This window comes from Streptomyces sp. NPDC046985 (assembly GCF_040644415.1).
Classification (GTDB): domain Bacteria; phylum Actinomycetota; class Actinomycetes; order Streptomycetales; family Streptomycetaceae; genus Streptomyces.
On record NZ_JBEYWK010000006.1, the window covers coordinates 66,791 to 124,461 of the forward strand.

The 57,671-nt window shown below is 72.9% G+C and carries 46 protein-coding genes, 1 tRNA gene and 1 pseudogene (2 of these 48 running past the window's edge); 17 read left to right on the plus strand and 31 right to left on the minus strand.

Going from position 1 to position 57,671, the window contains the following annotated elements; genetic code table 11:
- A protein-coding gene (gene galT, locus ABZ861_RS09550) for a galactose-1-phosphate uridylyltransferase (RefSeq protein ID WP_361626387.1) crosses the window boundary here: on the minus strand, positions 1-800 show its 5' portion. The gene continues 304 nt to the left of window position 1, outside the view; the window shows 800 of its 1,104 coding nt (coding positions 1-800); its start codon is at positions 798-800; its stop codon lies beyond the left edge, outside the window.
- 190 nt (positions 801-990) lie between these two features.
- Here galT and ABZ861_RS09555 point away from each other — a divergent pair, with 190 nt between their 5' ends.
- Together ABZ861_RS09555 and ABZ861_RS09560 are read left to right on the plus strand one after the other, a co-directional pair.
- Positions 991-2,694, plus strand: a complete 1,704-nt coding sequence (locus ABZ861_RS09555) for a sodium:solute symporter family protein (RefSeq protein WP_361626390.1) — start codon at positions 991-993, stop codon at positions 2,692-2,694.
- Between the two features lie 198 nt (positions 2,695-2,892).
- On the plus strand, positions 2,893-3,150 hold the full coding sequence (locus tag ABZ861_RS09560) for a hypothetical protein (RefSeq protein ID WP_361627001.1): 258 nt from the start codon (positions 2,893-2,895) through the stop codon (positions 3,148-3,150).
- Positions 3,151-3,186: 36 nt separating this feature from the next.
- On the opposite strand, the gene ABZ861_RS09565 is transcribed toward ABZ861_RS09560, so the two are convergent.
- The 9 genes from ABZ861_RS09565 to rsmI all read right to left on the minus strand — a co-directional run bounded on the left by ABZ861_RS09565 (position 3,187) and on the right by rsmI (position 15,352).
- On the minus strand, positions 3,187-3,855 hold the full coding sequence (locus ABZ861_RS09565) for a response regulator transcription factor (protein ID WP_361627004.1): 669 nt from the start codon (positions 3,853-3,855) through the stop codon (positions 3,187-3,189).
- A gap of 260 nt (positions 3,856-4,115) precedes the next feature.
- Positions 4,116-6,083 (minus strand): PQQ-binding-like beta-propeller repeat protein, encoded by a 1,968-nt coding sequence (locus tag ABZ861_RS09570; protein ID WP_361626393.1) that lies wholly within the window; start codon positions 6,081-6,083, stop codon positions 4,116-4,118.
- 93 nt (positions 6,084-6,176) lie between these two features.
- A complete protein-coding gene (locus ABZ861_RS09575) occupies positions 6,177-8,342 on the minus strand; it encodes a PQQ-binding-like beta-propeller repeat protein (RefSeq protein ID WP_361626396.1) in 2,166 nt (721 codons plus the stop codon).
- Positions 8,343-8,598: 256 nt separating this feature from the next.
- Complete coding sequence (locus ABZ861_RS09580; RefSeq protein ID WP_361626398.1) at positions 8,599-10,428, minus strand: ABC-F family ATP-binding cassette domain-containing protein; 1,830 nt, start codon at positions 10,426-10,428, stop codon at positions 8,599-8,601.
- A 127-nt stretch (positions 10,429-10,555) separates the two neighbouring features.
- Positions 10,556-11,452, minus strand: coding sequence for a 4-(cytidine 5'-diphospho)-2-C-methyl-D-erythritol kinase (locus tag ABZ861_RS09585; RefSeq protein WP_361626401.1), 897 nt, complete (start codon positions 11,450-11,452; stop codon positions 10,556-10,558).
- On the minus strand, positions 11,453-12,361 hold the full coding sequence (gene rsmA, locus ABZ861_RS09590) for a 16S rRNA (adenine(1518)-N(6)/adenine(1519)-N(6))-dimethyltransferase RsmA (RefSeq protein ID WP_361626404.1): 909 nt from the start codon (positions 12,359-12,361) through the stop codon (positions 11,453-11,455).
- Positions 12,362-12,579: 218 nt separating this feature from the next.
- On the minus strand, positions 12,580-13,563 hold the full coding sequence (locus ABZ861_RS09595) for a TatD family hydrolase (protein WP_361626407.1): 984 nt from the start codon (positions 13,561-13,563) through the stop codon (positions 12,580-12,582).
- 37 nt (positions 13,564-13,600) lie between these two features.
- Positions 13,601-14,005: a hypothetical protein gene (locus ABZ861_RS09600; protein ID WP_361626410.1), complete on the minus strand. Its 405-nt coding sequence runs from the start codon at positions 14,003-14,005 to the stop codon at positions 13,601-13,603.
- A gap of 447 nt (positions 14,006-14,452) precedes the next feature.
- On the minus strand, positions 14,453-15,352 hold the full coding sequence (gene rsmI, locus ABZ861_RS09605) for a 16S rRNA (cytidine(1402)-2'-O)-methyltransferase (RefSeq protein ID WP_361626413.1): 900 nt from the start codon (positions 15,350-15,352) through the stop codon (positions 14,453-14,455).
- A gap of 157 nt (positions 15,353-15,509) precedes the next feature.
- Here rsmI and ABZ861_RS09610 point away from each other — a divergent pair, with 157 nt between their 5' ends.
- Positions 15,510-17,258 carry a phospholipid carrier-dependent glycosyltransferase gene (locus tag ABZ861_RS09610; RefSeq protein ID WP_361626416.1) on the plus strand — a complete coding sequence of 583 codons (1,749 nt, stop codon included), beginning with the start codon at positions 15,510-15,512 and terminating at the stop codon, positions 17,256-17,258.
- Between the two features lie 175 nt (positions 17,259-17,433).
- Here ABZ861_RS09610 and ABZ861_RS09615 read toward each other — a convergent pair whose 3' ends face one another.
- From ABZ861_RS09615 to ABZ861_RS09625, 3 genes are all read right to left on the minus strand, one after another.
- The gene (locus ABZ861_RS09615; RefSeq protein WP_361626418.1) at positions 17,434-17,934 is read right to left on the minus strand and encodes a hypothetical protein; all 501 of its coding nucleotides are present in this window, start codon (positions 17,932-17,934) and stop codon (positions 17,434-17,436) included.
- Positions 17,935-18,048: 114 nt separating this feature from the next.
- Positions 18,049-18,651: a hypothetical protein gene (locus ABZ861_RS09620; RefSeq protein ID WP_361626420.1), complete on the minus strand. Its 603-nt coding sequence runs from the start codon at positions 18,649-18,651 to the stop codon at positions 18,049-18,051.
- 409 nt (positions 18,652-19,060) lie between these two features.
- Positions 19,061-19,735, minus strand: coding sequence for a hypothetical protein (locus tag ABZ861_RS09625; protein ID WP_361626422.1), 675 nt, complete (start codon positions 19,733-19,735; stop codon positions 19,061-19,063).
- Between the two features lie 380 nt (positions 19,736-20,115).
- Between ABZ861_RS09625 and ABZ861_RS09630 the strand changes: the two genes are divergently transcribed.
- Both ABZ861_RS09630 and ABZ861_RS09635 read left to right on the plus strand, forming a co-directional pair.
- Positions 20,116-21,741, plus strand: coding sequence for a penicillin-binding transpeptidase domain-containing protein (locus ABZ861_RS09630; protein WP_361626425.1), 1,626 nt, complete (start codon positions 20,116-20,118; stop codon positions 21,739-21,741).
- A 285-nt stretch (positions 21,742-22,026) separates the two neighbouring features.
- Positions 22,027-23,706 (plus strand): penicillin-binding transpeptidase domain-containing protein, encoded by a 1,680-nt coding sequence (locus tag ABZ861_RS09635; protein WP_361626428.1) that lies wholly within the window; start codon positions 22,027-22,029, stop codon positions 23,704-23,706.
- A 112-nt stretch (positions 23,707-23,818) separates the two neighbouring features.
- Here ABZ861_RS09635 and ABZ861_RS09640 read toward each other — a convergent pair whose 3' ends face one another.
- Positions 23,819-24,184, minus strand: a complete 366-nt coding sequence (locus tag ABZ861_RS09640; RefSeq protein ID WP_361626431.1) for an SsgA family sporulation/cell division regulator — start codon at positions 24,182-24,184, stop codon at positions 23,819-23,821.
- 206 nt (positions 24,185-24,390) lie between these two features.
- Between ABZ861_RS09640 and ABZ861_RS09645 the strand changes: the two genes are divergently transcribed.
- The 4 genes from ABZ861_RS09645 (at position 24,391) to ABZ861_RS09660 (ending at position 28,411) form a co-directional block, all read left to right on the plus strand.
- Positions 24,391-25,461, plus strand: coding sequence for an energy-coupling factor ABC transporter permease (locus ABZ861_RS09645; protein ID WP_361626434.1), 1,071 nt, complete (start codon positions 24,391-24,393; stop codon positions 25,459-25,461).
- Between the two features lies 1 nt (position 25,462).
- Entirely contained in the window at positions 25,463-26,224 is a 762-nt protein-coding gene (gene cbiQ / locus ABZ861_RS09650; protein ID WP_361626437.1) for a cobalt ECF transporter T component CbiQ, read from the plus strand.
- Positions 26,212-27,018 (plus strand): ABC transporter ATP-binding protein, encoded by an 807-nt coding sequence (locus ABZ861_RS09655; protein ID WP_361626440.1) that lies wholly within the window; start codon positions 26,212-26,214, stop codon positions 27,016-27,018. Before cbiQ ends, ABZ861_RS09655 begins: the two co-directional genes overlap by 13 nt.
- 121 nt (positions 27,019-27,139) lie before the next feature.
- A complete protein-coding gene (locus tag ABZ861_RS09660; RefSeq protein ID WP_361627007.1) occupies positions 27,140-28,411 on the plus strand; it encodes a serine hydrolase domain-containing protein in 1,272 nt (423 codons plus the stop codon).
- A 325-nt stretch (positions 28,412-28,736) separates the two neighbouring features.
- On the opposite strand, the gene ABZ861_RS09665 is transcribed toward ABZ861_RS09660, so the two are convergent.
- Together ABZ861_RS09665 and ABZ861_RS09670 are read right to left on the minus strand one after the other, a co-directional pair.
- A complete protein-coding gene (locus tag ABZ861_RS09665; protein ID WP_361627010.1) occupies positions 28,737-29,012 on the minus strand; it encodes a DUF1876 domain-containing protein in 276 nt (91 codons plus the stop codon).
- A 42-nt stretch (positions 29,013-29,054) separates the two neighbouring features.
- A complete protein-coding gene (locus ABZ861_RS09670) occupies positions 29,055-29,900 on the minus strand; it encodes a DMT family transporter (protein WP_361626443.1) in 846 nt (281 codons plus the stop codon).
- Positions 29,901-30,328: 428 nt separating this feature from the next.
- On the opposite strand from ABZ861_RS09670, the gene ABZ861_RS09675 reads away from it, so the two are divergent.
- Complete coding sequence (locus ABZ861_RS09675) at positions 30,329-33,955, plus strand: S41 family peptidase (RefSeq protein ID WP_361626446.1); 3,627 nt, start codon at positions 30,329-30,331, stop codon at positions 33,953-33,955.
- 188 nt (positions 33,956-34,143) lie between these two features.
- Here the strand turns inward: ABZ861_RS09675 and ABZ861_RS09680 are convergent, their stop codons facing one another.
- The 4 genes from ABZ861_RS09680 to ABZ861_RS09695 form a co-directional block, all read right to left on the minus strand.
- Positions 34,144-34,425, minus strand: a complete 282-nt coding sequence (locus tag ABZ861_RS09680) for a hypothetical protein (protein ID WP_361626449.1) — start codon at positions 34,423-34,425, stop codon at positions 34,144-34,146.
- A 95-nt stretch (positions 34,426-34,520) separates the two neighbouring features.
- Entirely contained in the window at positions 34,521-35,423 is a 903-nt protein-coding gene (locus ABZ861_RS09685) for an SDR family oxidoreductase (RefSeq protein WP_361626452.1), read from the minus strand.
- The gene (locus tag ABZ861_RS09690; protein WP_361626455.1) at positions 35,420-36,442 is read right to left on the minus strand and encodes an alpha/beta hydrolase; all 1,023 of its coding nucleotides are present in this window, start codon (positions 36,440-36,442) and stop codon (positions 35,420-35,422) included. The genes ABZ861_RS09685 and ABZ861_RS09690 overlap by 4 nt, the downstream gene beginning before the upstream one ends.
- Complete coding sequence (locus ABZ861_RS09695) at positions 36,439-37,977, minus strand: NAD(P)/FAD-dependent oxidoreductase (RefSeq protein ID WP_361626458.1); 1,539 nt, start codon at positions 37,975-37,977, stop codon at positions 36,439-36,441. Before ABZ861_RS09695 ends, ABZ861_RS09690 begins: the two co-directional genes overlap by 4 nt.
- Before the next feature lie 223 nt (positions 37,978-38,200).
- Between ABZ861_RS09695 and ABZ861_RS09700 the strand changes: the two genes are divergently transcribed.
- Entirely contained in the window at positions 38,201-38,830 is a 630-nt protein-coding gene (locus ABZ861_RS09700; protein ID WP_361627013.1) for a MerR family transcriptional regulator, read from the plus strand.
- Positions 38,831-39,212: 382 nt separating this feature from the next.
- On the opposite strand, the gene ABZ861_RS09705 is transcribed toward ABZ861_RS09700, so the two are convergent.
- The gene (locus ABZ861_RS09705) at positions 39,213-40,016 is read right to left on the minus strand and encodes an exodeoxyribonuclease III (RefSeq protein WP_361626461.1); all 804 of its coding nucleotides are present in this window, start codon (positions 40,014-40,016) and stop codon (positions 39,213-39,215) included.
- Between the two features lie 87 nt (positions 40,017-40,103).
- On the opposite strand from ABZ861_RS09705, the gene ABZ861_RS09710 reads away from it, so the two are divergent.
- Entirely contained in the window at positions 40,104-40,589 is a 486-nt protein-coding gene (locus tag ABZ861_RS09710; protein WP_361626464.1) for a GNAT family N-acetyltransferase, read from the plus strand.
- Between the two features lie 104 nt (positions 40,590-40,693).
- Here the strand turns inward: ABZ861_RS09710 and ABZ861_RS09715 are convergent, their stop codons facing one another.
- The 9 genes from ABZ861_RS09715 to galU form a co-directional block, all read right to left on the minus strand.
- Positions 40,694-41,974, minus strand: a complete 1,281-nt coding sequence (locus tag ABZ861_RS09715) for a HipA domain-containing protein (RefSeq protein ID WP_361626467.1) — start codon at positions 41,972-41,974, stop codon at positions 40,694-40,696.
- A gap of 35 nt (positions 41,975-42,009) precedes the next feature.
- On the minus strand, positions 42,010-43,722 hold the full coding sequence (locus tag ABZ861_RS09720; protein WP_361626470.1) for a DUF262 domain-containing protein: 1,713 nt from the start codon (positions 43,720-43,722) through the stop codon (positions 42,010-42,012).
- Positions 43,723-44,013: 291 nt separating this feature from the next.
- Positions 44,014-44,087, minus strand: a tRNA-Ala gene (locus ABZ861_RS09725).
- Positions 44,088-44,255: 168 nt separating this feature from the next.
- The gene (glpR, locus tag ABZ861_RS09730) at positions 44,256-45,482 is read right to left on the minus strand and encodes a gephyrin-like molybdotransferase receptor GlpR (protein WP_361626473.1); all 1,227 of its coding nucleotides are present in this window, start codon (positions 45,480-45,482) and stop codon (positions 44,256-44,258) included.
- A gap of 171 nt (positions 45,483-45,653) precedes the next feature.
- Positions 45,654-46,295 carry a GNAT family protein gene (locus ABZ861_RS09735; protein WP_361626476.1) on the minus strand — a complete coding sequence of 214 codons (642 nt, stop codon included), beginning with the start codon at positions 46,293-46,295 and terminating at the stop codon, positions 45,654-45,656.
- A 20-nt stretch (positions 46,296-46,315) separates the two neighbouring features.
- Entirely contained in the window at positions 46,316-46,822 is a 507-nt protein-coding gene (locus ABZ861_RS09740; RefSeq protein WP_361626479.1) for a MogA/MoaB family molybdenum cofactor biosynthesis protein, read from the minus strand.
- Positions 46,819-47,346, minus strand: coding sequence for a cyclic pyranopterin monophosphate synthase MoaC (gene moaC, locus ABZ861_RS09745; protein ID WP_361626482.1), 528 nt, complete (start codon positions 47,344-47,346; stop codon positions 46,819-46,821). Before moaC ends, ABZ861_RS09740 begins: the two co-directional genes overlap by 4 nt.
- An 85-nt stretch (positions 47,347-47,431) precedes the next feature.
- Positions 47,432-48,754, minus strand: coding sequence for a gephyrin-like molybdotransferase Glp (gene glp, locus ABZ861_RS09750; RefSeq protein ID WP_361626485.1), 1,323 nt, complete (start codon positions 48,752-48,754; stop codon positions 47,432-47,434).
- Between the two features lie 5 nt (positions 48,755-48,759).
- The gene (gene galU / locus ABZ861_RS09755) at positions 48,760-49,683 is read right to left on the minus strand and encodes a UTP--glucose-1-phosphate uridylyltransferase GalU (protein ID WP_361626488.1); all 924 of its coding nucleotides are present in this window, start codon (positions 49,681-49,683) and stop codon (positions 48,760-48,762) included.
- A 112-nt stretch (positions 49,684-49,795) separates the two neighbouring features.
- On the opposite strand from galU, the gene ABZ861_RS09760 reads away from it, so the two are divergent.
- Positions 49,796-50,410: a 5-formyltetrahydrofolate cyclo-ligase gene (locus ABZ861_RS09760; RefSeq protein ID WP_361627016.1), complete on the plus strand. Its 615-nt coding sequence runs from the start codon at positions 49,796-49,798 to the stop codon at positions 50,408-50,410.
- Between the two features lie 129 nt (positions 50,411-50,539).
- On the opposite strand, the gene ABZ861_RS09765 is transcribed toward ABZ861_RS09760, so the two are convergent.
- Positions 50,540-53,455 carry a penicillin acylase family protein gene (locus ABZ861_RS09765; RefSeq protein ID WP_361626491.1) on the minus strand — a complete coding sequence of 972 codons (2,916 nt, stop codon included), beginning with the start codon at positions 53,453-53,455 and terminating at the stop codon, positions 50,540-50,542.
- A 237-nt stretch (positions 53,456-53,692) separates the two neighbouring features.
- Between ABZ861_RS09765 and ABZ861_RS09770 the strand changes: the two genes are divergently transcribed.
- The 4 genes and pseudogenes from ABZ861_RS09770 to ABZ861_RS09785 all read left to right on the plus strand — a co-directional run.
- Positions 53,693-55,198 (plus strand): potassium/proton antiporter, encoded by a 1,506-nt coding sequence (locus tag ABZ861_RS09770; RefSeq protein WP_361627019.1) that lies wholly within the window; start codon positions 53,693-53,695, stop codon positions 55,196-55,198.
- 491 nt (positions 55,199-55,689) lie between these two features.
- Positions 55,690-56,987: pseudogene (locus ABZ861_RS09775) on the plus strand (MFS transporter).
- 67 nt (positions 56,988-57,054) lie between these two features.
- A complete protein-coding gene (locus ABZ861_RS09780) occupies positions 57,055-57,399 on the plus strand; it encodes an FmdB family zinc ribbon protein (RefSeq protein ID WP_361626494.1) in 345 nt (114 codons plus the stop codon).
- Positions 57,400-57,670: 271 nt separating this feature from the next.
- Position 57,671, plus strand: a 1-nt sliver of a protein-coding gene (locus ABZ861_RS09785; RefSeq protein ID WP_361626497.1) for an S-methyl-5'-thioadenosine phosphorylase. 833 nt of this gene lie beyond the right edge of the window; just 1 of its 834 coding nucleotides falls inside the window; only part of the start codon is in view: it crosses the right edge, with 1 base visible at position 57,671; the stop codon falls past the right edge of the window.

Genomic DNA, 57,671 nt, shown 5'->3' on the forward strand with positions numbered 1-57,671 from the left:
CGCAGCAGCTCCAGGTAGACCCGCGGGAACTCGGCGCGCGCCGGCTCGTCGAGCGCGAGCAGGTCGGGGACGCGGCGGCGGGGGTAGAGGTGGACCTCGTAGGGCCAGTGCGCGGCGTACGGCACGAAGGCGACCCAGTGCTCGCTCTCCAGCACGACCCGTTCGCCGTCGAGTTCGCGGCGCAGCACGGCGTCGAAGAGGTTGTCCCCGCCGGTCGCCTGCTTGTGCGCGGCCAGCGAGCGGAGCATCAGCGCGGTGCGCGGGGCGGTGAAGGGATAGGCATAGACCTGGCCGTGCGGGTGGCCCAGGGTCACGCCGATCTCGGCGCCCCGGTTCTCGAAGCAGAAGACCTGCTCGACGGAGGGCAGGTGGGACAGCTCCGCGGTGCGGTCGGTCCACGCCTCCAGGACCAGCCGCGCCTGCTCCTCGGTCAGGTCGGCGAAGGACGCGTCGTGGTCGGAGGTGAAGCAGACGACCTCGCAGCGGCCGGAGTCGCCGGCCAGCGACGGGAAGCGGTTCTCGAAGACGGCCACGTCGTAGGACGAGTCCGGGATCTCGGTCAGCCGCTCGCCCTGCGTCGGGCACAGGGGGCACTCGTCGGCCGGGGGGTGGTAGGTGCGGCCCTGGCGGTGCGAGGCGACGGCCACCGCGTCGCCGAGCAGTTCGTCGCGGCGGATCTCCGACGTGGTGACGGTCGGCTCCAGCGGACGGCGGTCGGCCGCGTCGCGCACGGTGTCGTCGCGCAGGTCGTAGTAGATCAACTCACGACCGTCGGCCAGCCGGGTCGAGGTCTTCTTCACTGTCGGACTCCCTTGGATGCCAGGTCCGCCGTTCTCCATTACCCAACATAATTAAACATAACACATCACAAGTCGTCATCGGTGATCTACATCACGATCAAACAAAGACGACGATCGGAACCGTTCAGATTCTTAACGCCAGGGCATAGGTTTCCCGGCCGGATCAGTTCGCGCGACGAAGCGAGTTCTCATGCAAACCGCCCCCCATCCCTCCGCGTTCCAGGCGGTGGAGCTAGCGGCGAAGCTGCGGCTGCCCGTCAACGGTCTCGACTACGCGATTCTCGGCATCTACTTCGTCGTGGTCCTGGGCATCGGCTTCGCCGCCCGCCGCTCGGTCAAGACCAGCCTCGACTTCTTCCTCTCCGGCCGCTCGCTGCCCGCGTGGATCACCGGACTGGCGTTCATCTCCGCGAACCTGGCCGCCACCGAGATCCTCGGCATGGCCGCCAACAGCGCCCAGTACGGCGCGTACACCGTGCACTGGTACTGGGTCGGCGCCATCCCCGCCATGGTCTTCCTCGGCCTGGTGATGATGCCGTTCTACTACGGCAGCAAGGTGCGCTCCGTGCCGGAGTTCCTGCTGCTGCGCTTCGACAAGAGCGCCCACCTGCTCAGCTCCCTGCTGTTCGCCTTCGCGGCCATCCTGATCGCCGGAGTGAACCTCTACGCGCTGGCGATCGTGGTCCAGGCGCTGCTGGGCTGGCCGCAGTGGGTGGCGATCGTGGTCGCCGGATTCTTCGTGCTCGCCTACATCACGCTCGGCGGCCTGTCCTCGGCGATCTACAACGAGGTGCTCCAGTTCTTCGTGATCCTCGCCGCCCTGATCCCGCTGGTGATACTCAGCCTGAAGCGGGTCGGCGGCTGGGACGGCCTGACGCACAAGCTCACCGCGGCGCACGGCGCCGACTTCACCACCGCCTGGGGCGGCACCGGCATCGGCCACGCCAACCCGCTGGGCGCGAACTGGCTCACCATCGTCCTCGGCCTGGGCTTCGTGCTGTCCTTCGGCTACTGGACGACGAACTTCGCGGAGGTGCAGCGCGCGCTGTCCGCGAAGAACCTCTCCGCCGCCCAGCGCACCCCGCTGATCGCCGCGTTCCCGAAGGTCTTCATCGTCTTCCTGGTGATGATCCCGGGCCTGGTCGCCGCGGCCCTGGTGCCGAAGATCGGCTCCTCCGGCTCCGGGCTCCAGTACAACGACGCCATCCCCTACCTGATGCAGGAGCTGCTGCCCAACGGCGTGCTCGGCATCGCGGTGACCGGTCTGCTCGCCGCCTTCATGGCCGGCATGGCGGCCAACGTGTCGTCCTTCAACACCGTGTTCACCACCGACATCTGGGGCAAGTACCTGGTCAAGGACCGCGAGGACGCGTACTACGTGCGCTTCGGGCGGCTCATCACCGCGGTCGGCGTGCTCGCCTCGATCGGCACCGCGTTCCTGGCGTCGTCGTTCTCGAACATCATGAGCTACCTCCAGACGCTGTTCTCCTTCTTCAACGTGCCGATGTTCGTGGTGTTCATCGTCGGCATGTTCTGGAAGCGGGCGTCGATGAAGTCCGGCTTCTGGGGCCTGCTGGCCGGCACCACCGCCGCGATGGTGAACTACTTCGTCCTGTACAAGCACGGGATCATCGACCTGCCCACCGACCAGGGGGCCAACTTCGTCTCCGCCATCGCCGGCTTCGTCGCCGGCGCGGTGGTCATGGTCGCGGTGTCGCTGTTCACCCAGCCCAAGCCCGCCGACCAGCTCAGCGGCCTGGTCTACGGCACCCGCTCCCCCGGCATGACGGAGCCGCCCTCGCCCGGCGACGAGGCCTGGTACCGCAGGCCCGCGCTGCTCGGATGGGGCGCCGTCGTCATCGCCGCCCTCTGCTACATCCCGTTCTCGTTCTGATCGCGGGAGGATTGGAAGACCATGTCCGAGTCCGAGAACCCCGCAGAGTCCGCGCCCGCCGACCGCCCCGCAGAGTCCGGCCGGCCTGAGAAGTCCGGCCGGCTCGACCGGTCTGACGACTCCGGCCGGCCCGGCCCGTCCGACCAGCCCGGCCCGTCCGGCGCCTCCGAGCACGACGTCCATCGCCAGGTCACCGAGCTGGAGGGCTCCTCCGCCACCGCCGCCCGGATCTTCGACCTGCGGCGCATCATCGGCGGCCTGTTCGTGCTGTACGGGATCATCGTCACGATCACCGGCGCCACCGACTCGCAGTCGGCCATCGACAAGGCGCAGGGCGTCAACATCAACCTGTGGACCGGCATCAGCATGCTGGTCCTCGGGGTGTTCTTCCTGGTCTGGCTGAAGCTGCGGCCGGCCGCGGCGCCGGAGCCCCCGCGGGAGCCGACCGCCGAGTGAGCACGCGCGGGGCGGAGTCGAGCGCCGGTCCGGCGCTCAGCTCCGCCCCGCGCGGTCCAGCAGGCCCGTACGGGCCGCCAGCGCCGCGGCCTCCAGCCGGGAGCCCACGCCCAGCTTCATCAGCACCCGCTGCACATGCGTGCGGGCGGTGCTCGGCGCGATGCCCATGCCTGCCGCGATGGCTCGGGTGTCCTCCCCCTCGGCGACCCTGACCAGCACCTCCGCCTCACGCGGGGTGAGCATCCCCAGCAGCCGCCGGCCCTCGTCGTCCGGCTGCGCGGCCGGGTTCAGCAGCTCCCCGAAGGCGCCCTGGAGCAACTGCGGCGCCACCGCCGCCTCCCCGGCGCGCGCCTTCATGATGGCCCGCTCCACGCCCTCTATCCGCTCGTCGTGGCGCACATAGCCGACGGCGCCCGCGGCGAACGCGGCGGCGATGCCGCGCGGAGAGGGCACCGGGCCGAGGACGACCACCGCCACCTGCGGGCGCTCCCGCTTGATCTTGGCCACCGGCTCGAACGTGCCCGGCTCCGCCGGGGCCGCCGTGCCCAGCAGGCACACCTCCGGCGCACGGCTGATCACCAGGTCGGCCGCGCCCGCGGCCGGGGCCGCCGCGGCCAGCACGCGGTGCCCACGCAGCTTCAGCGCCGAGGCCAGCGCCTCGGCGAGCAGTCGGTGGTCGTCGACCACCATGAGCCGCACTCCCATCGAGCAACCCCCCAGTCCCCCCACGGATGCCCCCTTGGGCCGTCCATGCTCCGGCAGGCGTGGACAGGCCGGAAGCCCCCCGGCGGCCCGCCCGCCGCGCACCGGTGCTCCGGGAAGCTACACGCTCGGTCGGGCGGCGCGCTGCCCTACCGGCCAGAAGTGCCCCGGATCGCCGACATCCGGGCGCCCGCCGCCGTCCGCGCGCCCGCCGGGCCCGCACCGGCGGGGGCGGAGTCGGCGGGGGCGGACCCGGCGCACGGCTACTTCGCGCCGAAGCCGATCGACGTGTACCGCTTCTCGCCCGCCGAGATCGCCTTGCCGAGCAGGGACTTGCCCAGGAACAGCCGGCCGTCGGCGTAGAGCAGCTCGGCCCGGTCGGGGACCATGCTGCTGATCGCGGACAACACGGACTGGTCGGCGGGGGTCTCCAGGAGCTTCGTCTGCCGCGTGGTGGCGCCGTCCACCGAGACGATCTGGGCGCCCTTGTCGTAGGGGCCGTCCTTGTACGCGATGACGTCGCCGCCGTCCATGCGCACCGGGAAGATCGTGTACCCGTCGCCCGCGTCGATCCGGTCGCCGGTGCTCTTGCCGGTCCGCAGGGAGAACGCGACGATCTCGTTGGTCCTGCTGTACGCGGCGCTGCCGTCGTGCTCCTCGGTGGGGACGTACAGCTTGCCGTTGCCGACGGCGATCCCCTGGCAGCCGTCGGTCTTGCCGACCTCGCAGCGGTGGGCGTACTTGCCGTCCGGCAGCGAGATCTTATAGAGCAGCCTGCCGCCGTCGTCGAGCGAGAAGACGTCCGTGGCGCCGGAGGCGGTGATGCCGCCGGAGTCGGCGCCGAAGACGACGGGCTCGGTGGAGATCACCTTGGCGTTGTCGATGCCCGCGGGGAGCTTGTAACTCCACTTGACCGCGCCGTTCGCCGGGTTGAGGAGCTGCACCTGGTAGCGCTCGTTGCCGTAGTCGCCGCACTTGCGCACCGCGACGAGCTGCGCGCCGCCCGCGTAGCCGACGTCCTCGCAGGCGCCGGTCTTGGGCTGCCACAGCGCCTTGCCGGTCTTCACGTCGAACGCGGCGCCGCCGTTGAAGCCGCCGCCCGCCGCGACCGTCCCGCCGGAGATGCTGACCTCTCCGAACGCTGCTTTCGCGTCGCCGCTGGCAGCGCTCTCCGTCCACAGCTTGCGGCCGGTGGCGACCTCGAAGGCGGTGATCTGGTCGCAGGGCTGGTGGTCGCCCTTGGCGTTGCGCGGCTTCTCCTCGGTGAGGACCGCGGCGACGCCGTCGGCGGTCATCTGGCGGGAGGCGGCGCAGGTCTGGCCGGACAGCGGGAGGGTCCACTTCGCGGCGCCGGTGTCCGGGTCGTAGCCGACGACCTTGTCGATGCCGCTCTTCGCGTACACCGTGCCGGTCAGCCAGGAGCCCTGCACGCTGTCGACCTGGTCGTCCTTCACCGCCGGGGCGGGCACCTGGAAGAGCACCTTGGCCGCGGGGTCCGCGGGCGCCTTCTCCGTGCCGGCCGCGGAGGCGCCGCCGGCGCCGGCCGTGCGCCCTTTCTTGCCGCCCGCGCGGCCGCCGGCGGTCGCGGCGCCCTTCGTCCCGCCGCCGTGGCCGGAGTGCGCGTACCAGACGCCGCCGCCGACGATCAGCGCGATGGCGACCACGGCCGCGGCGACGATCGTGAGCTGCTTCCTGCGCGCCGTGCTCCCGCCCGGCTGCCCGGCCTGCGGATGCGTCGGCGCGGTGGGCGGCTGGCCCGGGTAGCCGTAGCCGGGCTGAGCCGGGTAGCCGTAGCCGGGCTGGCCGGGCGCGGCCGGATAGCCGTAGCCGGGCTGGCCGGGCTGCGGGGCGCCGTACGGGCCGGGCTGCGGGGCCTGGGCGTACGGGTTCGGCGCGGGGGCGGCGGGCTGCGGCTGGCCGGGGTATCCGTATCCCGGGGGCGCCTGCGGCGGCTGGGGGGCCTGGGCCGCCTGCGGGTAGCCGTAGCCGGGCTGCGGCGGACCGGGCGGCGGGGGCGTCTGGGGGGCGCCCTGCGGCGGCGGGGGCGCCTGCGGGTAGCCGTATCCCGGGGCCGGCTGAGCGGGCTTGGCGAGATCCGGACCGCCGGACGCGGGCGGGGCCTGCGGCGCGTGCGGGGGCTGCGGGGGCTTCCCGTCCTGCGGCGCCCCGTCCTGCGGCGGGCCGAAACCGCCCTGCTGCGGGGGCTCGTGGGGCGGCGGGGGCTGGGTCATGACGGGGGCACCTCGCAGGAGCGTGAGGACGGGTGAGCGGAAGGACGCGTGCGCGGGCGGGCGGCCGGGAGAAGGGGGTGCGGGAGGGGCGCCTCACTTGCCGAAGGCGAGCATCAGCTTCTCCTTCGAGGCGTCGTTGCCGTTCAGGCGGGTGGTGGAGAGGTAGAAGCGTCCATCGACCCAGTCGACGTCCTTGGAGAAGAAGCCCTGCTCGATCTCCGCGGTGCTCTCCGGGTTCTTCAGCAGCACGCCCGGGGTGTGGCTCGGCCCGGCGGTCGGCACGGACACCACCTGGCCGCCGGCGTCGTAGGACGGCTCGACGTAGGCGACGAGCTTCCCGGCCTCCACCGTGACCGGTGTCATCGAGGTGTCCTGCGGGGACTTCGCCCGCCACTTCTCCTTGCCGGTGGCGAGGTCGATCGCGACGATCTCGTTCGGGCCGGAAGTGGCCTTGGTGGGCAGGTAGAGGGTGTTCGCGTCGGCGGCGACGCCCTGGCAGCCCTGGAGGTCGCGTTCGAGGACGGCCCAGCCGCACTGCGGGTCGAAGGTCGCCTGGGAGGACACCTGGGAGCGGACGGCGCCGTCGTCCTTCAGGACTGAGATGTTGTAGTGCTTCTTGTCCTCGTCGGTCGAGTACAGCACCAGCGGGTCGACCGAGTAAGTCCGCTGCACCGTCCAGCCCTTGGGCATCTTCTTGGTCCACTTGGCCTTGCCGGTGGCCGGGTCCAGCTCCTGCACCTCGTCGTGCTCGGCGCCGCCGCCCGCGCCGCAGGAGGCGACCTGGATCAGCCGGGCGCCGCCCGCGAACCCGGTCGGGAAGCAGGCCGCGCCGTACCGCTGCTTGTCGTAGAGCTTGCGGCCGCTGTCCACGTCGTAGGCGGTGCCGGACTGCGAGCGTCCGACCATCAACGTCTTTCCGGTGAGGGTGAGTTCGAGGCTGATCGTGCTGTCGAAGAGCTGGCCCTCGGTCAGCTTGGCGCTCCAGCCCTTCTTGCCCGTGGCCAGGTCGATCTGCTGGAGCTGGTTGCACTTGGCGCGGTCGCTGACGCCGCTCTCGTAGGCCACCACGACCTTGCCGTCGGCCGACTGCCGCGGGGTCGCCGCGCAGATCTTCTGCGGGAAGGTGACCGGCGCCCAAGCCGGTCTGCCGTCGGCGACGCCGTAGGCGAAGACCTGCTTGTAGGCCGCCTTCACCGCCGCCTTGCCGGTGATCCACATGCCGGGGGCGTCCGCGCCGGACCCGGGGGCGTCGGGCGCCTCCTTGTACCAGAGCACCTTCGCCTCGCCGGGCTTGCGGCCCGCGTTGAGGTCTTCGCGGTCCGAGCCGCCGTCGCCGCTGCCGTCACCGGGGTTGACCGGGTCGTCGGTCGCGGACGGCGCCGCGGACGGGGCGCCGCTGCTGCCGTGCGCGACCGGCTTCTTCCCGTCGCCGCCGTGGCCGCTGAGCGCCCACACGCCGCCGCCGACCACGAGCAGCACGGCCACGGCCGCGCCGACGACGATCGCGGACCTGCCCTTGAAGGGGCCGCGCGCGCCGCCGGGCGGCGGGGTTTCGGGCCCGCCCGGGAACTGCGGCGGCGGATAGCCGTAACCGGGCTGCTGCCCGTAGGGGCCGGGCTGCTGCGGATAGCCGTACGGGCCGGGCTGATTCGGTTGGCCGTACGGGCCGGACTGCTGCGGCTGGCCGTACGGGCCCGGTGCGGGCGTTCCCGGCGCGGGGGCGCCCGGCGCGTGGGAGTCCGGCGCGGGAGGCGTGCCGTAGGGGCCCGGCTGCCCGTACGGGCCTGGCGCGGGGGCGCCCGGCGCGGAGGGCGTGCCGTAGGGGCCCGGCTGGGCGTACGGGCCCGGCTGGGCGTACGGGCCCGGCTGGGCGTAGGGGCCGGGCTGCTGCGGGTAGCCGTAGCCGGGCTGGGGCTGCGGCGGGGCGGCGGGCGGCGCCGGGGGCGGCTGCGGGACGCTCTGGGGAGGCTGCGGGGCGCCCTGGGGAGGCTGCGGAGCGCTCTGGGGCGGCTGCGCCGGAGGCGGCGGGGTGCTCTGCCGGGGGTCCTCGGCGGGCCGGGCGTCCTGCCGGGGGTCTTGGGCGGGCCGGGCGTCCTGCGGAGCGCCGAAGCCGCCGTCCTGTGGGGGTTGTTGCCCGCCGTCCTGCGGCGGCTGCCCGGCGTCCCGTGGCGGTCGCGGCTGCGCGGGCCCGTCGTGGGGTCCGTGCGGTTCCGGCGCTCCGGAGTCGTCCTGCGGCGGCTGTTCGGGCGGCTGAGTCATCAGCGCGTCTCCCCCTCGTTCACTGACTTTTAGCCACACCCCGAGGCTCGCGAAGGGACCGGAGCCGTACGGGAACGGTCTCGGACGGTTCTCGAACGGCTCTTTCTATCACCCGCCCACGACACGTGGCCGGGCCCCGACTGCCCCTGTTCCCAAGGGAGAACCGGCCCGTGATGCCCTCGTTACGCACCCGCCCCGCTCCGCGCCCCCGCCCCGCGCGGGGCGTGCGCCCGCTCGCGCACGCCTCCGCGAAGTGTCAGGCCTCCTCGGCGAGTTCGAGCCAGCGCAGCTCCAGTTCCTCGCGCTCCCCCGTCAAGTCCCTCAGTTCAGCGTCGAGTTCGGCGACCTTCGCGAAGTCCGTGGCGTTGTCGGCGATCCGGGCGTGCAGCGTCGACTCCTTGTCGGAGATCCGGTCCAACTGCCGCTCGATCTTCTGGAGTTCCTTCTTCGCGGCGCGCTGCTCGGCGGCGGACCTCTCGCTCCGGCCGGACTCCGCGGCGGCCGCCGCCTTGCCCGCGGTGGGGGCGGCGGCGGGCGCGGCGGCCCGCTGCTCGATGCTCCGGCGGCGCTCCAGGTACTCGTCGATGCCGCGCGGCAGCATGCGCAGGGCGCCGTCGCCGAGCAGCGCGTGCACCGTGTCGGTGGTGCGCTCGACGAAGAACCGGTCGTGCGAGATCACGATCATCGAGCCGGGCCAGCCGTCGAGGACGTCCTCGAGCTGGGTGAGCGTCTCGATGTCGAGGTCGTTGGTGGGCTCGTCGAGGAAGAGGACGTTGGGCTCGTCCATGAGCAGGCGCAGCAGTTGGAGGCGGCGGCGCTCGCCGCCGGACAGGTCGCCCACCGGCGTCCACTGCTTCTCCTTGCCGAAGCCGAACGTCTCGCAGAGCTGACCGGCCGTCATCTCCCGTCCCTTGCCAAGGTCGACGCGCTCGCGCACCTGCTGCACCGCCTCAAGAACCCGCACGTCGGGATCGAGTTCGGCGACCTCCTGGGACAGGTAGGCGAGCTTCACGGTCCGGCCGACGGCGACCCGGCCGGCCGCGGGCTGCGTCTCGCCCTCGGTCCGGGCGGCGTCCGCCATGGCCCGCAGCAGGGAGGTCTTCCCGGCGCCGTTGACGCCGACCAGGCCGATGCGGTCGCCGGGGCCGAGCTGCCAGGTCACGTGTTCCAGCAGCACCTTGGGCCCGGCCTGGACCGTCACGTCCTCCAGGTCGAACACGGTCCTGCCCAGCCGCGAGGAGGCGAACTTCATCAGCTCGCTGCGGTCGCGCGGCGGCGGCACGTCCTGGATCAGCTCGTTGGCGGCCTCCACGCGGAAGCGCGGCTTGGAGGTGCGGGCCGGGGCGCCGCGGCGCAGCCAGGCCAGCTCCTTGCGGACCAGGTTCTGCCGCTTGGTCTCCTCGGTGGCGGCGATGCGCTCCCGCTCGGCGCGGGCGAAGACGTAGTCGGAGTAGCCGCCCTCGTACTCGAAGACGGCGCCGCGCTGCACGTCCCACATCCGGGTGCAGACCTGGTCCAGGAACCACCGGTCGTGGGTGACGCACACCAGCGCGGAGCGGCGCACGCGCAGGTGCGCGGCCAGCCAGGAGATGCCCTCGACGTCGAGGTGGTTGGTGGGCTCGTCCAGGACGATCAGGTCCTGGTCGTCGATGAGCAGCTTGGCCAGCGCGATCCGCCGCCGCTCGCCGCCGGACAGCGGGCCGATGACGGTGTCCAGGCCCTTGGGGAAGCCGGGCAGGTCCAGGCCGCCGAACAGCCCGGTCAGCACGTCGCGGATCTTGGCGTTGCCCGCCCACTCGTGGTCGGCGAGGTCGCCGATGACCTCGTGCCGCACGGTCGCCGCCGGGTCGAGGGAGTCGTGCTGGGTGAGGACGCCCAGGCGCAGCCCGCCCGAGTGCGTGACCCGACCGGTGTCGGCCTCCTCCAGCCGGGCGAGCAGCCGGATCAGGGTCGTCTTGCCGTCGCCGTTGCGTCCGACGACGCCGATCCGGTCCCCCTCGGACACGCCGAGCGAGACCCCGTCGAGCAGCGCACGCGTCCCGTACACCTTGCTGACGTTCTCGACATTGACCAGGTTGACGGCCATTTCACTCCTGCCCGGGGGGATCGATCAGCCTTCAAGCGTAGGGCCTGGAGAGGACGGCCCGGCGCGGGACCGCCGTCACACGGCGTGACGCCCTACGGGATGCGGCGGCGCGGCCCGCGGTCCGCCCTCAGACCAGCGCGGCGCCCGGGGCGGGGCCCGACGCCATGCGCACGGACCGGCACGTCCCGGACCGGCGCAGCGCCTGCGCCGTCCTCGCCGCCGACTCGGCGTCCCGCACGAGGAACGCCGTGGTCGGCCCGGAACCGGAGACCATCGCGGCCAGCGCCCCGGCGGCGCGGCCCGCCGCGAGGGCGCCGGCGAGTTCCGGGAACAGGGACAGCGCGGCGGGCTGGAGGTCGTTGGAGACGCTCGCGGCGAGCGCGTCGGGGTCGCCCTTGGCCAGGGCGTCCAGCACGTCCTGGGAGGCGACCGGCTCGGGGACGCGCCGGCCCTCGCAGAGCCGGTCGAACACGCGGAACACCGCGGGCGTCGACAGCCCGCGCTCGGCGACCGCGAACACCCAGTGGAAGACGCCGCCCACCTCCAGCTCGCGCAGCCGCTCCCCGCGCCCGGTGCCCAGCGCCGCCCCGCCGACCAGGCTGAACGGCACGTCGCTGCCCAGCTCGGCGCAGAGGTCGAGCAGTTCGGCGCGGGAGGCGCCGGTCCCCCACAGCGCGTCGCAGGCCAGCAGCGCGCCCGCGCAGTCCGCGCTGCCGCCCGCCATGCCGCCGGCGACCGGGATGTCCTTGGCGATGTGGAGGTGCACGTCGGCGCGGCGGCCGTACCGGGCGGCGAGCGCTTCAGCCGCGCGGGCGGCGAGGTTGCTGCCGTCCAGCGGGACCTCGGCGGCGTCGGGACCGGCGCAGGTGACGCGCAGGCCGCTCGGGGACGGGGCGACGGTGACCTCGTCGTACAGGCCGACCGCGAGGAAGACGCTGGCCAGGTCGTGGAAGCCGTCCGGGCGGGCGGCGCCCACGGCGAGCTGGACGTTGACCTTGGCCGGGACGCGTACCGTGACGCTCACTTACTCGGTCTCCTCGATGCGGGCCGCCGGGGCCGCCGGGGCCGTCCCGCGCGGCGCGGCCTCGGCGACGCGGGCGAACTCCTCGACGGTCAGGGACTCGCCGCGGGCCTGCGGCGACACCCCGGCGGCGAGCAGGGCCGCCTCGGCCGCGGCGGCCGATCCGGCCCATCCGGCGAGTGCGGCCCGCAGCGTCTTGCGCCGCTGGGCGAAGGCCGCGTCGACCACCGCGAAGACCTCCCGCCGGGTCGCCGTGGTCGCGACCGGCTCGGCCCGCCGGACCAGGGACACCAGTCCGCTGTCCACGTTCGGCGCGGGCCAGAACACGTTCCGCCCGATCGCGCCCGCCCGCTTCACCTCGGCGTACCAGTTCGCCTTGACGGAGGGCACCCCGTACACCTTGGAGCCGGGCCCGGCGGCGAGCCGGTCGGCCACCTCCGACTGCACCATGACGAGGCTGCGCTCGATGCTCGGGAAGGTCTCCAGCATGTGCAGCAGCACCGGCACGGCGACGTTGTACGGCAGGTTCGCCACCAGCGCGGTCGGGGCCGGGCCGGGCAGCTCGGCGATGTGCAGCGCGTCGGAGTGCACCAGGGCGAACCGCTCGGCGGCGCCGGGCATCCGGGCGGCGACGGTGGCGGGCAGCGCGGCGGCGAGCACGTCGTCGATCTCGACGGCGGTGACCCGCTCGGCGGCCTCCAGCAGGGCGAGGGTGAGGGAGCCGAGCCCCGGGCCGACCTCGACGACCGTGTCGGCGGGCCGCACCTCGGCGGTGCGGACGATCCGGCGCACCGTGTTCGCGTCGATCACGAAGTTTTGGCCGCGCTGCTTGGTGGGACGCACGCCGAGGGCCGCCGCCAGCTCACGGACGTCGGCGGGGCCCAGCAGGGCGTCGGGGAGGGGGCTGCTCACGGCACCAGGGTACGGGGACGCGGGCGCCGCTCCGGCCACGCGCCCGCGCGAGGCCGCGTCCGAGGAAGCCGTCGCGCTCGCGATCCCGTCCGCGGGAGGCGGCGTCGCTCTCCGAGGCGGCGCTACTGCGCGCAGTCGATCAGGAGCGGGCCGGGAGGCGAAGGTCGGTGGGCGTGGGCGCGGGTCAGTGGGCGAAGGCCCGTGGGCGTGGGCGAAGGTCAGTACGCGAAGGCGCGGGCGGTGTTCGCGGCCAGCGCGGTCGCCATCGCGTCCTCGTCGACGCCCCGGACGGCGGCCATCGCGCGCACCGTGACCGGGACGAGGTACGGCGCGTTCGGCCGCCCGCGGTAGGGCGCCGGGGTGAGGAACGGCGCGTCGGTCTCCACCAGGACCAGTTCGAGGGGGGCGACGGCGAGGGCGTCGCGCAGGTTCTGGGCGTTCTTGAAGGTGACGTTGCCGGCGAAGGACATGAAGTAGCCGGCGCGGGCGCACACCTCGGCCATCTCGGCGTCGCCGGAGTAGCAGTGGAACACCGTCCGCTCGGGAGCGCCCTCCTCCTCGAGGACGCGCAGCACGTCCGCGTGGGCGTCGCGGTCGTGGATGACCAGGGCCTTGCCGTGCCGCTTGGCGATCTCGATGTGGGCGCGGAAGGACCTCTCCTGCGCCTGCTCGCCCTCCGGGCCGGTGCGGAAGTAGTCGAGGCCCGTCTCGCCGACGCCCTTGACCCAGGGCAACGCGGCCAGCCGGTCGATCTCGGTCAGCGCCTCGTCGAGGGCCGCGTCGCCGCCCGGCGCGCGGGCGCCCTGTCGCGACCATCCGTCGGGGTCGCCGTGCACGATGCGCGGGGCCTCGTTCGGGTGCAGGGCGACCGCCGCGTGCACGGCGGCGTGAGCGGCGGCCGTCTCGGCGGCCCAGCGCGATCCGGCGACGTCGCAGCCGACCTGGACCACCGTGTCCACGCCCACCGAGGCGGCCTTGGCGAGGCTCTCCTCGACGGTCGCGGACTGCATGTCGAGGTGGGTGTGGGAGTCGGCGACCGCTGTCCGCAGCGGCGCCGGCAGCGGCGGCGGCAGCGGCGGCGCCGCGTTCTTGTCGGCCTTGGCGGTCTCGCCGACGTCGCCGGCGGCGCCGGTCTTGTCGGCCGTACGGGCCTGGGCGCGGGCCTGGTCGGCCGCGCGGGCCTGGTCGGCGTGGGAGGGCATGGTCCGATCCTACGGAACCCGCGCCCTCCCCCAGGTCTCACCCGGTCTTGCGCTGGAACGGGTGCAGCAGGTCGGACAGGTGCCAGTGGTGGTCCCCGGAGGCGCCGGCCCCCGCCTCCTCTCCGGGCGCGGACTGCGCCGCCGGGGGCCGCCGGTCGTTCTGGTGCAGACAGCTCTGCACGGAGGACACCTGCCCGGCCCGCATGATCCGGACCACGTGCCCGTCGCAGTTACGGCAGCTCGGCCGGGACAGCGGCGACGGCACGACCTGGCCGTCCGCCACGTACCGCACGAAGGCGTTGCCGTCGGCGTCCGTATGGTGCTCTATCTCGAACGCCTGTTCCCAGCCGTGCCCACAGCGCATGCAGGCGAAGGAGTAGGACTCGTTGACGACGGCGGTGGCCGTACCGCGCTGGTCGGCCTGTCCTGCGAACTCACTCATGCCAGCTCCTCGTGTCCGCTGGTCGAGGGGACGGGTCGTCCCTCGCTCCAGTGGACGCCTCCGCCTGCGCGGACGCACCAGCCCCTGTCGAGTGTTGGAGCCGATTTGGCAGGTGCTTGCCCAAGACTCCCCTGAACGGCCGATGTCGCTTTGCTTTGCGGAAAAGCCCTTTGCTCCCGCATGGGGCGCTCGCTCATGAGAGATACGCCCTGCTCAGCGGGGGTGTGAGCGGCGCGACACGGCGCACTGCGCGGGGTCGCGCACGCATCGGCCCCGTGGGGGCCCCTGCGGACCGGCCGGGTCAGCCGGCCGGAGAGCCGGGGCGCCCGAGGGCGGTCCTGCGACCCCACCGCCCCCGGAGAGCCGGACCGCCAGGGCCCCAGCGGAGCCGGGGACCGCCAAGCCCCCGGCGGACGAGGAGCCCTTAGAGGCCCCGGCGGACCCGGACTACCGAGCAGACCCGGCGGACCCAGGCTCCCCAGTAGCCCCGTCGGCCCCAGCCGCCCCCGTATGCTTCGCCGCGACCACCGCGTCGAACACCTCCCGCTTGGGCACCCCCGCCTCCGCGGCCACCGCCGCGATGGCCTCCTTGCGGCGCTCGCCGGCCTCCTCGCGCACCCGTACCCGCCGCACCAGCTCCTCGGGGCCGATCTCGTCCGGCCCCCTCTCGGGGGCGCCCTCCACCACCACGGTGATCTCACCGCGCACGCCCTGCGCCGCCCACGCGGCCAGCTCGCCGAGGCCGCCGCGGCGCACCTCCTCGTAGGTCTTGGTCAGCTCCCGGCACACCGCGGCGCGTCGTTCGGGGCCGAACGCCTCGGCCATCGCCGCGAGCGTGTCGTCCAGGCGGTGCGGGGCCTCGAAGTAGACGAGGGTGCGCCGCTCCCCGGCGACGTCCCGCAGCCGGGACAGCCGCTCGCCCGCCTTGCGCGGCAGGAATCCCTCGAAGCAGAACCGGTCCACCGGCAGACCGGACAGCGCCAGCGCGGTGAGCACCGCGGACGGCCCCGGCACGGCGGTGACCCGCACGTCCCGCTCCACGGCCGCCGCGACCAGCCGGTAGCCGGGGTCGGACACCGAGGGCATGCCCGCGTCGGTCACCAGCAGCACCCGGGCCCCGCTCAGCAGCTCCTCGACCAGCTCCGGGGTGCGGGCCGACTCGTTGCCCTCGAAGTACGACACGACGCGCCCGCGCGGAGCGACGCCCAGGGCCTGCGTGAGCCGCCGCAGCCGCCGTGTGTCCTCGGCGGCGACCACGTCCGCGGCCGCCAGTTCCTCGGCGAGCCGGGGCGGCGCGTCCTGGACGTCGCCGATGGGGGTGCCAGCCAAAACAAGGGTTCCAGTCACGCGCCCCATCCTCTCAAGCATCCTCTCGAACACCGGCCCGCGGGCTGCCCCCGGCATCCTCCAGAGCACCGGCCCGGGGGCCGTCGCCGCCGGACCGATCCGGCCGCGCGGCGGCCAAGCACGGGACTCACACAGCGCGGTTCCCTACCATGGCGCGGTGACCAGTACCGCGTCCTCCACGGACACCCGGCAGGACTCAGCCCCGTGCGACCCGCGGCCGCCGTGGCAGCGGCGGCTGCGCCGCTACGGCCACACGGCGGACCCGGCGGCGCCCGCGGCCGACGTGCGCGAGCGCCTGGCGCCGCCGTACACGCGGCCCGGCCCCCGCCTGTGGGCGGCGCTCGGCCTGCCGCCGACGCTCGCCGACCGCCTCGCGCGCTGGTCCGGCTGGGGCGGCCCGCTGCTGGTCACCCTGGTCGCGGGCCTGCTGCGGTTCTGGCGCCTGGGCAGCCCGAAGGCGGTGATATTCGACGAGACGTACTACGCCAAGGACGCGTGGGCGATCATCCACCGCGGCTACGAGGTCAACTGGGACAAGAACGCCAACGACCTGATCCTGCACAGCGGCGGCCACGTCACGCTGCCCGCCGACGCCGCCTATGTGGTGCACCCGCCGGTCGGGAAGTACGTGATCGGACTCGGCGAGACGCTGTTCGGCCTCGATCCGTTCGGCTGGCGCTTCATGACGGCGCTGCTCGGCACGCTGTCGGTGCTGCTGCTGTGCCGGATCGGCCGCCGCCTGTTCCGCTCCGCGTTCCTCGGGTGCCTGGCGGGCGCGCTGATGGCGGTGGACGGCCTGCACTTCGTGATGAGCCGCACCTCGCTGCTCGACGGCGTGCTGATGTTCTTCGTGCTGGCCGCCTTCGGCTGCCTGCTGATCGACCGCGACCGGGCCCGGGAACGGCTGGCCGCCGCGCTGCCCGCCGACGCCGACGGCCGGGTCCGGCCGGACGCGCACACCGCGGAGACCGCCCGGCTGGGATGGCGCCCGTGGCGCTGGTCGGCCGGGCTGCTGCTCGGCCTGGCGATCGGCACCAAGTGGAACGGCCTGTACGTCCTGGCCGCGTTCTGCGTGATGAGCGTGCTGTGGGACGCGGGCGCCCGCAAGACGGCCGGTGCCCGGCGCCCGTACCGGGCCGCGCTCACACGGGACGCCGGGCTCGCCTTCCTGGCCACCGTCCCGGTGGCGGTCGCGGTGTACCTGGTGTCGTGGACCGGCTGGATCCTGTCCCCCGCCGACGGCTCCGGCGGCTACTACCGCAACTGGGCGGCCACCGACGGCCGGGGCGGGCAGTGGACGTTCCTGCCGGACTGGCTGCGCAGCCTGTGGCACTACGAGCACGAGGTGTACGAGTTCCACGTCGGCCTGTCCTCGCCGCACACCTACCAGTCCAACCCCTGGAGCTGGCTGGTCGACGCGCGCCCGGTGTCGTACTTCTACGAGTCCCCCGCGCCCGGCACGGCGGGCTGCCCGGCGGGCGCCGCGGACAAGTGCGCCCGCGAGGTCCTCGCCCTGGGCACCCCGGCGCTGTGGTGGGCGGCCTGCGCCGCGCTCGTCTACGTCCTGTGGCGCTGGTTCTTCCGCCGCGACTGGCGCGCGGGCGCCATCGCCTGCGGCGTCGCGGCCGGCTACCTGCCCTGGTTCCTCTACCAGGAGCGCACGATCTTCTTCTTCTACGCGGTCGTCTTCGTCCCGTTCCTGTGCCTGGCCGTGGCCATGCTCCTCGGCGCGATCCTGGGCCCCCCGACCGCCCCGGACACCCGCCGCGTGGCAGGCGCGACAGCCGCAGGCGTCCTGGTCCTGCTGATCGCCTGGAACTTCATCTACTTCTGGCCCCTGTACACCGGCACGACGATCCCCCTGGACTCGTGGCGAGCACGGATGTGGCTGGACACGTGGGTGTAGCTTCACAGACGTAGGGACGCACCCGGAAAGCCATCGAGATGCTCTACCAATCGCCTGTTCGCGACTGAACAGCTCAGTCCTCACGCTGCCGCAGGTCAAAACGTGTTGGTGCAGGTAATCCTGCACCAACAAATTCAGACCCACCGAATCGAACACGATATCGCGACGAGTCAGACTACTTCTTCAGACGAAAGCCCGTGAGCTCACGCATTTTCAAAATGAACTCCTCCGTTGCGGCACGGGCCTCTGGTCTGCCAAATCCTCGATCACGAAATTTTTTGCGCATTGCAGATCGCAGAATCGTCTCCCAAACCACAGCGAAGTCACCCCTGGGAATCTCAAGGAGTACGCGAGGATCATTCTGCTTCGCCATGAATCGATCACCAGGGCGCCCAGGCAACAAGTAGAGTGCTTGAGTCATCAATATTGAATCAATCAGAATTCCGCGAGAAGCGACATCGATGCCAAGCGTCACAGTCATCGGGGCTGGCCGAATAAACTCAAGGTGAAGCAGAACCTGGCCTTCGCCACCCAGGGTCGTACCCCACTGAGATTTGCAATCTCCGGATGAAACGTACTGGTGCACCCTGACCAACTCATCCAAGTCAGGGCGTGCGGTCGTGTCGACGATTAGCACAGGAATCAACCGGCCATCACCGACCAGGTGCGAAGCCATCGCCCCATCTCCGACAACCTCAAGGGGCTTCGGAGTGCGAACCACCTTTCTAGCGGGCCTCCGCCCGGTGGGCTTTCTCATTACGCCGCAGCACCCCATTGCGTTCCGTTTACTTTAAATATCTGCTGGGATTATAGATTCCACCACGAGCGGTATACCGTGCCCCATTTCTAGCGTAATGACGAACCTGTCCACGTCATTTCCAGACATCAGATTGCTCGCAAATTTGAAATGAATCCACCCTTCAATGGCAGCCCGTGCCGAAACATTCACAGGGACTTCCAAGCTGGATTCATTACCAAGATACTTAACCTCCTCCCCCTGCACTCGCTCGGCCGGTATCTTTACAGTGGTAACAACACCGTCCGGCGTGCGGTAGTCAATCCCCATTTCGGCGCGCGCGACGAAGTTCCCAGAGTCCGCAGAGTTCCCGATGTGAACCAAAAACGAGTATCGCTCGAAACCATCCATCTCCCTACGCTTACTTTGCATAAGCTCGACTTGGGGATCGATAGCCCTTCGCGCTTCCTGATGCATCGCGATTTCCAGGTTCTTTTTCGCCGTACGGCTAGTGCTCCAAGTTCGCGTAAGAGCCGTGAAAGCCGTAACCAAAGCCCCCAGTGATACCAGGTTGGACCCTTTTGTGAACCACTCAGGAATCATCAAGATGTACCCCCCTCCCGTTTCACGGTTGACCAACCCTGCGAGGGCAGACACCGCAGACAAGGTCAACTGTAGGCGGCATGCCGCCCTCATGGTTTGCGATTGAGCGATCGCGAAGCGATAGAGGTTCTCCCTGACGAAACCCTCGCGGCGCCGACCATCCCGCCGACTGCCCGCCTCCTCGGCGTCACGGCCCACAGACGGCCCCACTGCACGCTCGCAGCTTCCACCAGTCGCATACGACCTGCTCAGGGGCACCTCGCGCGACCGTTAGTCGACTTCATCCACTTCTGGCCCCTGTACACCGGCACGACGATCCCCCTGGACTCGTGGCGGGCGCGGATGTGGCTGGACACGTGGGTGTAGCGGGGCGGACACGACTGGGGGCGCGGCCGATGGCCGCGCCCCCCAGTCGTCAACGGTCGTCAGTGATGACGCGACCCGAGCTACCCCACGCCCCCGGTCACTGCGAGTTGTACGCCTTGACGCTCACTGCCGGGCCGTTGGAATACCTGGCCACCGCGCGCGCGGCGGCGCCGGTGACCTTGATGACCGCCGTGCCGTCAGCGGGTATGCGGACGAGTCCTCCGACCGGGGTGACAGAGATCGCTTGCTGAGTCTCGCCGTCGGCCGGCTGGTCGTACACCAGATAGGCGACGCGCACGGAGACCCCGTAGGCGTCGGGGTTGCTCACGCGCACGGCGGTGAACCGGGAGAACCTGCTGACGGACTGTCCGGCCGCGTTCAGCGGCTGCGTGGTCAGCGGGTGGATGTTGGCCCAGCCCTTGGCGTTCGCCAGGTGAGCAACGCTCACGCGAACGTCGTAGACCTGGTGCTCGCCGGGTCCCGAGAAGCGCAGGACGTCGTAACTCCACCCGCGAGGAACCGCCAGACGGCCGCTGTCGCTGCCGTAGACGGTCCGGACATGCACGTCCGGCAGCCGGCGACCCTGCCGGTCGAGCGCGGTGAACGTCAGGACAGGGACGGCCGAATGCTTCCCCGTGTTCTTGATGGACAGCGTCTGGTTGATGTAGTTGTCGCCGCCGCTTTCCCGCTGATAACTGAACGACAGCGCGTTCTTGTCCGGTGCGGATGACGACTTGCCCGCGCTCGCCTCGACTATGAACAGCGCTGCCATAGCCGCCCAGACCAACGCGGCAGCCCGTTTTCGTTCCACTGCGATCCCCCACGTACCCAGGTACCAGAGCCGCCCCCACCCCCTGGGAGCGCCGAGTGATCGTAGCCTGAGACGCGGCGGCTTCCTCCGCCTGCGCCTTGCTCCGCCCGCGGGCCCGCTGAACAGGTCGGCGCCCGCCCGCGGACAGGCCCTTGGACCGGCCCGCGGGCGGGCGTCGGGCGGGCGTCGGGCGGGCGTCGGGCGGGCGTCGGGCGGGCGTCGGGCGGGCGTCGGGCGGGCCGCGGCCGGTTTCCGTGGGGGCGGCATCCGGAAACCGCTCTCACTCTTTTTCCTCGCGCGCTCTAGAGTGCTCGGGTTGAACACGGGGAGGGAGCGCTCTCATGCGCAAGGGGGTCAAGGCCGTCGCGGTCGGCGGGGTGTGCGCCGTGCTGGTGGGCGGGGCGGTGTACGGGGGCTACAGCTTCGTCTCCGCGCTCAGCGGGGACACCGTCGCCGCCGGGCAGTCCGTGCAGGTGAAGACCGGGCCGCCGGACGCCGGCGAAGTGAAGGACGCCTCCGCGGAGTTCTTCGCCGCCTGGCAGAAGGGCGACGCGACGACGGCCGCCTCGTACACGAACTTCCCCGACGCGGCACGGGAGTTGCTCTTCTCGTACGGGCACGACGCGCGGATCGCCGGGGTGCGGGTCACGCCGGGCGAGGCGACCGGCGCCACCGTGCCGTTCTCGGTCAAGGCGACCGTCTCCTACGGCGGGACGTCCCGGACGCTCGCCTACCGCAGCCGACTGACCGTCGTGCGCGGGACCAACAGCCACCGCGCGCTGGTCGACTGGGCGCCGTCGGTGGTGTATCCCGGCCTTGAGAAGGGCGACAGGCTGGTCACCGGCGAGTCGGCCGCCCCGCCGATCCGGGCCGTGGACCGCCACGGCGCCGTGCTGACCGCGGACGCCTACCCCTCCCTGGGGCCCATCCTGGACGAGCTGCGCGAGAAGTACGGCGAACAGGCGGGCGGCACGCCCTCGGTGGAGCTGCGCGCCCGGCACCCGGAGACCGACGCCCCCGACACCCCGCTCGTCACCCTCGCCAAGGGCCGTCCGGGCACGCTGCGCACCACGCTCAGCGCGAGCGCGCAGGCGGCGGCCGAGCAGGCGGTGCAGCGGTTCGGCGAGTCCTCGCTCGTCGCCGAGCAGGCGTCCACCGGCGAGGTCCTGGCGGTCGCCAACCACCGCGACGACGCCTTCAACGCGGCGTTCCTGGGGCGGCTCGCCCCCGGCTCCACCATGAAGATCGTGACCGCCGCGGCCCTCATCGACAACGGACTCGCCACGGCGAGCGGCCCCGCGCCCTGTTACAGCGACCTCATGTGGGAGGGAGAGACCTTCCACAACCTCACGGGCATGCGGCCCGACCAGGGCGCCACCCTCGCCGACAGCTTCTCCCGCTCCTGCAACACCGCCTTCATCAAGTTCACTCCGAAGATGCGCGACGAGACGCTGACCCGGGAGGCCCAGGACCGTTTCGGGCTCGGCCGCGACGACTGGAAGACCGGCATACCGTCGTTCGACGGCTCGGTGCCCGCCGTCACCGGCCCGGACAAGGCCGCCGACCTGATCGGCCAGGGCCAGGTGCAGATGAGCCCGCTGAACATGGCGTCGGTCACGGCCACCGCGATGACCGGCCGGTTCCGGCAGCCGGTGCTGGTCTCGCAGCGGCTGGACCACCGCGAGACGGCGCGGGCCCGGGGGCTGCCGGCGGGCACGGTGGCCCAGTTGCGGCAGATGATGAACCGCGCCGCCACCACGGGCACCGCGGCCGCCGCGATGTCCGGGCTGAGCGGCAGCGTCGGCGCGAAGACCGGTTCCGCCGAGGTCGACGGCCAGGCCAAGTCGAACAGTTGGTTCACCGGGTACCGCGACGACGTGGCGGCCGCCGCCATGACCCAGGAGGGCGGCCACGGCGGCGACGCGGCAGGCCCGATCGTGGCGGCTGTGCTGCGCGCGGCCGACTGACCGACCGCGACGGCGGCCCCGGTTCAGGCGCGCGGCCGACTGACCGACCGCGACGGCGGCCCCGGCTCAGACGCGCCGCCGACTGACCGACCGCGACGGCCGCCCCGCCCGAAGCGCGCGCGAGGCGGCCGATTGTCGCAGCTTGGCCACGATGGGGTGGCCGAACTCACCTATCCGGCAAGGGACTCTAGGGTGGTGGCGGTAGCCGACCGCCCGAGGACGGACCGCGGCGGCCCCGAGCCGCGCGGGCGACGGGGGCCTGGAACACGCTAAGGACGGAAGGCAGTGGGCAAGAGAAAACGCGTCGCCGAGCGACGGAGGGCGACTCCCGCCGTGGTCGGAGCGGTCGTCGTCGCGGTCGCCGCGGGCGCCGGGATCGTCGCGTACACGCTGTACGGCGGCGGCGGAGGGGCGACCGAGGACGGCCGGAACCGGACCATGGCCGCGGGCGGCCCCCGCGCCGTGCCGACGGGGCCGCCGTCGGCGGCGGAGGTGCAGAGCGTCGCCACGCGCTTCCTGACGGCCTGGCAGCACGGCTCCCCGGCCGAGGCGGCGGCCGCGACCAGCGACTCCGCGGCGGCTGCCGCCCTGCTGACCGGCTACGCCGCGGACGCGCACCTCACGGACCTCACGCTCACGCAGGGCGCCCCCAGCGGCGGCAAGGTCCCCTTCTCGGTCAAGGCGACGGTGTCGTACGAGGGGCTGAGCAAGCCGCTGGCGTACGACAGCACGCTGACCGTGGTGCGGCGGCCCGCCGACGGCAGGCCGGTCGTCGACTGGCACGCCGCGGTCGTCCACCCCGAGCTGCACGACGGCGACACCCTGGTCACCGGCGAGTCCGGCACCCCGCCGGTGAAGGCCCTGGACCGGAACGGCGAGGAGTTGACCGCGGCGGCGTATCCCTCGCTGGGCTCGGTGCTGGACGGGCTGCGCGAGAAGTACGGCAAGAAGGCGGGCGGCCGGGCGGGCGTCGAGCTGCGCGTGGTGCGCGGCGCCGCCTCCCAGAAGGCCGAGCTGTCCGACGAGACGCTGGCGGAGCTGAGCAAGGGCACCCCGGGCACGGTGCGCACGACGCTGAGTCCCGGGCTCCAGGCGGAGGCCGAACGCCTGGTCGCCAAGCAGCAGAAGGCGTCGGTGGTGGTCATGCGCCCCTCGACCGGCGAGGTCCTCGCGGTGGCCAACACCGGCCACGGCTTCGACACCGCGCTCCTGGGCTCGCTGGCCCCCGGCTCCACGATGAAGGTCATCACCTCGTCGCTGCTGATCGACAAGGGCATCGCGGCGGCGGACAAGCCGCACCCGTGCCCGAAGACGTTCCGCTACGGCGGCTGGACGTTCCACAACGACGACGACTTCGAGATCAAGGACGGCACGCTCAAGGCGAGCTTCGCCCGCTCCTGCAACACCGCCTTCGTCAGCCAGGCCGGGAAGCTCAAGGACGACGACCTGACCAAGCAGGCCCAGCAGGTCTTCGGGCTGTCCATGGACGACTGGTCGATCGGCGTGCCGTCCTTCGACGGCGCGGTTCCGGTGCAGTCGGCGGCCCAGATGGCCGCGTCGCTGATCGGCCAGGGCGGGGTGCGGATGAACCCGCTGAACATGGCGTCGGTGGCCTCGACGATCGCCTCGGGCCGCTTCCACCAGCCCTACCTGGTCTCGCCGTCCGTGGACCACCGCACCCTCGCCACCGCCTCCCGGACGCTGTCCGCCGGCACGCTCGCGCAGGTGCGGGAGATGATGCGGTACACGGCCGCGTCGGGCACCGCCGCCGAGGCGATGGCCGGGCTCGGCCCCGACTACGGCGCGAAGACGGGGTCGGCGGAGGTCGACGGGCAGACGAAGCCCAACGGCTGGTTCACCGCCTACCGCGGCGACCTCGCGGCCGCGGGCGTCGTCCAGGCGGGCGGCCACGGCGGCGACACGGCGGGCCCCATAGTGGCGTCCCTGCTGCGCAAGGGCGCCTGACGGGCGGCGAGACGACCGGGGGCCGCCGACGTCGAAGACCAAGGGGCCGCCGGCGCCGGAAGCCGGGATCGCGGGCGCACGCACCCGTCAGCCGCTGACCGGACGCCCCCGGTCAGCGGCGCAGCACCGGCTCGGCGGCCCGCGTCGCGGCGGCCGCGTACGTGCTGCTCAGGAACCGCAGCAGCGTCCTGGTCTCGAACTGCACCACCGACACGCCCCGCGCGGAGTGGAACTCGACCACGACCTGCACCCGGCCGCACGGCCACACCCGCACCTCGCCGGTCCCGACCGGGGTGCGCAGCCCCTGTTCGAGCAGCGACCGGGCGAACGTCCACTCCCGCGGGCCGGGCATCCAGACGCGCACCGAGCGCGGGTCGCTCTCGGGGTCGTAGCGCAGGATGACGGAGACGGCGCGCGGGTCATGGCGGTCGTCGTCGGTGAGGACGCGGGCTCGCGCGCACTGCTCGACTACGGACATCGGAGGGCACCTCGCACTCGGTGACTCGCGCCGCCGCCGCCGTGCGCGTCGCGACCCGACGGCACCCGGCGGCGCTGACATGAGTGACTCCCGTCACTCCGCTTACTGAATGTCCCCTATGTGGCTCTTTACACCTTTCAGGGCAGAAACGGCGACAACTCTGTCGCTCCTGCAAGGCGTTCGCAACAGGCGTTTATGATCGAACGGTGCATGTGCCAGACGGATTCATCGACGCCCCTGCCTCCGCCGCCGCCGGAGCGATCGCCGCCGGTGCGATCGCCGTGAGTCTGCGCGGCGCCCGCCGCGAGCTGGACGAGCGGACCGCGCCACTGGCCGGCCTCGTCGCCGCGTTCATCTTCGCGGTGCAGATGCTCAACTTCCCCGTCGCGGCCGGCACCAGCGGCCACCTCCTGGGCGGGGCGCTGGCCGCGATCCTCGTGGGCCCCTGCACCGGGGTGCTGTGCGTCTCGGTGGTGCTGCTCATGCAGGGCGTCCTCTTCGCCGACGGCGGCCTGACCGCGCTCGGCGTCAACGTCACCGACATGGCGATCACCACGACCGTCGTCGCCTACGCCGTCTTCCGCGGCCTGCTGAAGATCCTCCCGCGCCGCCGCTCCTCGGTCACCGCCGCCTCCTTCGCCGCCGCGCTGGTCTCCGTCCCGGCCGCCGCGGTCGTCTTCACCCTGATCTACGCCGTCGGCGGCACCGCTGACGTGCCCCTCGGCAAGGTCGCCACCGCCATGATCGGCGTGCACGTGCTGATCGGCGTCGGCGAGGCCGTGATCACCGCGCTGACCGTGGGCGCCGTGATCGCGGTGCGCCCGGACCTGGTGTACGGGGCGCGCGGACTGCGGCAGCGGCTGAAGCTGCGGGTGAACGGCGAACTGGTCGACGCCCCCGCCGCCTCCCCCGCCGCCGCGGCCCCCGTCGCCGCGGCCCCGGCGGCCGCCCGCGCCTCGCGCCGCCGCCTGTGGATCACCGGCCTGGTCGCCTCCCTGGTGCTCGCCGGGTTTGTCAGCTTCTACGCCTCCGCCAGCCCCGACGGCCTGGAGAAGGTCGCCCGCGACCAGGGCATCGACAAACGGGAGCGGCCGCACGCCTCCTCCGACTCCCCGCTCGCCGGCTACGGCGTGAAGGACGTCTCCGACGCCCGGCTGTCCGGCGGGCTCGCGGGCGTGATCGGGGTCGGCGCGACCGTCGTCGTGGGCAGCTCCGTCTTCTGGGCCGTCCGCCGGCGCCGTACGGCCGCCGCCGAACCCTCCTCGCAGGCCGCCTGAGATGGGGGCGGGACACAGCCACCGGCTCTACCGGCACGGACGCTCCCCGGTGCACGCGCTGCCGCCGCACACCAAGCTGGCCGCGGCCTTCGCGTTCGTCGTGGTCGTGGTCTCCACGCCGCGCGAGGCGATGTGGGCGTTCGCGCTGTACGCCGCGCTGCTCGGGGGCGCGGCGGCCGCGGCCCGGGTGCCCGCCGGGTTCGTGCTGCGGCGGCTGCTGATGGAGATCCCGTTCGTCGCCTTCGCCGTGCTCATGCCGTTCGTGGCGGAGGGCCAGCGGGTGCGCTTCCTCGGGCTGTCGCTGAGCGTGAGCGGGCTGTGGGGCGCCTGGAACGTGCTCGCCAAGGGCACCCTCGGGGTCGCCGCGTCCGTCCTGCTGGCGAGCACCACGGAACTGCGCGAGCTGCTGCTGGGCCTCCAGCGGCTGAAGCTGCCCCCGCTGCTCGTCCAGATCGCCTCGTTCATGATCCGCTACGGCGATGTGATCGCCGACGAGATGCGGCGCATGCGCATCGCCCGGGAGTCGCGCGGCTTCGAGGCGCGCGGCGTCCGGCACTGGGGCGTGCTCGCCAAGTCGGCGGGCGCGCTGTTCATCCGCTCCTACGAGCGCGGGGAGCGGGTCCACCTGGCCATGGTGAGCCGGGGCTACGCCGGTTCGATGCCGGTCATCGACGAGGTGACCGCCTCGCGGGCCCAGTGGTCGCGCGCCCTGGCCCTCCCCTGCGCCGCGCTCGCCGTCTGTCTGCTGGGATGGACGCTGTGACTTCCTCTCCGCGAGCGGCCGCGACTCCTTCCGCAAGGGACGCTGTGACTCCTTCTCTGCACGTGGCCGGACTGGCCTTCGCCTATCCCGACGGCCACCAGGCCCTGTTCGGCGTCGACTTCAGCATCGCCCGCGGCGAGCGGGTGGCGCTGCTCGGTCCCAACGGCGCCGGCAAGACCACCCTCGTGCTGCACCTCAACGGCATCCTCGGCGGCGGCGCGGGCGCCGTGACGGTGGCCGGGCTGCCGGTCGGCAAGCGTCACCTGGCCGAGATCCGGCAGAAGGTCGGCATCGTCTTCCAGGACCCCGACGACCAGCTCTTCATGCCGACCGTCCGTGAGGACGTGGCCTTCGGACCGGCCGCCGCCGGGCTGAAGGGGGCGGAGCTGGAGCGGCGCGTCGCCGCCGCGCTGGAGCAGGTCGGCATGCGGGAGTTCGCCGACCGCCCGCCGCACCACCTCTCCTTCGGCCAGCGCCGCCGGGTCGCCGTCGCGACCGTGCTCGCCATGGAGCCGGAGATCCTGGTCCTGGACGAGCCCTCCTCCAATCTCGACCCCGCCTCGCGCCGCGAACTCGCCGACATCCTGCGCGCGTTGGACGTGACCGTGCTCATGGTGACGCACGACCTGCCGTACGCGCTGGAGCTGTGCCCGCGCGCGCTGATCCTCAGCGACGGGGTGATCGCGGCGGACGGGGCGACCGGCGACCTGCTCTGCGACGACGCCCTGATGCGCGCCCACCGCCTGGAGCTTCCGTTCGGCTTCGACCCGGCCTCGGTCGCCGCGGGCGCCTGATCCGAGGAATCACAGGCGCCCGCCGGGCGTTGCACTCACTGTCGCAGGCGAACAGCGGACACGAGCGGCAGGAACGAGTGACAGGACGGCGAGCGTGGACGTAGGCGCGGGCGACGCGGGCGTGCGGGTGAACGGCGAGACGGCCGAGGGCTTCGAGCCGGTCAGGGAGGCGTTCGCGGGGAACTTCGCCGCGCGGGGCGAGCGGGGCGCCGCGGTCGCGGTGTACCGGGACGGCCGCAAGGTCGTCGACCTGTGGGCCGGGACCCGGGACGTCGACGGCGCGGGCGGTGCGGGCGGCGCGGGCGCCGCGACTGGGGAGGTCGGCGCGGGCGGCGCGGCTGGGGCGGGCGGGGAGGCCGGTGCGGGCGGCGCGCCCTCCGGCGGCCCCGCACCCTGGGAGCGGGGCACCGCGCAGATCGTGCGCTCGGCGGGCAAGGGCGTCGCCGCGGCCGTCCTCCTGCTGCTGCACCAGCGCGGGGAGATGGACCTGGACGCGCCGGTGGGCGCGTACTGGCCTCAGTACAAGGCGGCGGGCAAGGAGCGGACCCTGGTCCGGCACCTGCTCGCCCACCAGGCGGGCGTGCCGGTGCTGGACCGGCCGCTGACGCCCGAGCAGGCCGCCGACCCGGAGCAGAGCGCGCGGGCGGTGGCCGCCCAGGCCCCGGCGTGGGCGCCGGGCACGGACCACGGCTACCACGCGCACACCTACGGCTGGCTGACCGGCGAGCTGGTGCGGCGGGTGACGGGACGGTCGATCGGCGAGTGGATCGCCCGCGAGGCGGCGGCCCCGGTCGGCGCGGACCTGTGGATCGGGCTGCCGGCGCACGAGGCCGCCCGCGTCGGCCGGGCGGGCCGCGTCGAGCCCCCGGCGACCGAGGCCGGGGCGCTGCGCCTGCGCCCCAAGCGCGCGGTGGCCGACGCCTACGCAGACCCGTCCTCCCTCACCCGCCGCGCCTTCGGCGCGATCGACCCGCAGCCGGACGAGAACGACCCGGCCTACCGTGCGGCCGTGCTGCCCGCCTCCAACGCCGTCGCCACGGCCGACGGCCTGGCCCGCTTCTACGCCGCGCTGATCGGCGAGGTGGACGGCGGGGTGCGCCTGTTCGCCCCGGAGACCGCGGCCCTGGCCCGGCGGGAGGCCGCGGCGGGCCCGGACCGCGTTCTGGTCGTCCCCACCCGCTTCGGCCTCGGCTACATGCTGCACAGCAGCGCGTCCCCGCTGCTCGGCCCCGGCTCCTTCGGCCACCCCGGCCGCGGCGGCGCCCTCGGCTTCGCCGACCCGGAGTCGGGCATCGCCTTCGGCTACGTCACCAACGGCTTCCGCGGCGGCGTGACGGCGGACCCGAGGGCCCAGGCCCTGATCCGCGCGGTGCGCGCGTCGCTGACGGCGTAAGGCGGGCGGGGGTGCGGGCGTGCGGGTCTTACGGTCCTGCGGGGCCTACGCGTCTTCGGGGTCGGCAGACCTGCGAACCCCGGGGCCCGGGGAGGTGCTCGGGCTGTGCGACGACGCCGCGGCGAGGCGCCGCACCGGGCGTCGCGAGCCGGTGAGCCTGTCCGATCCCAGCACCGGTGGGCGGATCAGACGTGGATCGGTCGGGTCGGACACAGATCGACCGGGTGAGACGTGGATCAGCCGGATCAGACATGGATCGACCGGGTGAGACGTGGATCAGCCGGATCAGACATGGATCGGCTGGGTGAGACGTGGATCAGCCGGGTCAGACGTGGATCGGCTGGGAACGGCGGCCTGACGCCTCGTCGATCTCCACGTGCGCCTTGTCGAGGAGTTGCAGGGCGATCTCGTTGAGCGCGCGGGCCCCGGCGATCTCCTCGCCCACCCGGGGCTGGTCGGAGTCGGTGCGGTGGCGGCTCGCGCGGCCGTGCCCGCGGACCTCGCTGCCGTCGGGCAGCCGGACCAGCGCCGCCGCCCGCGTGTGCTGGCCGTCCTCCTCGAACTCCAGCTCCACATGCCATCCCACGGCGGTATTCAACATGTCCATCACCTCCGGAGCGCCTTCTCCCAGGGTGCTCCTTTCCTAACCGGCGTGCAGCATCAGCCCGATGCCGAGCACCAGCAGGCCGGCCGCGGCCAGCCGGGGCGCGCCGAAGCGCTCCTTGAAGAACAGCGCGCCGATGGCGGCGCCGACCAGGATGGAGGACTCGCGCAGGGCCGAGACCGGCGCCAGGTCCGCCCTGGTCTGGGCCCACAGGACGAGCGCGTACGCGGTGACGGACAGGGCGGCGCCGAGCAGGCCGAGCGGGACGTACGGGCGCAGTTCGGCGGCTGGGCGGCCGCGCAGGCGGCGCACGGCGTAGACGGGGAGGACCAGGCCCTGGAGCGTCATGAGCCAGGCGATGTAGGCGAGCGGCGCACCGGAGACGCGGACGCCGAGGCCGTCGACCACCGTGTACGCCGCGATCGACAGGCCGGTGCCGAGCGCGGCCCCCACCGCCGCCCAGTTCGGCCGCCGTCCGCGCAGTCCCCACAGCGCGACCCCGGTCAGCCCGGCGCACGAGAGCGCGATGCCCGCGGCGACCCACCCGTTCGGCGTCTCGTGCGCGAAGACGGCGGCCAGTACCGTGACGACGAGCGGCGCCGTGCCCCGCGCGATCGGGTACGTCTGCCCGAAGTCGCCGAGCCGGAAGGACGTCATCAGCAGCGCGTAGTACACGATGTGGAGGGCCGCCGACGCGCACAGGTACGGCCACGCGCCGGACGCCGGCAGGCCGGTGAACAGCGCGGCGACCAGGCCGAGCAGCAGCCCGCCGCCGGAGATCAGCGCGAACCCGACGAGCTTGTCCGGGATCTTGTGCGCGAGGGCGTTCCAGCAGGCGTGGGCGAAGGCGGCCAGCAGCACCGCCGCGGTGACCAGCGGCGTCATGAGGCGCGCTCGCGCACGATCACGAATCGGGCTGCCCCGAACCGGCGTATCCCGGCGGCCGGTTCGCCGAGACCCGGCTCTCGCGGGACCCCGGCGCACCGGGGATGCGCTCCTGATGCTGTGTCGTCGCCCGCGGCACTCGTCGTCATGCGGGGCACGCTACGGCAACATTCGATCACGGTGACCACGCACTGACCTCGAACGGCGACCGGCGCCGCGGGAGTGGACCCGGTGCGCAGGCCCTCGCCCTCGCGACGTCGGCGGCGGGCGGGGCCCGCTCCGGCCATCCCTCGGCCGCTGCCAGGCCCGGCGCCCGCTCCAGCCAGCCCCCGGCCGCTGCCAGGCCCGGCGGCCGAGCAGGGTCAGCACCGCCGGGGCGCACGGGCGCACGAGTTGCTGGCGCTCCATGCCGGGCCAAGCATGGGGAGGTGGGCTATCTGCGACTGCCGCACATCAGCGGCGATCTGCTGTGCTTCGTGTCCGAAGACGACCTGTGGCTCGCGCCGCTCGACGGAGCGGAACGCGCCTGGCGGCTCACCGTGGACCGCACCAAGGCAGGCCGCCCCCGCTTCTCCCCCGACGGCCGCTCCCTCGCGTTCGCGAGCTGGCGCAGCCTGGCGCCCGAGATCAACCTGGCGCCGGTGGACGGCGGCCCGGCCGAGCAGCTCTCGTACTGGGGCTGCTCCGACACCCAGGTGTGCGGCTGGGCCCCGCCGGACGAGCACGGCCGCAGCGAGATCCTGGCCGTCACCTCGCAGGGCGAGCCGTTCTCCTACTTCACCTGGGCCTACAAGGTCGACGTCGACGGCGCCCCGGGCCGCAGACTGCCCTGGGGGCCGGTGTCCGACTTCCAGGTCGCCGAGCTGGACGGCGAGCGGCAGAGCCTGCTGCTCACCGGCACCCCGCCGCACGAACCCTTCTCCTGGAAGCGCTACCGGGGCGGCGCCATGGGGCGGCTGTGGCTGCACGGGCGGCGCCTGCTCGCCGACGTCGACGGGCACCTGGCCTGCCCCATGTTCGTCCGCGGCCGGATCGCCTTCCTCTCCGACCACCAGGGCGTCGGCAACCTCTACTCGTGCGCCTACGACGGCTCCGACCTGCGCCGGCACACCGACCACGACGCCTTCTACGCCCGTAACGCCTCCACCGACGGGCAGCGCGTGGTCTACCAGTGCGCGGGCGAGCTGTGGATCGTGGACGACCTCGCCCCCGACTCCCCGACGCGCCGGCTCGACGTGCGGCTGAGCGGGCCACGGGCGGGCCGCCGCCGCTACCCGGTGCCGGCCGCGCAGAACCTGGACGGCCTGTCCGTGGACGAGACGGGCCGGGCCAGCGCCGTCGTCGTGCGCGGCTCGCTGTACTGGCTGACCCACCGCGACGGGCCCGCGCGCACCCTCAGCGACACGCCCGGCGTCCGCATCCGGCTGCCGGAGATGCTCGGCGCCAGCGGCCGGGTCGCCTACGTCACCGACGCCGAGGGCCCGGACGCCATCGGGATCTCCTACCTGCCGCGCGCCTCGGGGCCCCGTCCCGCCCGCCGGCTCGCCGCCGGGCTGCTCGGCCGGGTGCGGGAGACGGTCTCCGACCCCGACGGCGAACGCCTCGCCCTGGCCTCGCACGACGGACGGCTGCTGCTGCTCGACGTGTCGGAGGACGTTGAAGACACTGAGGCCGCTGAGGTCGCTGAGGATGTCGAGGCTGCCGAAGGCCCCGGGCTCGGTGAGACCACCGAGGGCGCCGGGGCCGCTGAGACCGCGGAGGGTGCCGGAGCCGCTGACGCCGCCGGGACCAACCGAACCGCTGAGGCCGCCGGCAGCACCGCCGCCGGGAGCACGGCGGACACCAAGGCCGCGGCGGATACGGAAGGCGCGGCAAGCACGGAAGGCGCGGCGGCCGACGAGAGTCTGGCGGGCGCCGGGAGCAGCGCGGGCGGCGGAAGCGGCGGAAGCGGCGCAGGCGCCAGGAGCAGCGCGGGCACCGGAAGCGGCGCGGGCGCCGGGAGCAGCGCGGGCGCCGAGGACGCTGCCGGGGCGCTCGGCGGGCGGCTCACCGAGGTGATCCGGTCGGACAACGGCCCCGTGCGCGACCTGGCCTTCTCCCCGGACGGCGCCTGGTTGACCTGGTCGCATCCGGGGGTCGGCCGCTCGCTGCGGCTGATCAAGATGGCCCGTATCAAGGACGGGCTGGTCGTGGACGTGACCGACGGCCGCTTCGAGGACGAGAATCCCGTCTTCACCGAGGACGGCCGCTATCTGGCGTTCCTGTCCTGGCGCGGCTTCGACCCGGTGTACGACGTGCACACCGGCGACCTGTCCTTCCCGCTGGGCTGCAAGCCGTACCTGGCGCCGCTGTCCTCCGCGACCCCCTCCCCGTTCGCGCTGAACCCCGAGGGGCGCCCCGCGGCGGGCGGCCTGGACCCGCTGGAGGGCGAGACAGGCGGCCCGCCGGGCCAGGTGACCGTGGAGGTGGAGGGCCTGTCGAGCCGGATCACCCCGTTCCCGGTCAGCGCCTCCAAGTACTCCTCGCTCCACCCGGTCGCCGGGGGCGGCCTGGTGTGGCTGCGCTGGCCGATCTCCGGCGCGCTGGGCGAGACGTTCGCGAACCCCGACGACACCACGGGGCGGCCCACGCTGGAGCACTTCAGCCTCGTCAAGGCGAAGAAGTCCGAACTCGTCGCGCACTTGGACTGGTTCGCGGTCAGCGGGGACGGCGCCCGGCTGGTCGTGGTCGACGACGGCGACCCGCGGGCCGTGCCGTCCACCGAGCCCGGCGACGCCGACACCACGACCTGGATCGACACGCGCCGGATCCTGCACGTGGTCGACCCGCCCGCCGAGTGGCGCGGCGCCTACGAGGAGGCGGGCCGGCTGATCCGCGCCTACTACTGGGACCCGGGCATGTGCGGCATCGACTGGGACGCGGTCCTCGCCCAGTACCGGCCGCTGGTCGAACAGGTCGCCGCGCCCGACGAGTTCGCCGACCTGCTGCGCGAAGTGCTGGGCGAGCTGGGCACCTCGCACGCCTACGTCGCCGCCGCGCGCCGCAACGAGGGGCCGCCGCACTACCAGCGCTGGCAGGGCCTGCTGGGCGCCAACCTGGTGTGCCGGGAAGGCCGTTGGGTGGTCAAGCGGATCTTGCCCGGCGACTCCTCCGACTCCCGGGCCCGCTCCCCGCTGGCCGGGGCCGGAATCCGGCAGGGCGCCGCGCTCACGCACGTGGACGGCCGCCCGGTGGACCCGGTGACGGGCCCGTTCCCGCTGCTGGCCGGCTCCGGCGGCACGACGGTGGAGCTGACCTTCTCCCCGGAGGGCGGCGAAGGGCCGCCGCGCCGGGTCGCCGTAGTCCCGCTGATCGACGACCGGCCGCTGCGCTACCAGGACTGGGTGGCCAAACGCCGTGCCGTGGTGCGGGAGTTGAGCCAGGGCCGGTGCGGCTATCTGCACATCCCCGACATGGGCGGCTCTGGCTGGGCGCAGTTCAACCGGGACCTGCGCCGGGAGGTCTCCCGTCCGGCGCTCATCGTGGACGTGCGCGGCAACGCGGGCGGCCACATCAGCGAACTGGTGGTGGAGAAGCTGACCCGGACCATCCTCGGCTGGGACCTGACCCGCGACGCCGAGCCGGTGTCGTACACCTCGAACGCTCCGCGCGGACCGATCGTGGCCCTCACGGACGAGGCGACCTCCTCCGACGGCGACATGATCTCGGCGGCGTTCAAGCTGCTGAAGCTGGGGCCGGTGATCGGCCAGCGCACCTGGGGCGGCGTGGTCGGCATGACCGGACGGCACCGCCTGGGCGACGGCACGGTCATCACGGTGCCGATGAACGCCGCCTGGTTCGACGCCTACGGCTGGTCCATCGAGAACCGCGGCGTCACGCCCGACGTGGAGGTCCTGCGCACCCCGCTGGACTGGGCAGAGGGGCGGCACGTCGAGATGGACGACGCCATCGCCCTCGCCCTGAAGCTGCTGGACTCCTACCCGGCGGCCATCCCGCCCGGCTACGCCGAGGTCCCCGACCGCTCCCGCCCGAAGCTGCCGCCGCGTCAGCTCTGACGGCGGGGCGAGCGTGGGCGTCCGCTCTGACGGCGGGGCGAGCCCCTGTCGCGACCGCGCGGCTCCCGGGCTTCCGGGCTTCCGGGCTTCCGGGCTTCCGGGCTTCCGGACATGAACGTGGGGCGCCCCCACACACAGGGCGCCCCACGCCTTCCCGGCCAAAGCCGAGCGAAGCAGCGGACCGCGACCTACCGGTCGTAGTCCTCCGTCATGTGCTCGTCCGTCTCGTGGGTGTCGCCCATGGGGTGACGACCCTGCTCACGCTGCTGGGAGCCGCGCTGGCCGGCCTTGTCACGGGCCTCGCCGGGGCGCTGACCCGCCTTGTCGCGAGCCTCGCCGGCGCGCTGACCCGCCTTGTCACGGGCCTCGCCGGCGCGCTGGCCGGCCTTGTCACGGGCCTCGCCCGCGCGCTCCTTGCCGTGCTGCTTCATCTGCTCGGCCTTGTCCTGGATGTTGTCCTTCATACCCATGCTGTTTCACTCCCGTAGTGGGTGAGGGGATCCCCCGTGAGCTGGGGGATCGACCTCGTCCAGATTCACATGGGCGGTGACCCTGCGCATGTCGATCACTCACGCAGGGTAGTTGGGGTCAGGGAGGCCCCACGGTGCTGCTCGTCGGCCGCTCCTCCGGCGCCGACCAGCCCGGTGCGCATCCCGGCCAGCCGGTCCGCGAACCGCCGCATCTCCCGCTGTCCCACGGTCCCGACGGCCGCGGGCAGAAACCCGCGCACGCCCTGCATCCCCCGCAGCCACCACTGCCCGTAGACATGGGCGGCGCGCCGCTCGACGCCGTCCACGATCCGGTCCACGGCCGGGCCGAGCGGATAGGTCTTGTTGGACGGCCAGGGCAGCCGCTGCCGCAACTCCCGCATGACGTCGTCCTGATCGGCCCCGCGCACCATGTCGGTGTCCGTCCACGACAGGTAGGCGACGCCCACCCGCACGCCCCGGTGGCCGACTTCGGCCCGCAGGCTGTGCGCGTACGCCTCCACACCGGACTTGGAGGCGCAGTACGCCGTCATCATCGGCGCCGGGGTGATCGCGGCCAGCGAGGCGATCTGGAGCAGGTATCCCCGGCTCTCGGTGAGCGCGGGCAGGAACGCCCGGCCGGTGACCGCCGATCCGATCAGGTTGACCTCGATCACCCGCCGCCAGGACTCCGGGTCGGAGTCGGCGAACGGGCCTCCGGCGGCCACTCCCGCGTTGGCCACCACGACGTCCACCGTCCCGAAGCGGTCCCTGACGTCGGCGGCGACCTGGGCCATCGCCTCGTGGTCGGTGACGTCGGCGTGCCAGTGGGCGCTGTCGCCGTGCAGCCGCCCGCTGAGCTGCTTGAGCGCGTCCGGCTCCAGGCCGACCAGCGCGACCGCGGCGCCCCGCGCCGACAGCTTGCGGGCGAGCAGCTCGCCGACGCCCCGCGCGGCCCCGGTGACCACCGCGACCTGCCCCTTCAGACTCGTCCTGCTCATGCGCCCTCCCCGATCCGTGCGGTGTCAGTGTCAAGTTCGTTGTCAATGTCGGTGTCGGTGTCGGTGTCTTTGGCGCCGTCGCGGCCGACACGGACGGCGCCGCCGCCCCCGGTCGCGTAGACGGCGGCGAGTTCCCTGATCTTCCCGGTGATCAGGCCGGGCGCCTCCACGGGCGTCATGTGGCCGAGGCCGGGCAGCTCGGTCAGGCCGACGCAGTGCGGGAGCGCGGCGGCCAGCGCCCGCGCGTGCACCGGCGGGGTGAGCCGGTCGGCGCCGCCCACCACGACCGCGGTCGGCACGGTCAACTTCCGTACGCCTTGGTCGAGATCGAGCCCGGCGAGCACCCGCGACCAGGCGTGGCGCACCCGGGGCGGGCAGCCGAGCACGATCCGCGCGCACGCCTCCACCGCCTGCGGCCCCGAACGGGGACCCATCGTCGCGTACTTGAGGATGCGCAGGGAGAGCGGGGTGAGCGGGCCGAGCGGCCCCCGGGCGCCGAGGACGCGCGCGGTCAAACGGGTGCGCAGCCGTCCGGGGCGGATCGGCACGACGGTGGACTCGGCGACCAGCCGCGAACTGCCGGTGCTGCACAGCAGGACGGCCGCCGCGTGCTCCTGGAAACCGGGTCGGCCGGCCGCGGCCATCACCGTCATCCCGCCCATCGAATGGCCCGCCACGACCGCCTTCTCGCCGGGCGCGAGGGCTGCGGCGAGCACGGCCTCCAGGTCGTCGGCGAGCGCCTCGGCGCCGCACGCGGGACTCGCCGGGCTGCGCCCGTGGCCGCGCTGGTCGTAGGCGATGACGCGGTGGTCGGCGGCCAGTTCGCGGATCTGCGCGGCCCAGAAGGCGGTGGAGCAGGTCCAGCCGTGGGCGAGGACGACGGCGGGCGCGCCGCTGTCCTCGGCCGGTCCGTGCACCTCGACGTGCAGCCGGGCGCCGTCGGCGGAGACGGCGGTGAGCGCGCGGACGGGCTTCGCGGGGGCGTAGGGGCCGGAGACGACGTGCGGGGGACGGCTCACGCGTCCGCCTCCGCGGGGACCGTCCCGGCGACGGGCCGGGCGGAGGTCGCGGCCGGGCGCGGGGCGCGCAGCACGGCGTACTCCGCGAGGTCCACCCGGCGGGTCGCGCGCCGGAACTCGGTCGTGGTGCCCGGCCAGACGGTGGTGTTGCGGCCGCTGGCGTCCAGGTACCAGCTCGTGCAGCCGCCGGTGTTCCACACCGTGCGCTTCATGCGCTCCTGCACCGTGCGGTTCCAGGCGTTGACGGCGCTGGGGCGGGCGTCGAGGGCGGCCCGGCCGCCGAGGACGTCCAACTGGCGCAGGTAGTCGGCCATGTAGGCGAGCTGGGACTCGATCATCAGGATCATCGAGGAGTTGCCGAGGCCGGTGTTGGGGCCGATGATCGTCATCCAGTTCGGGAACCCGGCCGCGCAGGCGCCGCGCAGCGCGGCCATGCCGCCCTTCCACGCCTCGGCGAGCGTGACGCCGTCCGCGCCGACGACCCGTTCGGCGATCGGCATGTCGGTGACGTGGAAGCCGGTGCCGAAGACGATCGCGTCGGCCTCGGCCTCGGCGCCGTCGGCGGCGATCAGGGTGGCGCCGCGGATCTCGCTGAGCCCGCTCGCCACCACGTCCACGTTGTCCTGCGCGAGCGCCGGGTAGTACGCACTGGACAGCAGGATGCGCTTGCAGCCGATCCGGTAGTCGGGGGTGAGCTTGGCGCGCAGCTCCGGGTCCTCGATGGCGCGGGTCATGTTGCGCTTGGCGATCCGCTCGACGAAGCCGAGTTCGTCGGGATGCTTGGTGAACGCCTGGACCTGCGCCTCGCGGATGCCCCACAGCAGCCCGCGGCGCAGTCGTGCGGTGAGCGGCAGCGCCCGGTGCAGCGCGCGCTCCATGCCGGTGACGGCGCGGTCGGCGCGGGGCATCACCCACGGCGGGGTGCGCTGGAACAGGGTGAGCCGGGCGACGTCGGGCTGGATGGACGGCACGATCTGGACGGCCGAGGCGCCGGTGCCGACGACGGCGACCCGCTTGCCGGTCAGGTCGTAGTCGTGGTTCCAGCGGGCGGAGTGGAAGACCGTGCCGGGGAAGGAGTCCAGGCCCGCTATGGCCGGGATCTTCGGGTCGGACAGCGGGCCGGTCGCGGAGACCACGACGTCGGCGGAGAGGTTCCCGGCGGCCGTCTCGACGTCCCAGCGCAGCAGGTCCGCGTTCCAGGTCATCTTCTCCACCTCGGCGCCGAACCGGAGGTGCGGGCGCAGGTGGAACACGTCGGCGACGTGCTCCAGGTAGGCGTGGATGTGCGGCTGGCCGGAGAAGGTGCGGGGCCAGTCGGGGTAGGGCGCGAAGGAGAAGGAGTACAGGTGGGAGGGCACGTCGCAGGCGCACCCCGGGTAGCTGTTGTCGCGCCAGGCGCCGCCGACGCTGTCGGCTCGTTCGAGGACGACGAAGTCGGTGATCCCCTCGCGGCGCAGCCGCACGGCGGCGCCCAGCCCGCCGAACCCGGACCCGATCACCGCCACCCGTACGTGCGTCGACTCGTGCTCGGTCATTGCGCGCCCCTCCATGACTCGCGTGGCGCGCGCACCGCGGCGCGCGTCCGCACTCCAGCGACTGCGCCAGTGAACACTGGCGCAATGGGGAGCGTAGAGGAGAGCCGTACCGATCGGTAGGGGTGCGGGACGGAAAGTCACCGGCGGCACGACATAGGCTTCCGGGGTGGCAGAAGACGCTGGACGAGGCGGCGGACGGCCCGGGGACCCGCGCGAGTACCGCATGGAGGAGCTGGCCCGGCAGGCCGGCATCACCGTACGCACCCTGCGCTTCTACCGCGAGCGCAAGCTGATCGCGCCGCCGCGCCGCGAGGGCCGCATCGCCTGGTACGACGACCGCCACCTGGCCCGGCTGCGCACCATCGCGGCGCTGCTGGAGCGCGGCCACACCCTCAACGGCATCGCCGAACTCGCCGAGGCGTTCGACCACGGCCGCGACGTGGGCGACCTGCTCGGCGTGGGCGAGCCCAGCGAGGAGACGCCGGTCCGCCTCACCCCCGAGGAACTGGCCGACCGCTTCGCGGGCGAGGTCACCGCCGAGAACCTGGCCGCCGCCATGGACATGGGCTACCTCGGCGCCGACGGCGACGCGATCGTGCACATCAGCCGCCGCCTGCTGGACGTCTCCGCCGCCCTGGTCCGCGAGGGCATCCCGCTCGCCGAGGTGCTGGACGCCGCCCACCGGGTGCGCCGGCACGCCGAGTCGCTGGCGGAGCTGTTCGCCGACCTCGTCGGCCGGCACGCCTGCGAGCAGGAGCTGCACCGGCTGCGCCCCCTGGCCAAGAGCGCGGTGGAGGCGGAGCTGTCGCTGGCGCTGGACAGGCGGCTGCGCGCGAACCCGAAGGGCGACTGAGCCCGTAGCGCGACTGAGCCCGGCTGAGCCGGACGCCCGCGCGCCTCGGGCGCACCGACGCACCGACGCACCGACGCACCGACGCACCGACGCACCGACGCACCGACGCACCGACGCACCGACGCACCGACGCACCGAGCAGGGACTTACCGCCTCAGCGGGCAGGGGTCGCTCAGCCTCCGCCTCAACGGGCAGGGGTCCTCAGCGCAGGGGTCCCTCAGCTTCCGCCTCAACGGGCAGGGGTCCTCAGCGCAGGGGTCCCTCAGCTTCCGCCTCAACGGGCAGGGTCCCTCGGCCTCCGCCTCAGCGAGCAGGGGTCGCACCGCCTCAGCGGTCAAGGGTCCCTCAGCGCAGGGGGTCCCTCAGCCTCCGCCTCAACGGGTCACCGGTCGTAGACGACCGTCACCGGCGCGTGGTCCGACCACCGCTCGGCGTGGGCGGCCGCGCGCTCCACGACGCCCTTGACGGCCTTGGCCGCGAGGCCGGGCGTGGCCATGTGGTAGTCGATCCGCCAGCCCGAGTCGTTGTCGAAGGCGCGCCCCCGGTACGACCACCAGCTATACGGTCCCTCGACGTCCGGATGCAGGGCGCGCACGACGTCGACGTAGCCGCCGTCTCCGGGAGCGAGGACCGCGCTCAGCCACGCGCGCTCCTCGGGCAGGAAGCCGGAGTTCTTGGCGTTGCCGCGCCAGTTCCGCAGGTCGGCCTGCTGGTGGGCGATGTTCCAGTCGCCGCAGACCAGCACCTCGCGCCCGTCGGCGGCGGCCCGCTCGCGCAGTTGCTTGAGGTAGGCGGCGAACTCGCCCATGAAGCGGGACTTCTCCTCCTGGCGCTCGGTGCCGACCTCGCCGGAGGGGAGGTACAGGCTGGCCACCGTCACGCCGGGCAGGTCGGCCTCGACGTACCGCCCGGCGGCGTCGAACTCGGACGACCCGAAGCCGATGCGGACGCGGTCCGGCTCGCGGCGGGTGTAGAGGGAGACGCCGGCGCGGCCCTTGGCGGCGGCCGGCGCGTGCACGGCGTGCCAGCCGCCGGGGCTGCGCACCTGCTCGGGGAGCTGCTGCGGCTCGGCGCGCACCTCCTGGAGGCACAGCACGTCGGCCCCGGTCCCGGCCAGCCACTCCACGAAGCCCTTCTTCGCGGCGGCGCGCAGGCCGTTGACGTTGGCGGAGGTCACAGTGAACACGCGGGCACTTTACCGGCACACTGGACGGGGTCCCGTAAGAGACCCCGCACCCGTTCCCCCGTTACCCAGTGACATACGGTACCCAGCATGCACATCCGTCCCGTGCCCTTCGACCACCCGGACGCCGTCAAACTGAACGACGAGGTCCAGTCCGAGTACCACGTGCGCTACGGCGACGGCGGCGACGCCACGACCCTGGAGCCGTCCGACTTCCGGCCGCCGAACGGCGTCTACCTGATCGCCTACGACGAGAGCGGCGTCCCCGTCGCCACCGGCGGCTGGCGCAGCCAGGACGGCAACCCCGAGGGCAACGAGGACGGCGACGCCGAGCTGAAGCGGATGTACGTGATCGACTCCATGCGCGGCCGCGGCCTGGCCCGCCGCCTGCTCGCCGCGCTGGAGGCCGACGCCCGCGCCGCCGGCCGCCTGCGCATGGTCCTGGAGACCGGCGACCAGCAACCCGAGGCGATCGCCCTCTACACCTCCAGCGGCTACGCCCCCTGCACCAAGTTCGGCTACTACCGCGAGTACGAGTCAAGCATGTGCTTCGCCAAGCCCCTACACGACGCATAACCGCCCCCGCAGCCCCTCACCTCTACGGGGCGCGCCCGCCCACGACTCGGCTCGGATCAGCGCACGGCGCGGCCCCCGACGACGGCCGAGTCCTCCGGCCGCCTTCAGGGGCTGCTGAGCAGACGCCGCACGGAGTCGGTGATCCACGTCCCGATCGACGAACGCAGGCACTGGTTGTCCGCGAGGTGTTCCTCGAACTCCGGCCAGTGGGCGCGGGTCCGCTCGATCGTGCGCACGGCCTCCTCGCGCAGCCGGCCATTGCTTGTGCCGAGCCGATGGTCCAGGACGCGTTCGAGCCGGTCGAACGTGGCGAGCTGTACTCGTTCGAAGGACTTGCTGCCTCCGAACTTGAGCCCGAGGTCTTCCGGATCGTCGCTGGGGGCGTAGGAACTGGTGGACACCAGGTCGTACACCGGCGACAGCGACGGGACTCGGCGGTCGCGATAGATCAGAGACCAGTTCTTCAGATGGGCATCTCCATTGCCCACCACCACGGAGAACGCGATGCGACGGGCGGCCTCGCGCAGCGATTCCACGTCGTGGCCGCGAAAGGCGATGGCCGCGACCGTCTCGAACGCCGACTGGTACTTGTCCTGCGGATACTTGTCCCTGACTTGTGCGAAATCCTCGATGTGGACGGGAGTGCGGTGCTCGTCTCGGGTCCGGTCGAAACGCCGGACAGCGTAGGCCCACTTTTCGTCGTTCGGCCACATCCGGTCAGGCAGACCCTCGAACTCGTCACGATGCATGATGCGGACATCGGGGACGTCCAACCCTGCGGCCTTGGCCAAGGACATGATCGTGAATTCGTTGCGCGGCACGTCCGGGTGCCGGTAGTCCGGGAACTTGACCAGCCAGTCACCGTACTCGCCCGCGGCAGGAACAGTGAGCCGATCCCCTCTGGCCAGCATGGAGAACTTCAGGGCGACTCCCGCCAGGGAGAATCGCCACGGTGAGTCTGGAGAGGGAAAGCCGAAGGCCCCGCCGCGGCGCTTCTCCGCTGCTCCCGACGATTCGCCGTCAGGCCACTCCCAACCGTCGTCGGGACCGTCGGCCGGCAGCACCTGGACGGCGCCCGGCAGGTCATGGCCCACCTGGGCGAGGAGTTCCATCTCCCGGTCGAGCGAGACACCCCGGTCGCCGGCGATCCACTCTCGCAACGGGCCTTCGGGGAGAAGGTTGGAGAACCAGTAGGGCAGGCGCAGAGCCGAGGCGTAGGGGGCGCGCAGGTTTTCTTCGAAACGAAGCCCGAGGACGGGGCGCCGCGGGTCGGTCGCATACGACTCGTTGACGACGAAACGGGTGTAGTCGCCCTTCTGGCAGAGCGTGCCGACTCTTTGCGAATGCAGAAGTACGGCGTAGTACTTCTCCGGAATCATGGTCATGCGCGACGATTTCCTGTTCAAGCAGAGTGGACCGGTCAGAACCTTTCTTCGGGTTCGTCGAGTTCATCGAGAGTGTCGAAGTCCAGAGAGCCCAGCGAGGGGGTGTCCTCGTAGTCCCATTCGGCCATGCGCGCGAGGAAGTCCTCCAGATTCTGCTGGATGATCCGCTGACGCAGGGAAAGGAAGCCCTCTCGGTCTCCCTCGGCAAGTGCCTGGCTTGTCCGATCGTCCATGACGTGCGACGCCAGGACGAGCTTCCAGGTCTCGGCGTCCAAGTGAGCAGGACGATGGGCCAGTAGCGTCGCACTCTCGGACACCGGATCTTCCTCGCTGGGCAGGAACAGGCGGTTCGCCGCGTATAGGACCTGCTGGGACGTCAGTCCACGGGGAAAGATCACGTGGGCTGCCGTGCTCGCGGTCTTCTGGTCCGCCAGCAGGATGGAGAGGGTCGGGAGATCGACAGGTGCCCCGGTGACCAGTGAACGGGGCCGCAGTGACCACCAAGAGCTGAGAATGATCTTCGCGGCGGCCTCGTTGGTCCGGAACCGCTCGATGGTCGGGAGCGCCGGCTGGGCCTCGGCCATGGCGTCCATGAGGCCCATGATCGAGCCGTGTTCGTCGCCCTTGCGGATACGGGCGCACAGGACACGCGACACCTGCGTGAAGCTGCCCTTGAAGACGGCGGGACCGGACACGGCCACACGCCAGTACAACCGTCGCAACAGGCGGCGCGTGTTGGGTTCCGGGTCGGGGAAGTGCGCGAAGAAGCGGGTCAGGACGACGAGCAGCGCACGATAGACGAGCAGCGCGAGGTGCGGCACCTCCGCCTCGGTCTGTAGGAAGCCGATGGCGCGAACCATCGCCTCTTCTCCCTCGCCGTAGGCCGTGTACTGATCCTCGTCTTTGAATTCCGGGGCCGTACGGCGGCCGACAGAGCTGAACTCGTTGCGGATGTCTCGGGAGGGGTCCGGCCCGCGGCGCGCGAGAATAGACGCGAGGACAGTGTCCGTGTCAATGGTGCCGAACCCGGTTCTGGCGGCGACGCGGTCGGCGATCCTGGAGAGATTGAGCCGCTCCTCGGCGCCTTCTTCCGGGCCGGCGTAGAGCGCGGAGAAGATCTCCGCGCGGTTGAGGCGTTTCCCGTAGTTGTTCATCCGGTCGAAGATGTCCGTCAGGATGTCCAGGTCGTCCTGGCGTACGAGATAGGCGGGCACCTTGTACTGGCGCAGCGCGGTGGCCACACGGTCTGCCTCTTCGAACAGCTCGGTCACCAGTTCACCCTCCGCACGGAACCAGCCGATGAGCTTCCTCAAGTCGAAGAGGACAGGCAAGGGGATGTGCTGGGGCTCGCGCGTCTTGGGCTGCGCGATGAACCTCTTCTCCCTGAGGTCGTAGTAGATGGAGAAGGGTTCGTGAAGGTGCCCCTCCGGACTGAGGGCATTCGCGAGACTGGTGATGCGCTGCTGTCCGTCCACGACCCAGAGGGCGTCTGGTGCGGCCGGTCCGTCGATCTTCAACTGTCCTAGAGTGAAGGAACGCGCGGTCGTCTCGCGGACCCAGAGAAGCAGGTTCCCAATGGGATAACCCTTGACGATGCTGTCGAAGAGCCGGAGCACGTCGGTGGTTCCCCAGCGAAACTCACGCTGAAAGTGCGGAACGTGGATTCTGCCCTTCCATGCCTGGGCCACGAGATCGCCCAGCTCGTATGTGGTCGCGCCGGGCTGGGTTTCCAGACCTGAGTTCGTCATCTCCAGAGCCCCTTGTCAGGTGTTCGTGATCAGACTCGCGTGATGACGAGCATGTGGCAACGTGTTTCCGGCTGCCCCTCAGCGAGGATCTTCGCAGCCCGCCGACCGCTCTCGCAGGCACTCCTCATGCCGTCAGAAATCCGTACGTCCTGGATCCTGCGCCTGGAACGCCGCCATCCACCGACCGGAGCAGGGATCGAGCGATCCCCGAAACGACTAGATCCCGCCGATCATGATGATCGGCGGGATCTAGTCGACCACTCCTGAGCGGACTCAAGAACAGTCGTTACGTGGACCTGAGGGGATTCGAACCCCTGGCCCCCTCGATGCGAACGAGGTGCGCTACCGGACTGCGCCACAGGCCCTTGCAACGAGTGAAACTCTAGCATCCCGATCCCGGTGCTCGGAAATCCGCTCCCGGCCAGGTCAGGGACGGCGGTCCGGGAGGACTGGCCCGAGCGGGGCGTAGGACGTGCCGGGCTCCGGGTCGGGAGGACGCGCCCGCGCGGGGGCGTCCGACCGGTCGTCGTGCGCTACTCGTTGGCGGCGCGCGGGCGCTCGCCGTCCTCGTACTGGTCGAAGAGCGGGGTGCGGCCGCGCTCGCGCGAGCGGCGGGCGGAAGCGGCGCGGCGGGCGTCGCTGCGGTCGGCGTCGGCGTCGGCGGGGCGGTCCTCGTCCGCCGGGGCGTCCTCCGCGGCCGGCGCCGGCGCCGGTTCGGGCACGGCGGCGGAGGAGCGCGCCGAGCTCCAGGCGTCCGGCGCTCCCAGGTCGACGTCGGCGGTGGCCCGGGGGGCGACCGGCGCGGTCACGTAGGTGGGCAGCGGAACCGGCACCGGCTCCCAGCTCTCGCCCTGCCCCGGGCGGCGCCCGCGCTCGCGCTGCTGGTCCAGCCACTCCGCGTGGTCGGTCTGCTCGACCAGGGCCCGCCGGTCCGCGGCGAGCGCGGACAGCTCCGGGTCCGGGACAGGCTCGGCGCCCGCCTCCGGGCCGGCCGCGTCCTCGTCCGGCAGGCCGCGGCGGCGCGGCGCGCGCCGGCTCTCGCGCAGCCGCTGGGCGGCGACCTCGGCGCGACGGCGGTCCATCTGGTAGGCGAAGCGGCGGCGCTCCTTCGCCCGCAGATGCGCGATGTAGGCGCTGAGCAGCACGGCGGGCGCCGCGGGCGCCCACAGGAAGGCGAGGCCGCCGACGGCGGCGACGACCGCGCCCAGGGTGAAGGCGAGGAACAGCAGCACGGTGGTGCGCCGACGGCGGGCGAGCACCTTGGTGCGCCGGGCGCGCGCCGCCGCCTCCTCCGCGCCGGGCGCCCGCCGCGCGGCGGGGACGCGGGCGCGGGCCGGGGCGCCTGCGTCGGCGGAGGCCGACCGGCTCGCCGGCACGTTGGACCGCGCCTGCGGCGGGGCGCCCGCTTCGGCCGCGGCCGCGGACACCCGGTCCGGCGTGGGCTGCGCCCGGTCCGGCGCCGGGGGCCGTTCGGGCGCCTCGGCACGGGCCGGGGGCACGGCGAAGGCCCGGACGTCCACCGCGCCGGTGGCGTCCGGTTCCTCGGCGCCGGGCTCCCCCTCCTCGGCGGAGCGCGCCCTGAGATCCCTGGCGTAACGGCGCTCCATGCCCGCCCTTCCGGACAGCAGCCGGATGGCGGTGCTGAAGCGTTCCGTCGGACGGGCTTCGTTCAGCTCGTCCTGCCTACGGAGCCACATCGGCACCAAGTAGGCGGCCCAGGCCCCGACGATGACTGCGTAGATGAGGCCGCTGCTGCTCACGTCTCACACGGTAGAGGGGTTTGTGTGAGGCCATCCGCCAATTGGGCCGGTGTGTCGCACGATCCGGCTGATATTTCGAACTTTTTTTGTGACCGATGCGATCAGCAGGCCGCCGAGGCCGTGAATTCCGCGCCACCGCACCGATCGCGGCGGTTCTATTCGAACACTTATTCAATTACCGGGCCGGGCGGGATTCCCCTCCGCGTTCCGCAGGCTGCCCGGGTCGCGCGGCCGCCTGCGCCGCCAGCGGCTGAGCAGCCCGTCGGCCGCCTCCTCGGCGGTCAGCGCGAAGACCATGTGGTCGCGCCACGCGCCGTCGATGTGCAGATAACGCGGCCGGAGGCCCTCCTCGCGGAATCCGAGTTTCTCCACGACCCGCCGGCTCGGCCGGTTCTCGGGGCGAATGCAGACCTCGACGCGGTGCAGCCCGACGGTGCGGAAGCAGTGGTCCACGACGAGCGCCACGGCCGTCGGCATCACCCCGTGCCCGGCGACCTCCTGGTCCACCCAGTAGCCCACGTGACCCGAGCACATCGAGCCCCAGGTGATGCCGGCGACCGTCAACTGCCCGACCAGCCGCCCCTGGTACTCGATGACGAACGGCAGCATCCGTCCCGCGGCGGCCTCGGACCGCAGGTGCCGCACCATCTGGCGGTAGGTGGGGCGGTGGGTGATCGGGCCGCTGGGCGTGGGCGGCGGGATGGTCGCCTCCCAGGGCCGCAGCCAGTCCCGGTTGCGCCGGTTCACCTCGCGCCAGGCCCGCTGGTCGCGCATCCTTATCGGCCGCAGGACGACCTCGCCGTCCGTCAGCACCGCGGGCCAGGAGGGGCTGTTCAGCTCGCACCCCCGCTGCCGTCGGCGGGCCGGGCATGGTCGCCGCCGCGCACCTGGTCGACGGCGTGCGTCAACAGGGGCTCCAGGACCGCCAGCCCGTCCTTCACGCCGCCCGCCGAGCCCGGCAGGTTGACGATCAGGGTCCGCCCGGCCACCCCGGCGAGGCCGCGGGAGAGCGCGGCGGTGGGCGTCTTCTCCCGGCCGAACGCCCGGACGGCCTCCGCGATGCCCGGGACCTCGCGGTCGATCACCCGGCGGGTGGCCTCCGGCGTGCGGTCGGTGGGCGAGATCCCCGTGCCGCCGGTGGTGACCACCACGTCGTAACCCGCCGCGACGGCGGCGCGCAGCGCGGCCTCCACCGGGTCGCCGTCCGGCACGACCCGGGGGCCGTCCACGGCGAAGCCGAAGCGCTCCAGGGCGTCGGCGATCAGCGGGCCGCCCGTGTCCTCGTAGACTCCGGCGGCGGCCCGGTTGGACGCGGTGACCACCAGTGCGCGGTAGCTCATGGCCTGCTCCAGTCGCCGGACGCGCCGCCCGTCTTCTCCTCCACCCGCACGTCCGTGATGACCGCCCCCTTGTCGACCGCCTTGACCATGTCGATCACGGTGAGCGCCGCGACGGATACCGCGGTGAGCGCCTCCATCTCCACGCCGGTGCGGTCCGTCGTGCGCACGGCGGCCGTGATCTCCACGGCGTCGTCCGCGACCGACAGGTCCAGTCTCACACCGGACACCGACAACGGGTGGCACAGCGGAATCAGGTCCGGGGTGCGCTTGGCCCCCATGATCCCCGCGATCCGCGCGACGGCCAGCGCGTCGCCCTTGGGCACTCCCTCGCCGCGCAGCAACGCCACCACGCGGGGCGAGACGAGGACGCGGCCGCTGGCGCGGGCGGTGCGCGCGGTGACGTCCTTGCCGGAGACGTCGACCATGCGGGCGGCGCCCGCGTCGTCGATGTGCGTCAGTCGGTCCTGTGCGCGCTCCCGCGCGGAGGAGGGTCCGGGGGCGTCCCCCCGGGAAGGCGTGTTCATGCTCTGCGGCGCTCCCGGTCCCGGCCCGGCGCGGTGCGGCGCGCGGACCTGCTGTGCGCGACACGGTACCCCGGGGCGGCGCCGCTCAGCCGAGCAGGAGCACCTCGACCTCGTCGCCGGGCGTCACCGTCTCGACGTCCTCGGGGACGACGATCAGGGCGTCGGCTCGCGCGAGGGCGGCGACCAGGTGGGAGCCCGCGCCGCCGACGGCGGTGACCTCGCCGTCGGCGTAGGTCCCGCGCAGGAACTGCCTGCGGCCCTTGGGCGAGCTGAGCGTCCGCGTGCCCGCCAGCGTCGCCCGCGCGGTGGGCCGGTGCACGTCCGTCAGGCCCATCAGGGTGCGGATGACCGGGCGGACGAACAGCTCGAAGGAGACGTAGGAGGACACCGGGTTGCCGGGCAGCGCGAGCAGCGGGATGTGATCGGGGCCGACCGCGCCGAAGCCCTGCGGCTTGCCCGGCTGCATGGCGAGCGTGCGGAACTCCACCCCGGCGCCGGGCTCGTCCTCGTCGCCGACGTGCGACAGCGCCTCCTTGACCACGTCGTAGGCGCCCACGCTCACTCCGCCGCTGGTGACCATGAGGTCGGCGCGGACGAGCTGGTCCTCGATGGCGGAGCGCAGCACGTCGGCGTCGTCGGCGACGGCGCCCACCCGGTAGGCGATGGCGCCGGCGTCCCGGGCGGCGGCGGTCAGGGCGAAGCTGTTGGAGTCGTAGATCTGCCCGGCGGCCAGCGGCTCGTCGGGCTGGATCAGCTCGCTGCCGGTGGACAGCACCACCACGCGCGGGCGCGGGCGCACGAGGACGGCGCCCCGTCCGATCGCGGCGAGCAGCCCGATCTGCGGCGGTCCGAGGATGGTTCCGGCCGTCAGGGCGCGGTCGCCGGCCCGCACGTCGCTGCCCCTGTCGCGCACGTGCGCCCGCGCCTTGGCCGGCCGGTACACGCGCACCTGTCCCTCGGCGTCCTGCGGGGACCGGCTGCGGGCGCGCATGGCGCCGGCCGGGCCCTCGCCGAGTCCGCCGTCGGTCCACTCCACGGGGACCACGGCCTCGGCGCCGGGCGGCAGCGGGGCGCCGGTCATGATCCGGGCGGCCTGTCCGGGGCCGACCCGGACCGGGTCGGACGCGCCCGCGGCGACGTCGCCGACGACCTCCAGCACGGCCGGGAACTCCTCGGCGGCGCCCGCGACGTCGGCGACCCGCACCGCGTAGCCGTCCATGGAGCTGTTGTCGAACGGCGGCAGGGAGACCGGGACCGTCACGTCCTCGACCAGGACGCAGCCCAGCGCGTCGAGCAACGGGAGGTCGATGGGGTCCAGGGGGCGGACGGCGCCGAGCACGTCCTCCAGGTGCTCGTCCACCGACCACACGTGCTCGGACTCGTCGGCTGGGCGCCCCGCGCTGCTCAAGCTCGTCACATCTCCTCGGCCACGTATTTCTGGAGCCAGGCCCGGAAGTCCGGGCCCAGGTCCTCACGTTCGCACGCCAGGCGGACGATGGCACGGAGGTAGTCGCCGCGGTCTCCGGTGTCATAGCGGCGGCCCTTGAAGACCACGCCGTGCACCGGGCCGCCCTCGCTCCCGGCGGGGCCCGGCGCCGCGTGCGCCTGGGCGAGCTGCTGGAGGGCGTCGGTGAGCTGGATCTCGCCGCCGCGGCCCGGCTCGGTCTTGCGCAGTATCTCGAAGACGTGCGGGTCGAGGACGTAGCGGCCGATGATCGCGTAGTTCGAGGGGGCCTCGGCCGCCTCCGGCTTCTCCACCAGGCCGGTCACCCGGACCACGTCGCTGTCCCCGGTGCTCTGCACGGCCGCGCAGCCATAGAGGTGGATCTGCTCGGGATCGACCTCCATGAGGGCCACGACGCTGCCGCCGTACGACTCCTGAACGTCGATCATCCGCTGGAGCAGCGCGTCGCGCGGATCGATCAGGTCGTCGCCCAGCAGCACGGCGAACGGCTCGTGGCCCACGTGCGGGGCGGCGCACAGCACCGCGTGGCCCAGGCCCCGGGGGTCGCCCTGGCGGACGTAGTGGATCATCGCGAGGTCGCTGGACTCCTGGACCTTGGCGAGCCGCTTGTCGTCGCCCTTCTTCTCCAGGGCCGACTCCAGCTCGTAGTTGCGGTCGAAGTGGTCCTCCAGCGGGCGCTTGTTGCGGCCCGTCACCATGAGGACGTCGTCGAGGCCCGCGGCGACGGCCTCCTCGACCACGTACTGGATGGCCGGCTTGTCCACGACCGGCAGCATCTCCTTGGGAGTGGCCTTCGTAGCCGGCAGGAACCGGGTGCCGAGACCCGCGGCGGGAATGACGGCCTTGCTGATCCGGGCGTGCGACTGACTCATGCCCGCAACCTTAACCTCTGCCTTAACGGGCCTTTCCCGGCCTCAGTTGATTGACTCGCACCGGAGAACGAGCACGGGCGCGCGGGCGCCCGGGAAGGACGCGGTGGCGGCTTTGGGCGAGACCGGCCGGACGACAGACCCTGCCAAGGGCGCCTTGCGGCGCGATGTCCTGGCGGCGAGGAGGGCGTTGACCGCGGACGACGTCCAGGGGGCGGCGCGGGCGCTGGCCGCGCACGCGCTGGAGCTGCCGGAGCTGGCCGCGGCCCGCACCGTGGCCGCGTACGTCGCGATGGGCGTCGAGCCGGGCACCTCGGCGCTGCTGGAGGCGCTGCGCGCGCGGGACGTGCGGGTCCTGCTGCCCGTGCTGCTGCCCGACGGCGACCTGGACTGGGGCGCCTACGCCGGCGAGGGCGCCCTCGCGCGCGTGCGGCACGGCGGGCGGATGGAGCTGTCCGAGCCGGCCGGGGAGCGGCTGGGCCCGGACGCCGTGACGGGCGCGGACGTCGTCCTGCTGCCCGGCCTCGCCGTCGACGCCCACGGCATGCGCCTGGGGCGCGGCGGCGGCTCCTACGACCGTGTGCTGGCCCGTCTGGAGCGGGCGGGCGCGCATCCCGTGCTGGCGGTCCTGCTGTACGACGCCGAGCTGGTCGAGCAGGTGCCCGCGCAGCCGCACGACCGGCCGGTGCACGCCGCGGTGACGCCGTCCGGCGTCCGCCGCTTCGTCTGAGAGCCGCGCGCCCCGGCCCCAAACCGCGCGCCCCGGTCCCCGCCTCGCGCGCCCCGGCTCTGGAAACGCCGAAGGCCCTCCACGCGCGCGTGGAGGGCCTTCGGCGCGGAGCGCGGCCGGGTCAGCGGCTCACGGTGTGAGCACCAGGGTGTCGCTGGTGCTCTTGTCGACCGCGTTCGCCGAGGACGGCCACGGCAGCAGCTCGCCCTTGGCCCACAGGTCCGTCTGGTCGGTGTAGTGGGCGCTGTAGGCGTGCCCGGAGGCGCCGGTGAGGTTGATCCAGCGGGACTTGTCGAGGTCGGCGAGGTTCACCACCATCCGCATGGACGGCACCCACACGACGCCGTAGCCTCCGGCCGCGTTCCACCCGGTGGCGTCGACCGTGGCCTCGCCGCCGCTGAGCTTCCACGGGCCCCGGTTGAGGACGTACTGGAGGAAGCCGGGCCCGTCCGTGCCCAGCGTCTGGTTCTTCAAGAAGAGGCGGTGCAGCCGCCCCCAGCTCCAGGTGTCGATGTCCTTGCCGAGCTTGGCGGTCAGCTCCCAGCGGGCGTCGATCATGGCCCGGCGCAGCAGCTCGTCGCGGTTGTCGGCCTTGGGGCGGTTGCCGGCGGCCGGCGTCTTCCACCAGTCGCTGTCCGGCTGGTTCACGAGAGTGCGGACCACCTCGAACCAGCGGTCGCCGCCGTCGGGCTGCGCCTGGTCGGCGTCGCGCTCGCCGCACTCGCGGACCTTGGCGGTCTCGTCCACCGGGCCGGTGTTGTCGGCGGGCTTGACCCACAGGCACTGGCCCTTGACCCGCAGTTCCTTGGGCAGCTTGTCGGCGAAGGCGAGCCGCAGCACGTTGCGCCAGACGGCGTTGAAGTAGGCGGCCGCGGCCGAGTCGGCGTCCTGGGTGTAGTCCCAGCCCTCCAGGAGCTTCTGCGCCTGGCGGACGTCCTTGTCGCCGAGGTCGACCTTGAGCAGCATCGGGACGAGCAGCTTGGCGATCTCGCTGCTGTCGTCCGTCTGCATCTGGCGCATGTCGTCGGTGGAGATCTTGCCGCCGCCGTCGATCTTCGACTGGATCAGGTCGGTGATGCGCTGGCTGCGGGCGCCGTAGCCCCAGTCCGCGGTGAGCGTGTAGGGGTAGGTCTTCGGGCTGACGACGGCCTGGTTGGCGGTGACGATGTAGCCGCGCGCCGGGTTGTACTCGTAGGGCAGCTCGTCCTGGCGCAGGTAGCCGGTCCAGTCGTAGCGGGAGTCCCAGCCGGGCGCCGGGACCGAGCCGTCGTCGCCCTTCGCGCGCGTGGGGATGCGGCCGGGCAGGGTGTAGCCGATGTCGTTCTTCGTGTCGGCGTAGATCAAGTTTTGCGAGGGCACGTCGAACAGCGACGCCGCCGAGCGGAACGCCTTGAAGTCCGTGGCCCGGTCGAGGGCGAAGACGGCGTCCATCGTGGTGCCCGGATCGAGCGCGGTCCACTTCAGGGCGACGGCGTAGCCGTCCCCGCGGTCCGGGGCCGCGGTGGCGACCTGCGCCTTCTTGCCGACCGTGACCAGTTCGCCGTCGCGGTCGGACAGCAGCGGCATGCCGTCGCCGGTCTGGCGGACGACGATCTTCTTGGACGGCCCGTCGGCGACGGCGATGGTCTCCTCGCGGGTGCGGAACGGCACCGTCTTGTCGTCGCGCAGGTAGCCGTCGCCGCTGAGCTTCTCCAGGTACAGGTCGCTGACGTCGACGCCGGAGTTGGTCATGCCCCAGGCGATGGCCTGGTTATGGCCGATGACCACGCCGGGCATGCCCGCGAAGGTGTAGCCGGTGACGTCGTAGGGGCAGGCGCTGGAGACCGCGCGGCAGTGCAAGCCCATCTGGTACCAGACGGAGGGCAGCGAGGCCGACAAGTGCGGGTCGTTGGCGAGCAGCGGCTTGCCGGTGATGGTGTGCTGGCCGCCCACCACCCAGGAGTTGGAGCCGATGCCCTGGCCGTTCACGCCGACGGCCGTGGGCAGGTTCTGCATGACGTCGTGCAGGCCCAGGAGCTGGCTCCGCACACCGGCGCCGGAGGAGGCCGCCGGGGCGCCGCTCGCGGGGGCGGTGGAGCGGGCGGAGGCGCCCGTGGCCGTCGTCCCGCCCGTGCCCGTCGTGGCGCCCGTGCCCGTCGTGCCGGAAGCACTCGACGTGCCGGCGCCGCTCGACGTCCCAGCGCCGCTCGACGTCCCCGTGCCGCTCGACGTCCCCGTGCCGCTCGACGTGCCGGAGGCGCCCGCGCCGCTGCCGTCGGTCGCCTCGAACACCTTGCTCAGCTCGTCGTACTGGCCCTGCGTGACGATCGGCTTGTTCCGGTCGTACGGGTAGTCCGGGTAGAGGTCCTTGATCTGCTTGGGGCCGAGGCGGCTGGTCATCAGGGCGCGGTCGATCTCGTCCTGCATGTTGCCGCGCAGGTCCCAGGCCATCGCCTTCAGCCAGGAGACCGAGTCCACCGGCGTCCACTGCTGGGGCTTGTAGTCGTTGGCGAAGCCGAGGGCCGCGTACTCCAGGGAGACGGCCGATGCGTCGCGCCCCTTGAGGTAGGCGTTGACGCCCTGGGAGTACGCCTGGAGGTACTTCTTGGTCGAGTCCGACAGCTTCTTGTCGTACTCCTCCTGGGCCACCCGGTTCCAGCCCAGGGTGCGCAGGAACTCGTCGTTCTGGACCTGCCCCTTGCCGAACATCTCCGACAGGCGGCCGGAGGTCATGTGCCGGCGCACGTCCATCTCGTAGAACCGGTCCTGCGCCTGGACGTAGCCCTGCGCCATGAACAGGTCCTGCGCGGAGGAGGCGTAGATCTGCGGGATGCCGTGGCCGTCCCGCTTGACGTCCACCGGGCCGGACAGGCCCTGGAGCCGGACCGAGCCCTTGGTCTGCGGGAAGGAGGCGCGGACGGTGCTGATGGACCAGTAGGCCCCGTAGGCGATGCCTCCGATGAGGGCCAGCACCAGGACGAGCACGACGAGTCGGGCTTTTCGCCCCTTCTTCCTGCCGGACTTGCCGGGCTTGTCACCCGTTGAGGCGGTGGTTTTGGGGGGCATCGCTGTCCTTGCTGTCCTAACGCGAGCGGCAGGCGGTACATGAGTGCTGGAGCAACCATAGGCGCAGGGGTCCGCGCCACTTGACGCGGAGTCGTGTGCGGCCCCGGACGGAGGTTCGACCATGAGCGCGGCCAACGTCAAGGAATCGTCAAGAGTTAGGTAAGGTAACGAAGTAGTCGAAGATCCACGACCGCACCGGCGCCCCCGCGCGCCCGGTCACCGGAGAGGGGCCAGCCGCTGACTGTCCACCACCTCGACCAGCTCCTGCTCGCCTGCTCGCTCGTCCTGCTCGTGGCCGTGGCGGCGGTGCGGATCTCCTCGCGCAGCGGGCTCCCCAGCCTGCTCGTGTACCTGGGGATCGGCGTCGTCATAGGCGCCGACGGCTTCGGGCACGTCCACTTCGACAGCGCCGCGCTGACCCAGGTCATCGGCTACGCCGCCCTCGTCGTGATCCTCGCCGAGGGCGGTCTGGGCACGAAGTGGACGGAGATCAGGCCGGTGCTGCCCTCGGCCGCCGTGCTGGCGCTGCTCGGGGTCGGGGTGAGCGTCGGCGTCACGGCGGCCGGCGGCCACTACCTGGTGGGACTGGAGTGGCGCCAGGCGCTCATCGTCGGCGCGGTGGTGTCCTCCACGGACGCGGCGGCCGTCTTCTCCGTGCTGCGGCGCATCCCGCTGCCCGCGCGGGTGACCGGCACGCTGGAGGCCGAGTCCGGCTTCAACGACGCGCCCGTCGTCATCCTGGTCGCCGCCTTCTCCACGGCCGGCCCGGTCGAGCACTGGTGGGTGCTGGTGGGCGACATCGCGACGGAGCTGGCCATCGGCGCGGCCATCGGGCTCGCGGTGGGCTGGCTGGGCGCCTGGGCCCTCAAGCGCGTCGCCCTGCCCGCCTCCGGCCTGTATCCGATCGCCGTGATGGCCATCGCGGTCTCGGCGTACGCCGCCGGCGCGCTGGCGCACGGCAGCGGCTTCCTGGCGGTCTACCTGGCGTCCATGGTCCTGGGCAACGCCCGGCTCCCGCACTGGCCGGCCACGCGCGGCTTCGCCGAAGGGCTCGGCTGGATCGCCCAGATCGGGATGTTCGTCCTGCTGGGCCTGCTGGTCACGCCGCACGAACTGGGCGACGACGTGGTCCCCGCCCTGCTCATCGGCCTGGTGCTGACCATGGGCGCGCGACCGCTGAGCGTGGTCCTGAGCCTGCTGCCGTTCCGGGTGCCGTGGCGGGAGCAGGCGCTGATGTCCTGGGCCGGGCTGCGCGGCGCCGTGCCCATCATCCTGGCGACCATCCCCATGGTGAGCGGCGTCGAGTCCAGCCGCCGCCTGTTCAACATCGTCTTCGTCCTTGTCGTCGTCTACACCCTCGTCCAGGGCCCGACCCTGCCGTGGCTCGCCCGCACCCTGCGCCTGGGCGTCGCGGACGCCGCCGACGACCTCGGCATCGAGTCGGCGCCCCTGGAGCGGCTGCGCGGGCACCTGCTGTCCGTCGCCATCCCGCGGGGGTCGCGGATGCACGGCGTGGAGGTGGGCGAGCTGCGGCTGCCGGCCGGCTCCGCGGTCACCCTCGTCGTGCGCGAGGGGAAGTCCTTCGTCCCGCTGCCCAGCACGGTCCTGCGGCGCGGCGACGAGCTGCTGGTGGTCGCCACCGATCCCGTCCGCGCGGCCGCGGAGCGGCGGCTGCGCGCCGTCGGCCGGGGCGGCAAGCTGGCCGGGTGGCTGGGGACGAACGGGACGTCCGGGTCGAGGTGAGGGCCGGGCGCCGGGCGTAGGGGGCGGGCCCCCGGCGGGCCGCATGGGGCGGGCGCCGCCGGGCGGTTGGGGCGGGCGCCGCCGGGCGGTTGGGGCGGGCGCCGCCGGGCGGTTGGGGCGGGTGCCGCCGGGCGGTTGGGGCGGGTGCCGCCGGGTGCATGGGGCGGCCGCAGGCGGGCCGCCCGCCGGACGCCTGGGGCGGGCCTCCCTCGCGCGGCCCCCGCGCATCCCGGTATCGCGGTATCCCGCGCACGCTCCCTGCCTCTCCCCTGCGCGTTCCCGTGCGCCTTCCCCTGCCGTATCCGCCTTGTACGATGAGCGCGCACCCTGATTGAACCGACTCTGCCTGACGCAGAGCTGGCGCGACCGTATGGCGGTCGGGTCGCCCCCGCAGCGGGCGCCGGCATCTACCGCAGTCCGCACAAGAGGACAGCTCTCGGCGCGCGCCCGCTCCCCGGGCCGGCGCTACCAGGCGGCAGAAAGGCACGGCCGTGGCATCCGCGGTCACCGCCACCGACCCCTCTACGCCTTCGACGGCGCCCTCCCGACCGGGATACGGGTCACTGCTGCGCACACGCGGCGCCTGGACGTTCCTGCTCCCCGGCTTCGCGGCCCGCCAGCCGTTCGCGATGCTCACCGTCTCCTTGGTGCTGCTGGTGCGGCACACCACCGGCTCCTACGGCGCGGCGGGCGCCGTCGCGGCCGTCACCGGCGTCTCCATGGCGCTGTGCGCGCCCTGGAGCGGCCGCCTCGCCGACCGCTACGGGCAGCGCGCCGTCCTGGTCCCCAGCGTCCTGGCGCACGCCCTGGCCGGGCTGGCGCTGACCGGCCTCGCCCTGGCGCACGCCCCCCTGTGGGCGCTGTGCGCGGCGGCGGCGCCGACCGGCGCCTCGGTGCCGCAGATCGGCCCCATGGTGCGCGCCCGCTGGGGCGTGGTCCTTCAGGACTCGCCGCTGACGACCACCGCGGCCGCCTTCGAGTCGGTCACCGACGAGCTGACGTTCGTGCTCGGGCCGCTGCTGGCGACCGCCCTGTGCACGGCCGTCGCCCCGGCGGCCGGCCTGCTCGCGGAGGCCGGGCTGACCCTGGTCGGCGGTCTGCTGTTCGCCGCGCAGGGGCGCACCCAGCCGACGGCCGCGGCGGACGGCGGTCCCGCACGCGGGGAGCACGCCTCAGCCCTGGGCGTGCCCGGAGTGCGCGTGCTGATCGCGGTCTTCCTCGGCATCGGCGCGGTCTTCGGCGGCATGCAGGTCTCGCTGGCCGCGTTCACCGAGTCGATCGGGGCGCCGGGCCTGAACGGCGTGCTGTACGGCACGTTCGCCGCGGGCAACATGCTCTCCGGCGCCGTCTGCGGCGCCCTCGCCTGGAAGGCGGCCCCGCAGCGCCGCCTGGTGCTCGGCTACGCCGCCCTGGCGCTGGCCGCATCCACCCTGTGGACGGCGCACTCGGCGCCGCTGCTGGCCGCGCTCGGCCTGCTGGTCGGCATGTGCGTCGCGCCGTCCCTGATCACCGGATACACCCTGGTGGAGGGCCTGGTTCCGGCCGGCGCCCGCACCGAGGCGTTCACCTGGCTCACCGGCGCGGTCGCGCTGGGCCAGGCCGCGGCGGTGACGGCGGGCGGGCAGTTGGAGGACCGCCTCTGGGGCGGCGCCGGGTTCCTGGTCCCGATGGCCGGGACGGTGCTCGCGCTGATCACCCTGGTGGCGCTGCGCTCGCGGCTCGCCGCGCGGGACGGCGGCCGCACCGTGCGCGTGGCGTCGGTCACCGCACCGCCGTCACAGTGGACTGATCCGGGGGAATGCGTCACTATGGACCCTCGTTAGCACTCATCGAGTCAGAGTGCCAGGAGGAAGACAGTGCCGACCTACCAGTACCAGTGCACCGAGTGCGGCGAGGGCCTCGAGGCGGTGCAGAAGTTCACCGACGACGCGCTCACCGAGTGCCCTCACTGCGGTGGCCGCCTGAAGAAGGTGTTCTCCGCGGTCGGCATCGTCTTCAAGGGCTCCGGCTTCTACCGCAACGACAGCCGCGGCTCCTCGTCGACCAGCAGCCCGGCGTCCGCCAAGGCCTCTGGGGCGTCTGGTTCTTCGGGCTCGTCGAGCACCTCGTCGTCGAGCGAGGGTGCGTCGTCGTCTTCGTCTTCCTCGTCGACTTCTTCGTCTTCGTCGTCTTCCTCCACGTCTTCGTCGTCCTCCTCGTAGGGCTGCCAGGGCGTCATCGCCCATCCTCCGCTTCCGGGACCCCGCCGTCGTGTGACCGCGGGGTTCGCTGCGTTCGGGGGGCGGCACGTTCGGGGGCCGCGTTCGCAGGAGGGGTGCGGTGCGGTTCGCGTTGCGCCGGGGGTGGGCGGGCGCCGCGCAGGGCGCTGGCGGGCGCCGCGCAGGGTGGCTGAGGGGCGCAGCGAAGGGTGGCTGGCGGGTGCCGCGCAGGGTGGCTGAGGGGTGCTTGAGGGCAGGGCCTAGGGTGCTGTCCA

What these genes read in the sequence shown, in the direction of transcription:
- cbiQ (WP_361626437.1), top strand. Translation starts at nt 25,463, where the DNA reads ATGGGGGCGGGACACAGCCACCGGCTCTACCGGCACGGACGCTCCCCG.
- ABZ861_RS09720 (WP_361626470.1), bottom strand. Translation starts at nt 43,722, where the DNA reads ATGACGAACTCAGGTCTGGAAACCCAGCCCGGCGCGACCACATACGAG.
- ABZ861_RS09670 (WP_361626443.1), bottom strand. Translation starts at nt 29,900, where the DNA reads ATGACGCCGCTGGTCACCGCGGCGGTGCTGCTGGCCGCCTTCGCCCAC.
- ABZ861_RS09715 (WP_361626467.1), bottom strand. Translation starts at nt 41,974, where the DNA reads ATGACCATGATTCCGGAGAAGTACTACGCCGTACTTCTGCATTCGCAA.
- ABZ861_RS09655 (WP_361626440.1), top strand. Translation starts at nt 26,212, where the DNA reads ATGGACGCTGTGACTTCCTCTCCGCGAGCGGCCGCGACTCCTTCCGCA.
- ABZ861_RS09630 (WP_361626425.1), top strand. Translation starts at nt 20,116, where the DNA reads ATGCGCAAGGGGGTCAAGGCCGTCGCGGTCGGCGGGGTGTGCGCCGTG.
- ABZ861_RS09600 (WP_361626410.1), bottom strand. Translation starts at nt 14,005, where the DNA reads ATGAGTGAGTTCGCAGGACAGGCCGACCAGCGCGGTACGGCCACCGCC.
- ABZ861_RS09700 (WP_361627013.1), top strand. Translation starts at nt 38,201, where the DNA reads ATGGAGGAGCTGGCCCGGCAGGCCGGCATCACCGTACGCACCCTGCGC.
- ABZ861_RS09665 (WP_361627010.1), bottom strand. Translation starts at nt 29,012, where the DNA reads ATGTTGAATACCGCCGTGGGATGGCATGTGGAGCTGGAGTTCGAGGAG.
- galU (WP_361626488.1), bottom strand. Translation starts at nt 49,683, where the DNA reads ATGAGTCAGTCGCACGCCCGGATCAGCAAGGCCGTCATTCCCGCCGCG.
- ABZ861_RS09765 (WP_361626491.1), bottom strand. Translation starts at nt 53,455, where the DNA reads ATGCCCCCCAAAACCACCGCCTCAACGGGTGACAAGCCCGGCAAGTCC.
- ABZ861_RS09615 (WP_361626418.1), bottom strand. Translation starts at nt 17,934, where the DNA reads ATGGCTTCGCACCTGGTCGGTGATGGCCGGTTGATTCCTGTGCTAATC.
- ABZ861_RS09555 (WP_361626390.1), top strand. Translation starts at nt 991, where the DNA reads ATGCAAACCGCCCCCCATCCCTCCGCGTTCCAGGCGGTGGAGCTAGCG.
- ABZ861_RS09580 (WP_361626398.1), bottom strand. Translation starts at nt 10,428, where the DNA reads ATGGCCGTCAACCTGGTCAATGTCGAGAACGTCAGCAAGGTGTACGGG.
- ABZ861_RS09595 (WP_361626407.1), bottom strand. Translation starts at nt 13,563, where the DNA reads ATGCCCTCCCACGCCGACCAGGCCCGCGCGGCCGACCAGGCCCGCGCC.
- ABZ861_RS09710 (WP_361626464.1), top strand. Translation starts at nt 40,104, where the DNA reads ATGCACATCCGTCCCGTGCCCTTCGACCACCCGGACGCCGTCAAACTG.
- ABZ861_RS09640 (WP_361626431.1), bottom strand. Translation starts at nt 24,184, where the DNA reads ATGTCCGTAGTCGAGCAGTGCGCGCGAGCCCGCGTCCTCACCGACGAC.
- ABZ861_RS09565 (WP_361627004.1), bottom strand. Translation starts at nt 3,855, where the DNA reads ATGGGAGTGCGGCTCATGGTGGTCGACGACCACCGACTGCTCGCCGAG.
- ABZ861_RS09685 (WP_361626452.1), bottom strand. Translation starts at nt 35,423, where the DNA reads ATGAGCAGGACGAGTCTGAAGGGGCAGGTCGCGGTGGTCACCGGGGCC.
- moaC (WP_361626482.1), bottom strand. Translation starts at nt 47,346, where the DNA reads ATGAACACGCCTTCCCGGGGGGACGCCCCCGGACCCTCCTCCGCGCGG.
- ABZ861_RS09575 (WP_361626396.1), bottom strand. Translation starts at nt 8,342, where the DNA reads ATGACTCAGCCGCCCGAACAGCCGCCGCAGGACGACTCCGGAGCGCCG.
- ABZ861_RS09625 (WP_361626422.1), bottom strand. Translation starts at nt 19,735, where the DNA reads ATGGCAGCGCTGTTCATAGTCGAGGCGAGCGCGGGCAAGTCGTCATCC.
- ABZ861_RS09695 (WP_361626458.1), bottom strand. Translation starts at nt 37,977, where the DNA reads ATGACCGAGCACGAGTCGACGCACGTACGGGTGGCGGTGATCGGGTCC.
- ABZ861_RS09570 (WP_361626393.1), bottom strand. Translation starts at nt 6,083, where the DNA reads ATGACCCAGCCCCCGCCGCCCCACGAGCCCCCGCAGCAGGGCGGTTTC.
- ABZ861_RS09680 (WP_361626449.1), bottom strand. Translation starts at nt 34,425, where the DNA reads ATGGGTATGAAGGACAACATCCAGGACAAGGCCGAGCAGATGAAGCAG.
- ABZ861_RS09740 (WP_361626479.1), bottom strand. Translation starts at nt 46,822, where the DNA reads ATGAGCTACCGCGCACTGGTGGTCACCGCGTCCAACCGGGCCGCCGCC.